The sequence below is a fragment of the Terrabacter aerolatus genome (genome assembly GCF_007991735.1).
Taxonomy (GTDB): Bacteria; Actinomycetota; Actinomycetes; order Actinomycetales; family Dermatophilaceae; genus Terrabacter; species Terrabacter aerolatus.
On sequence record NZ_BJYX01000018.1, the window covers coordinates 57,672 to 98,889 of the forward strand.

Sequence of the window (41,218 nt, forward strand, 5' to 3'; positions counted from 1 at the left end):
GCCTCGTCGTGCGCGGCTTCTTCGCCGACATCATCAGGGAGATCCCGCTCGCCGACCTGCGCGACGAGATCACCGCCGCGATCGAGGACGAGCTCGCGTCGACGGCATACGCCGCCCCCACCCAGCAGACCCCCAGCATCCCCAGCACCAACAAGGAGAACTGACCCATGAGCACGCTCGAGATCAAGGGACTGACGGTCTCGGTCGAGACCGAGGACGGCCCCAAGGAGATCCTGCGCGGGGTCGACCTCACCGTGAAGTCGGGGGAGACCCACGCGATCATGGGGCCCAACGGCTCCGGCAAGTCGACGCTGGCCTACAGCATCGCCGGCCACCCCAAGTACACCGTGACCGGCGGCACCGTGACGCTCGACGGCGAGGACGTCCTCGCGATGAGCGTCGACCAGCGCGCCCGGGCCGGCCTCTTCCTCGCGATGCAGTACCCCGTCGAGGTCCCCGGCGTCACCGTGAGCAACTTCCTCCGCACGGCCAAGACGGCCATCGACGGCGAGGCCCCCAAGCTGCGCACGTGGGTCAAGGACGTCAAGGAGGCCATGGGCAACCTGCGCATGGACCCCGTCTTCGCCGAGCGCAACGTCAACGAGGGCTTCTCCGGTGGCGAGAAGAAGCGCCACGAGATCCTCCAGATGGAGCTGCTCAAGCCCAAGGTGGCCATCCTCGACGAGACGGACTCCGGTCTCGACGTCGACGCGCTCAAGATCGTCTCCGAGGGCGTCAACCGCGCCAAGGACACGAGCGACCTCGGCGTGCTGCTCATCACCCACTACACGCGCATCCTGCGCTACATCAAGCCCGACTTCGTCCACGTCTTCGTCGACGGCAAGGTCGTCGAGCAGGGCGGCCCCGAGCTGGCCGACCGCCTCGAGGACGAGGGTTACGACCGCTACCTCGCCGCGGCGCCTGCCGCCACGGTGGAGGTCTGAGCCGAATGGCCGACGTCCGGCCCCTGACGGAGGGGGAGCTCGCCGCGATCCGCGGTGAGTTCCCCATCCTGGCGCGCACGGTGCGCGACGGGCGGCCGCTCGTCTACCTCGACTCGGGTGCGACCTCCCACAAGCCGACTGCGGTGCTCGACGCCGAGCGCGCCTTCTACGAGCAGCACAACGCCGCGGTCCACCGTGGCGCGCACCAGCTCGCCGAGGAGGCGACCGACGACTTCGAGGCCGCCCGCGCCACCGTGGCGGGCTTCATCGGCGCGCCCGCCGACGAGGTCGTCTTCACGAAGAACGCCACCGAGGCGCTGAACCTCGTGGCCTACGCCTTCTCCAACGCAGCCCCGACCGACGAGCCGAAGGACGAGCGCTTCGTGCTCGGCCCCGGTGACGAGATCCTCGTGACCGAGATGGAGCACCACGCCAACCTCGTGCCGTGGCAGGAGCTCGCCCGTCGCACGGGCGCGACGCTGCGCTGGGTGCCGGTGGGGGCGGAGGGCGCGCTGGACCTGACCGGTATCGACGAGCTGCTCACCGAGCGCACCAGGGTCTTCGCCTTCACGCACGTGTCCAACGTGCTCGGTACGGTCAACCCCGTCACCGAGCTGGCCGCGCGGGCCCACGCCGTCGGCGCGCTCGTCGTCGTCGACGCGTGCCAGTCGGTGCCGCACCTGCCGGTCGACGTGGCCACGCTCGGCGCCGACTTCATCGCGTTCAGCGGCCACAAGCTCTACGGCCCGATGGGGGTCGGGGTGCTCTGGGGCCGCGCCGAGCTGCTCGAGGTCATGCCGCCCTTCCTCACCGGCGGCTCGATGATCGAGCTCGTGACGATGGAACGCTCGACCTACGCGCCCGCCCCGCAGAAGTTCGAGGCCGGCGTGCCGAACGCGGCGCAGGCCGTGGGGCTGGCCGCCGCGGTCCGCTGGATCGAGGCGATCGGCATCGACCGCATCCACGCCCACGAGGCGTCACTCGTCGACCAGCTGCAGCGCAGCCTCGCCGAGCGCCCGTGGGTCCGCGTCGTGGGTCCGGCCGCCGGTACCCCGCGCGGCGGCGCCGTCGCGTTCGTCGTCGAGGGCGTGCACGCCCACGACGTCGGGCAGGTGCTCGACGACGCCGGGGTCGCCGTCCGGGTGGGGCACCACTGCGCCTGGCCGCTGCACCGAGCCCTCGGCGCCGCAGCCACGACGCGTGCGTCCTTCGCCGTCCACAACACGTCCGCCGACGTCGAGGCGCTGCTCGCCGCCCTCGACCGGGTGCCGGTCATCTTCGGCGTCGACACCGAGAGGGAGGCCAGCTGATGGACCTCTACCAGGAGCTCATCCTCGAGCACTCGAAGCGCCCGCAGCACTCCGGGCTGCGTGAGCCGTTCGACGCCGAGGTGCACCACATCAACCCGACGTGCGGCGACGAGGTCACCCTCCGCGTCGACGTCACGGGCACCGGCCCCGACGCGGTCGTCACCGACATCTCGTATGCCGCACAGGGCTGCTCGATCTCCGTGGCGAGCACGTCGGTGCTCGCCGAGGAGGTCATCGGGCACCCGGTGGCCGAGGCGCTCGAGACCTTCGAGGCGATGCGCGCGATGCTCACCTCCAAGGGCCAGGTCGCCGGTGACGAGGCCCTCATCGGTGACGGAGTCGCCTTCGCCGGCGTCTCGAAGTACCCCGCGCGCGTCAAGTGCGCCCTGCTCGGCTGGACCGCTTTCACCGACGCCCTGGCCCGAGCCGGTGTCGACATCTCTTCCACGAGTTCGCCCTCCCCGCAAGGAGTTCCGTCATGACCGCAACCACCACTCCGCCCAACGTGGCCGACGTCGAGGAGGCCATGCGCGACGTCGTCGACCCCGAGCTCGGCATCAACGTCGTCGACCTGGGCCTCGTCTACGGCATCACCGTCGACGCGCAGTCGCACGCCGTCCTCGACATGACGCTGACCTCGGCCGCCTGCCCGCTCACCGACGTCATCGAGGACCAGACGGCGCAGGCCCTCGAGGGGCTCGTGGCGACGCACCGGATCAACTGGGTGTGGATGCCGCCGTGGGGTCCAGACAAGATCACCGAGGACGGGCGCGAGCAGCTGCGCGCCCTCGGCTTCAACCTCTGAGCCAGCACCGCCCGCGCCCGTGACGACGCGCGTCATCGAGGTCGACCCCGCGCGGTTCGACCGCTGGATGGCGGGCTTCGCCGAGCGGCACGGCCCCTACGCCGCCGCCGAGGAGTCCACTCCCGGCGGCGTCGTCGTGTCCGCGCACGCCGCCGACGGATCCACCGTCGTCGCAACGCCGTTCGCGCACGAGCCGCTCGGCGTCGTCCTCGTCCGACGGGGAGGGTATGCCGTCGGCCTCGCTGTCGGGGGATCGTTCACCGCGTCCAAGGTCGGCACCCGGCGCGTGCAGTCGCGCACCGCCGCGGGCGGGTGGTCGCAGCAGCGGTTCGCCCGCCGCCGGGGCAAGCAGGCCGACGAGCTCGTGGACGCCGTCGTGGGCCATGCCCGACGGGTGCTGCTCGGGGACGACGAGAGCCCGCGGGCCGGTGCGGACGGCATACCCCGGGGTCTGGTCGTGGGCGGGGACCGCACCCTCGTGCGCGAGGTCCTCGAAGCGGGCGCATTGCGGGCCCTGCACGGCCTGCCGATGCGCGAGCTCTACGACCTGCCCGACCCCAGGCGCGACGTGCTCGAGGCCGCGCTGCGCCGCGGGCGGGCCGTGCGCGTCGAGCTCACCGAGACCTCCGAGACCTCCGAGCCCACCTAGCCCACCTGGCTCCCGCCGGGAGGGGTCAGCTGACGGTCGGGACGCCGAAGGTGTTGCACTGGTTGATGTCGCCGGTCTGGTAGCCCTGCGTGAACCAGTTCATGCGCGCCTGGGCCGAGCCGTGCGTCCAGTTCTCGGGCGTGACGCGTCCCTGCATCTTCTGCTGGATGCGGTCGTCCCCGACGGCGGAGGCCGCCGACAGGGCGGACTTGATGTCGCTCTCGGTGATGGCCTTGAGCAGCGGGGTGCCGTTGGCGTCGGTGGTCTCCGTCGCGTGCTTGACCCACGTGCCGGCGAGGCAGTCGGCCATGAGCTCGATGCGCACCGCGCCGGAGTTCGCCCCCTGCGGGTCCTGCTGGGCCCGGCCCAGGATGCCGAGGAGGTCCTGCACGTGGTGGCCGTACTCGTGGGCGATGACGTACTCCTTGGCGAGCTGGCCGCCGTCGGCCCCGAACTTGCTCTGCAGCTCCTGGAAGAAGCTCGCGTCGACGTAGACCTTCTTGTCGAGCGGGCAGTAGAAGGGGCCCACCTGCGAGTTGGCCGTGCCGCAGCCCGAGGGCGTCTGTCCCTGGTAGATCACGGTCTTCACCGGCTCGTAGTTCATCTGGTACTTCGGCAGCGCCTTGGTCCAGTAGTCCTGCACGCTGTTGACGGTCGCGACGATGAGGCACACGTCGTTCCTGTTGGCGTCGGCCCCGGTCTTGCACTGGGAGAACTGCGCCTGGTCGACCTGGCCGGCGGCAGCGACCTGGTCGCTCTGGAGCTGCTGGGAGGGCAGGCCGCCGGCAGTGCTGCCGGAGTCGCCGCCGCCGAGGATCTTGCCCCCGCCGAAGACGAGCATGAGCACGAGCAGGATGAGGCCGCCGATGCCGCCACCGACCTGGATGCCGCCGGGGAAGCCGCCGCCCCCGCCCCCTCCACCGCTGCCGCCGCTCTGCACCTGCGAGGTGTCGAGCTGGGCGTTGTCGTTGAAGCTCATCTACCGCTCCTCCGGGTCGGGACCGGGACTCCCCGATCCGGTCGTGATCACCCTAGTGCGCGGGGACCGGTTGTCCGTGTGCTGCTGCTCCGGCGTCGTACCCGCTCGAGCCGGACCAGCCATCCCGCCCGGCGGCGCGGCGGTGTCGGCAGCACCCGCTGCCTTGACGAGCCGCGCGGCCAGGTCCTCGGTCGCCTGGACGAGCGCTGCTGACCCTCGCACCTCGAAGGTCAGCGGCGTGGCGGCGAGCTGCCGGGCGTACCAGTCGGGTTCGTCGGTCGTGGCCCGCAGTCGTATGCCGCCATCGACCTCCTCGAGTCGCCCGAGGCTGCGTGGGAGCCACCGGCCGGCCTCGTCGAGGTCGGCCCGCAGGAGCACGTCGACCTCGTGGCGCCAGCCCTGGGAGAGGTGCTCCTCGAGGGTGCGGAGGGCGTCGAGGTCCTGCGGTGGCGTGAAGCCGAGGGACGTCGTGAACACCGACTGCACCCGGTCGACGCGGAGCGCCCGCTGGGCGTCGCTCGTCCGGGACCAGCACAGGAGGTACCACCGCCCGTGGCGCAGCACGACGGCCCACGGGTCCACCTCCATGGGCCGCTCGCGCCCGTCCTCGAGCCGGTAGTCGAGGCGCACCCGGCGCGACGAGGTGCAGGCCTCGACGAGCCTGGCGGTCAGGACGGGGTCGACGCGCAGGCCGGGGTCGGGCGGAGGGCCGTTGACGCGGCGGACGGCCCGGACGGGCTCGGCGACCTGCTGCGGGAGGGCGCGCAGGATCTTGGAGAGGGCGGCGCCGACGATCTCGGTCGGGTCGGCCGCTCCCCGGTGCCCCTCGAGCACCGCCATGACGAGGCCCAGGGCCTCGGCAGCCGTGAACATCAGGGGCGGCAGGCGCAGTCCGCGGCCCACGCGGTAGCCACCGTGCGGCCCGGTGGCCGACTCGATGGGCAGGTCGGCCTCGCGCAGGATCGCGACGTAGCGCCGGGCCGCTCGCTCCGTGACGCCGAGGTGCTCGCCGAGGCGCTGCGCCGTGATGCCGGGGCAGTCCTGGATCGCCTCGAGGGCGAGGAGGGCGCGCGCCGTGGGACTCGTGTCGTAGCGCATGCCATCCCCTCCTGGACGTGTCGTCAGGCACGACGGTACCGCTCGGACCCGACGGCCCACGTCGTCCGTGCGCTGGCGGGCCCCGGTCGAGCGTCGGTACCGTCGGCCCATGGACACCCCGAGGGACCTCGAGGTCCTCATGCCTCGTCTGCGCGACGTCTACCGGGACCTGCACGCGCACCCCGAGCTGTCGTTCGCGGAGGAGCGGACCGCCGGCATCGGTGCTGCGTGGCTACGCGAGCTCGGCCTCACGGTGACCGAGGGCGTCGGGCGCACCGGTGTGACCGGAGTGCTGCGCCGCGGTGACGGCCCGGTCGTGCTGCTCCGGGCCGACATGGACGCACTCCCCGTGGCCGAGGCGACAGGCCTGCCGTATGCGTCGACGGACCGCGGCGTCGACCCCGACGGTCGCGACGTGCCCGTCATGCACGCCTGTGGGCACGACGTCCACGTCACGTGCCTGCTCGGGGCGCTGTCGGTCCTCGTGGCCGACGACTCGTGGACCGGCACCGTCGTCGCCCTCCTCCAGCCCGCGGAAGAGGTGGCCCAGGGCGCGGTGGCGATGGTCGAGGACGGCCTCTACACCGCGGTCCCGCGCCCCGACGTCGTCCTCGGTCAGCACGTGGCACCGCTCCCGGCCGGGACGATCGGCCTGCGTGCGGGCCCGTCCTTCGCGGCCACCGACAGCCTGCGCATCACGCTCTACGGTGAGGGCGGACACGGGTCACGACCAGAGGCCACCGTCGACCCGGTGGTCCTGGCAGCCGCCACCGTGCTGCGACTGCAGACCGTGGTCTCGCGCGAGATCGCCGGCACCGACACAGCGGTGCTCACCGTGGGGTCGATCCAAGCCGGCACGAAGTCGAACATCATCCCCGACCACGCCCTGCTCCTGGTCAACCTCCGCACCTACGACGTCCGGGTGCGGGCCAGGGCCCTGGCGGCGATCACCCGGATCGTCGAGGGGGAGGCCGCGGCCGCAGGCGCCCGGCGGCCCCCGCAGATCGAGCCCTTCGAGCAGGCTCCAGCGGTCGTCAACGACCCGGCCGGGGTCGAGCGCACGCGTCCCTGGCTCGAGGCGCTCGTCGGCGCCGGTCGTGTGCTCGACCCGGGCCCGATCACGGGCAGCGAGGACGTCGGGGTGCTGGCCGAGGCGGCGGAGGCGCCCTGCGTGTTCTGGCTGCTCGGCGGCGCAGACCCCGCGGCCTTTGCCGAGGCCTCCGGCCTCGAGGAGATGCGGGCCGTGCTGGCGTCGCTGCCGTCGAACCACTCGCCGCTGTTCGCACCTGTCATCGACCCCACCCTCGAGATCGGCGTGCGGGCGCTCGCTGGTGCGGCACGCGCCTGGCTCGGCGGAGTCTAGACGGCGACGGCTTGCACCCGAGGGGCCTCCTCGACGTCACGCCACGACGACATTGCGCGAATCTTGTGGAAACGCTGCGGACATCTGGTGCCTTCCGGACAATTGGGCAAGTAGCCGTCCTCGTCCCCTCGGAGTCCTCATGCGCCTCAGCCCCCGCAGCGCCCGCGCCTTCACGTCGCTGCTCGCGCTCACCGGTGTCACCGCGGTGGCCCTGGCCCTCGCTCCCGGAGCGGCTGCGGCGGCGCCGGCGAAGCCATCCGGCACGACCTCGACGGCTCCGACGTCGACCACCACGGCGGCAGCCGCCGACAGCCGCGCGCTCTGGGTGTGGGACACGAGCACCCCCGACGCCACCGTCGACCTCGCCGTCAGCTCCGGCATCGACCAGCTCTTCGTCGCGGTACCGCCGAACGTCACGACCTCGGCACAGCTGCCCAACCTGCGCACCCTGTCCGAGCGCGCGCGGGCGGCCGGCATCCGCGTCGACGCCCTCGGCGGCGACCCGGGGTGGGTCGACAACCCGAGCTGGGTCGTGACCTACTGGCTCAAGCCGGCCCGGAGCACCGGGCTCTTCACCGGCATCCACATCGACGTCGAGCCGTACTCCACGTCGGCCTGGACCACGAGCCAGTCCACCGTCGTGGCCGGCTACCTGACCCTGCTCGACAAGCTCAAGGCCAGCGCCGGCACGTCCCCCATCGAGGCCGACATCCCGTTCTGGTTCAACCAGATCCCCGCGAAGGCCAGCAACGGCGCCGCCTCGACCCTCGACCGCGAGATCATGCGCCGCACGTCCGGGGTCACGGTCATGGCCTACCGCAACACCGCCGCCGGCACGGACGGGACCCTCGACATCGCCGCCGCCGAGCTCGCGGTAGGGACCGCCCTCGGCAAGCCGGTGCGCATCGGCCAGGAGACGACCTACCTCGGCGACACCGCTGTCGACACCAAGCAGACCTTCTACGGGTGGACCCGGACGGCCATGGAGGCCCAGCTCGCGCAGGTCGACGCCGGGGCCTCGTCGTATGCCGCGTACGCCGGGATCGCGATCCACAGCGCAGCCGGCTACGCCGCGATGACCCCCTGAGCCACGATCACGCACGTCCGGACGCGTGCTCCCGCCAGGCCGGGTCGTCGTCCGGCATCCAGGCAGGAGCACGCGCCGGCTCCAGGTCGGTGGCGAGCCACGAGTGCTCCGCCAGGGCGAGGGCGACCTCGATGAGCGTGGTCGTCGAGGGGTTCACGTCGTCGGCGCGCCAGGCCAGGGACCACGGGTAATAGGGCTGGACCTCCAGCGGCCACGAGGTCTGCATCCCGACCTCGGCGTACTTCTCGGCGTAGCTGAGGAACTCGAGGTAACGCACGTCGCGCGGGCCACGTTGCACGTGGGCGACGCAGAAGCTGAAGGCACCCGGGGTGCCCAGCCACCGCATCGCAAGGCCGAGACGGGCCTCCAGCGCGGTGACGTACTGACCGTGCGCGCTGTAGGTGCCCGAGTCGGGAGGGTCGGCGAACACGTGCAGCGGACGGGCGTCGAACGAGGCGTGTGGCGCAGCCGCCTCGTCCGGGTCGCCGGGAGCCCCGACGAGCACGAGCGGCTCGAGCCGGAGCAGCCGGTGCCGCCAACCACTGGGATGCGCGAGGAGCATCCGGGGCGTGACGCGGAGGATCGCGACGTCGAGCCGTCCCTGCTGGAGGGCGTTCAGCTGCGTGATGCTGTCCATCGAGTGCTCGCGAAGCGGGATGTCCGGCTCCGTCCGGGCGAAGGCGTCGGCGACCATGCGGCTCGTGGACAGCTCGAAGACGTGGGCGATGCTGACGCCCCGCTGCGGGGCGCGCCGCGTCATGCTCTCGGAGAGGGCGAGCAGTCGTCGGGAGTCCGCGAGGAACTGCTGGCCCCGGGCCGTCAGGGTGACGTGCCGGCTGTCCCGGACGAGGAGGGCCTCGCCGAGCTGTTCCTCGAGCCGGCGGATCTGCTTGGAGAGCGCCGGCTGGCTGACGTAGAGCTGGGCTGCGGCCCGGCCGAAGTGCAGCTCCTCGGCGACCGCGACGAAGTACCTCACCAGGCGCAGGTCCAGCTCCATCAGGTCTCCCCGCGGCGCGTCGTCGGTCGGGCCATCGCCCGACTGGCTCACCACGGTAGTGACCCAGCCTGCCCGTTGGTGCTCCTCGCGGTTATCGATCGGTCCTCAGACGGTCTTGGACGCGGGCTGGCGCAGGTGGTCAGCCTTGGGAGGTCGCCCACTCGCACCGCGACACCACGGTCCGCGTCCGTGCGGACCCCGGAGAGAGGCAGCTCATGACCACACACCAGCGTCCCGTCGTCTTCATCCACGGTCTCTGGCTCCATGCCACGAGCTGGGACCCCTGGGTCGAGCTCTTCCGCGAGATGGGCTACGCGCCCGTCGCCCCGGGGTGGCCCCGGGAGGCCGACACCGTCGCGGCGGCCCGGGAGCGGGCGGAGGACGTCGCCGGGCTCGGCATCGACGACGTCACGAACCACTACGCGGCGATCATCGACGGTCTCCCGGAGGCGCCGGTCCTCGTCGGCCACTCCTTCGGGGGACTCATCGCCGAGAAGCTGCTGGGGCAGGGCAAGGCCGCCGCGGCGGTCGCCATCGACCCGGCGCAGATCAAGGGCGTCCTGCCGCTGCCGCTCGCCCAGCTCCGCGCCGGACTGCCGGCGCTCGGCAACCCGGCGAACCGGAACCGGGCGGTCTCCCTGACCGCCAAGGAGTTCCGCTTCGGGTTCGGCAACGCGGTCAGCGAGGAGGAGTCGGACGCGCTCTTCGAACGGTGGACCATCCCCTCGCCGGCCAAGCCCCTCTTCCAGGCGGCGGCCGCGAACTTCTCGTTGCACTCCGAGGCCGCGGTCGACACCGACAACAGCACGCGCGGCCCCCTGCTGCTCATCTCCGGCCTCGAGGACCACACCGTCCCCGACGTCGTGACACGCTCGACCCTCAAGCAGTACCGCAGCTCCACCGCCCTCACCGAGCTGCGGCAGTTCGAGGGGCGCGGGCACTCGCTCACCATCGACGGAGGGTGGAGCGAGGTCGCCAAGGCCGTGCTGGGCTGGCTCGACGAGCACGGGCTCTGAGGTGGACCTCGGTCTGGCCGGCAAGGTCGCCATCGTCACCGGTGCGAGCAAGGGCATCGGTCTGGCCATCACGCGAGTGCTCGTCGACGAGGGGGTCGCGGTCGTCGCGGGCGCCCGTGACGCCTCAGCCGAGCTCGATGCCCTGAGCCGTTCCGGCACCGTCACCTTCGTGGCCGTCGACCTCGGCGACCCGGACGGGGCAGCGCACGTCGTCGACGCCGCCGCCGGTCGGGGACGCCTCGACATCCTCGTCAACAACGTCGGGGCCGTCTCGCCTCGGCTGGACGGCTTCCTGGCGGTCACGGACGAGCAGTGGAGCACGTCGTACACGCTCAACCTCATGGCTGCCGTCCGCACCACGAGAGCGGCCCTGCCGTTGATGCTCGCTGGGGGTGGCGGGGTGGTCGTCTCGACGTGCTCGGTGAACGCGACCCTGGCCGACCCCTCGGTCATCGACTACAGCGCAGCCAAAGCGGCTCTGCGCAGCTTCAGCAAGTCCCTGTCCAAGGAGCTCGGACCGCAGGGCATCCGTGTCAACACCGTGAGCCCGGGCCCGGTCTCGACCGACCTGTGGCTCGGGCACGACGGCGTCGCGGCTGCCGTCGCGGCCCGGCAGGGGAGTGACCCGTCGGCCGTCGCCGCAGCGGCTGCCCGCAACTCGGTCACCGGCCGTTTCACCCATCCCGACGAGGTGGGTCGGCTCGTCGCCTTCCTCGCCAGCGACGTCGTCGGCAACATCACCGGGACCGACGTCACCATCGACGGTGGGCTCGTCCCCACGACCTGAGGCCGGTGGGCGTCGGTCGACCATTCACCCCGTGGTGCGCATGCCGTGCCGCGGGGTGTCGTCGAGCAGGCCCGGTGCCAGGCTCGCTCGCGAGCATGCGGGCACGGCCCACGTCAGCGACGACGATTCGGTCATCGGACCGTTCGACGGTGCTCTCGAGGCCTCCAGAAGGCGAGTGCCCACCACTCGTCCAGCGTGGCCGGTGACCCGCTCCCCACACCGCATACGACCGATCGAAAGGCCGTGGAGGCTCGGGGCGTCCGTCAGGCCACGGGGAAGCAGGCAAGCAGGGCTTCGACCGTTGTCGGCTCTCCGGTGACCTCGGCGTTCCCGGCGACGGACCGACCGGCGAAGAGGATCTCTGACCACGTCGACGAGTCGGCTCTGAGCGTCGTCGTCGGGTCGGCCCAAGTGCCGCGTTCCGCGTGCAGCTCCGTGGCATCCCACCGGACGCGGTAGGGGTGCTCGACAACGGAGACACGCTCGTCGCGCAGGTAGAGCTGCAGCTCTCCGGCGGTGGGGGCGAGGTCGGGCTTGGCCATGGTGAGCATGGCCTGGACGGCCGCGTCGGGCGTCAGCCCGCCGGCCGCCTCGCGGACCGGGGAGGCCTGCGCCCAGCGGCCGAGCTCGCGCAGGATCGGGGCGAGCTCGGCCGCCCAGGGCGTCACGGCGTACCTGTGCTGCCCGGAGATCGCGCTCGGCAGCTCCTGCACCAGACCGGTGCTGGCGAGCTCGCGCAGGCGGCTGCTCAGCACGGCCGGGGTGATGCCACGCACCGTGGCGAGGAGCTCGTTGAAGCGCTTCGGCCCGAGCATCAGCTCGCGCAGGATGGGGTAGGTCCAGCGGCTGCCGATCAGCTCCATGGCATGGGCTGTCGCGCACGCGTCGCCGAGCTGTGCGTAGGTCGCCTTCGCCACGCTTCTCTCCCATCCTGGCCAGAACTATGGTAACCATAGCACTATGAAAAACATACTTGAGGGTGCGGTGACATCGGCTGATGGGACGCGGATCGCGTGGACCCGGCAAGGCGACGGGCCGCCAGTCGTCATGGTCTCCCCCGTCATGGCCTGCCGTGAGCGTTCGCCGCAACCGGGCCTGCCCGCGGTACTTGCCAGGAGCTACACCGTGTTCACCTACGACCGCCGCGGGACCGGGGAGAGCCACGAGGAACCGGGCGTGACGTACGCGGTGGAGCGCGAGTTCGACGACCTGGCGGCCATGCTCGAGCTCGCGGGGCCCGACGCGTCGGTCTACGGCTTCTCCTCCGGGGCGACCCTGGCCCTGCTGGGCGCCGCCGACGGCCTGCCGGTCGGGCGGCTGCTGCTCACCGAGCCGCCCCTCATCCCCGACCCCGACCTGGGCCCGCTGGCCGAGGCGCGGCGTCGGCTCGCCGAGGATCGTGCCGACGCCCGGACGTGGTTCGACGAGGAGGTCACGCGGATCCCGGCGGAGGTGCGAGCGCAGTTCCCGCCGCCCACCCCACTCGACCTGGCCAACGCGCCCGCGATGCTCCACGAGCTCGCCTTCCTGCCCGGAACCACTGCGGAGCAGTTCCGCAGCGTGACCGTCCCGACCCTGCTCATGGCGAGCGACCACACGGCTTCCGGACTGCTCGAGTCGGCACGGGCGCTGGGGCAGGCCCTGCCGCAGGCGGTCGTGCGGGTGCTGCCCGGCCAATGGCACGGCATCCCCGACGCCGACATCGTCGCCGCGGTCGACGCGTTCCTCCAGCGCGACTTCCGCGTCGGGAAGGAGCCGACCCCGGTGAGTACCCGCCGCCTGCCCGTACGCCCGACCGAGCCGCAGGCCTACCCCGACGTCGTTGACCGCGACACCTGGCAGCAGCAGCTGTCCGACCTCCTGGTCCGCGAGAAGGCCCACACGCGTGCGGGCGACGCCCTCGCCGCCGAGCGTCGGCGGTTGCCGATGGTGCGGGTTCCCTCGGACGCGTCCGTCGTGGGTGCCGCCGGTCGCACCCCGATCCTCGACGTCTTCGAGGGTCGACGCGTGCTGCTCGCCTACTTCCACATGTGGCACGACGGGATGCCGTGGCCCCAGCAGTGCGAGGGGTGCACCTTCTGCGCGTCGCAGCTGCAGCGCCCTGAGTACCTCCACGCTCGCGACATCACCGTCGCCGTCTTCTGCGAGGGCGACTACGCCGAAAGCAGCCCGTACGCGGAGTTCCTCCGCTACACGACGCCCTGGTACTCGGCCCGCGACTCCGTCTCGCTCCAGGCCGGCCGGGAGTTCGGGTTCCATGCCTGCTACGTGCGCGACGATGACGACCAGGTGTACGAGACGTACTGGACGACCGACCGCGGCACGGAGGCCGGCCTGTGGAGCTACGGACTCATGGACCTCACCGTCTTCGGCCGGCAGGAGGCCTGCGAGAACAGCCCCGCCGGGTGGCCCCGGATCCCGGCGGGTCAGCACCAGTGGCGGATCGAGGGTCGACCCACCGCGCAGTGGGCCGTCACCGCCGAGCCGGCCGACGCCACCGGTGTCTCCTGCCATCACCACTGACCGTCGACGAAGTGAGCCCGAGGCGTCCAGCCGCCGGAGATCTCGGACCTCAGGCAAGCGCTGGTCTTCCCGAGCCGAGTCAGGCTGGACCGGACCGTCCCGGCGCGACAGCCCGCGTGGACAGCGGATCCGGCCGCCACTAGTTTCGGAAGATCGTCGGAGGGAGTTCTTCCCTTTCGAGCCGATCGAGAGGGATGAGCTCATGACTCGTCGCGTGCTGACCCACTGCCCGTCCGTCACCTGCCAGGAGGCCTGAGATGTCTGGCGCCGGTCCGGAGCTGAAGAAGGCGCTCAACCAGCGCCAGCTGACGATGATCGCCATGGGCGGTGTGATCGGCGCCGGCCTGTTCGTCGGGTCGGGCACCGTCATCAAGGCCACCGGGCCCGGCGCCTTCCTGACGTACGCGCTCTGCGGCGTCCTCATCATCATGGTGATGCGGATGCTCGCCGAGATGGCGGTCGCCAACCCGTCGACCGGCTCGTTCGCCGACTACTCTCGCAAGGCGCTCGGTGACTGGGCGGGCTTCTCGGTCGGCTGGCTCTACTGGTACTTCTGGGTCATCGTCGTCGGGTTCGAGGCGGTGGCGGGCGCCAAGGTCCTCAACTTCTGGCTGCCCGGCGTGCCGACGTGGGTGCTCAGCCTCGTGCTCATGCTCCTCATGACCGGCACCAACCTCATCTCGGTGTCGTCCTTCGGCGAGTTCGAGTTCTGGTTCGCCGGCATCAAGGTCGGCGCGATCATCGTCTTCCTCGTCTGCGGCGGCCTCTTCGTCTTCGGCATCTGGCCCAACGCCCATCTCGACTTCAGCAACCTCACGGCACACGGCGGGTTCTTCCCCAACGGCGGACTGGCCGTCACCGCCGGTGTGGTCACGGTCATCTTCTCCATGGTCGGCGCCGAGATCGCGACGATCGCGGCCGCCGAGTCCAACGACCCCGAGCGGGCGGTGAGCAAGGCCGCCAACTCCGTCATCACGCGCATCGCGATCTTCTTCGTCGGCTCGATCTTCCTCCTCGCGGTGATCCTGCCGTGGAACTCCTCGACGCTCGAGGCCTCGCCCTACGTCGCGGCGTTCCAGAGGATGGGCATCCCGTACGCCGACCACGTCATGAACGCCGTCGTGCTGACGGCCGTCCTCTCGTGCCTCAACTCCGGCCTCTACACGGCCTCGCGCATGCTCTTCGTCCTCGCCGCCAGGCGCGAGGCGCCGGCGTCGATGGTGTCGGTCAACTCGCGCGGCGTGCCGATGGTCGCGATCCTCGCGTCGTCGGTCGTCGGCTTCCTCGCGGTCATCATGGCGGCGGTCTCGCCCGACACGGTCTTCTCCTTCCTGCTCAACTCCTCTGGCGCCGTCATCCTCTTCGTCTACCTGCTCATCGCCGTCTCGCAGATCATCCTGCGCCGGCGCGCCGACCCGGCGACGCTCAAGGTGAAGATGTGGCTCTTCCCGACGCTGTCGGTCATCACGACCCTCGGCATCGTGCTCGTGCTCATCCAGATGGGCCTGACCGCCGACGTCCGCATCCAGCTCGTGCTCAGTCTCGTCTCGTTCGCCATCGTGCTGGTCCTCTTTTTCATCAACAGGGCCCGTATCGCACGCCTGCCCGCCCGGGTGGTCCCCGAGCACACCGGCGAGGCGCGTCGGGTGCTCGTCCTCGCCAACCAGACCCTCGAGTCCGACGAGCTCGTGTCCGAGCTGCAGCGCATCGACGCCCAGGGTGCGGCCACCTACTACGTGTGCGTCCCGGCCAGTCCCGTCGAGACCGGAACCGCCGCGACCCACGGCGCCGTCTCCGTCAAGGACGCGACGACCGCGGCCGCCCAGCGCCGGCTCGAGCGCGCGCTCGAGACGTTGACCACGCACCATCTCGACGCCACGGGCGCCGTCGGCGACCAGCGACCGCTGCGCGCGCTCCGTGCCGCCGTGCAGGAGTTCGACCCCGACCAGATCGTCATCGTGACGCTCCCTGCGGCAGAGTCGATCTGGCAGCGTTTCGAGGTGGTCGACCGCGCGGCGGAGCTCGGTCTCCCGGTGACGCACGTCGAGGCGGCCTCGCTCGTCGGCGCGGTGTGAGCCATGCCGATCGTCGTCGCCTACACGGAGGGTGACAGCGGCACCTCCGCACTGGAGCTCGCCAGTGTCCTGTCCCGCTCGACCGGTGAGGCGCTCGTCGTCGCCGTCGTCGTCACGACCCCGCACGCCGCGGGCGCGCCCGAGTTCGTCGACGGCGACTATCTGGCACCCCTGACCCAGTGGGCCGACAGGGTGCTCGACGCCGCCCGAGAGCGTATGCCGTCCGGTGTCGGTGCGTCGTTCCAGGTCGTCCGCGCGTCGTCCATCCCGGGCGGCCTGCTCGAACTCGCCTCTCGCACCACGGCTTCCGCCCTCGTCATCGGCTCGTCCAGCAAGGGTCCCCTCGGGCGCATCTCGCTGGGTAGCGTCACCGACCGGCTCGTGCACTCCGCGCCCCTGCCCGTGCTGCTCGCGCCACTCGGCTACCGGGCCGCTCCCTCCGCGCGCATCCGCCGGGTGAGCATCGGCTACGGCGGCTCGAAGGACGGCGGCTACGTCGCCGTGGCCGGAGCCCGCCTCGCCGAGACGCTCGGTGCCGCGGCACGCGTCGTCACCTTCGCCGTGCGCCCGCCGAAGCAGTTCTTCGGCGGCATCGAGGAGTCCGCCGACGAGCTCGTCATCGACCGGTGGGTCACCCGCATGAAGGCCGCGATCATCAAGCAGGTCAACGAGATCGAGCCAGGTCGGCTCGGCGACCGCCTGGCTCGGTCGCTCGTCGTCGGCGACGGCGTCTCGTGGGCCCACGCGATCTGGGACGTCGAGTGGGCCGACGGCGACCTGCTCGTCGTCGGACCGAGCTCGTCGGCTCCGGCCGCCCGGATCTTCCTCGGGTCACGCGCGTCGAAGATCGTCCGGTCGGCGCCGGTGCCGGTCTACCTCGTACCGGCGCCCCGTCGTCACTGACCTGCGTCGGCCCGGAGTGCCACCCTCGCCGCCAGACGTCTCGCGAGGTGTGGCGCGGTGGCGCCGCGGTCGGCCTCGGCCACCTGTTCGGGCGTGCCCGCCGCGACGACGCGGCCGCCCTCGTCGCCGCCACCGGGCCCGAGGTCGATGACCCAGTCGGCGCTGGCGATCGTGTCGAGGTGGTGCTCGACGAGCACGACGGTGTTGCCGGCGTCGACGAGGGCGTGCAGCTGCCGCAGCAGCAGCGCCACGTCGGCGGCGTGCAGCCCCGAGGTCGGCTCGTCGAGCAGGTAGAGCGCGTGGCCTCGCCTGGCCCGCTGCAGCTCGGTCGCGAGCTTGATCCGCTGCGCCTCACCGCCGCTCAGCTCGGTCGCGGGCTGGCCGAGGCGCAGGTAGCCGAGGCCGACCTCGCGCAGCGTCAGCAGGCTGCGTGCCGCGGCCGGGACCTCCGCCAGGAAGTCGGCCGCCTCGTCGACGGTGAGACCGAGCACGTCGGCGATCGACTTGCCGTCGTAGGTGATCTCGAGGGTCTCGGCGTTGTAGCGCGCGCCGTGGCACGTGGGGCACGGCGCGTACGTGCCCGGCAGGAAGAGCAGCTCGACCGACACGAAGCCTTCGCCCTGGCAGGTCTCGCAGCGGCCCTCGGCGACGTTGAAGGAGAAGCGTCCCGGCCCGTAGCCGCGCTCACGCGCCTCGGGGGTGGCGGCATACAACCTCCGCACGGCGTCGAAGAGGCCGGTGTAGGTCGCGAGGTTCGAGCGCGGCGTGCGGCCGATCGGGCGCTGGTCGACCCGCACGAGTCGGTCGAAGGACTCGAGCCCGGTCGCGTCGTCGACGTCGATCTCGAGCTCGCTCTCCTCGGCGTCCTCGGGGGCCTGTCCGAGGTGGCGGCGAACGAGCTCCGCGAGCACCTGCGTCACGAGCGTCGACTTGCCCGACCCCGAGACGCCGGTCACGGCCGTGAGGACGCAGAGCGGCACGTCGACGGAGAGCCCGTCGAGGTTGTGCCGGCTCACGCCGCGCAGGTGCAGCCAACCCTTCGGTGAGCGGCCGTGTGGCTGCATCACGTCGGCGCGACCGAAGAGGTGCGCGCTCGTCACCGACTCGGTGACCTGTTCGAGCCCCTCGACCGGGCCGGAGTAGAGCACCTGACCGCCCTGCTCGCCGGCACCCGGGCCGATGTCGACGACCCAGTCGGCGCGGCGCACGATGTCGAGGTCGTGCTCGACGACGAAGAGCGAGTTGCCCGAGCGCTTGAGGGCATCGAGGACGTCGAGCAGCGGCTCGGCGTCGGCCGGGTGCAGGCCCGCCGACGGCTCGTCGAGCACGTAGACGACGCCGAAGAGGCCCGAGCGCAGCTGCGTGGCGATGCGCAGGCGCTGGGCCTCGCCGGGGGAGAGGGTCGTCGACCGGCGCCCCAGCGAGAGGTAGCCGAGGCCGAGGTCGAGCAGCACCGCGATGCGCTCGACGAGGTCGGCGCTGAGGCGCACGGCCACCTCGGTGGCCTCGCCCGAGGTCGCCGACGACGTCGCAGCGCCGGCCTCGGTGAGCTCGGCGACCGGACGCAGGTGCGCCGACAGGTCGGTCAACGACAGCGCGTTCGCCTCGGCGATGCTGAGCCCCCGGAAGGTCACCGTGAGCGCGTCCGCACGCAGGCCCGTGCCACCGCACGCCGGGCACCGCACGCTGCGGACGAAGCGGAGCGCCTTGTCGCGCATCATCTGGCTCTTGGTGTCGGCCAGCGTGTGCCGGATGTGCTTGCGGGCGCTCCAGAAGGTGCCGAAGTAGTCGCGGCCCGTCGAGTCGTCGGGCTCGCCCTTGCGGTCGATGAGCACCCGCGGCTGCTCGTCGGTGTAGAGCAGCCAGTCCCGGTCCTTCTTCGGCAGGTCACGCCACGGCACGTCGATGTCGATGCCGACCGTCCGCGTGACCCGCACGAGGTTCTTGCCCTGCCAGGCGCCCGGCCACGCCGCGATGGCTCCCTCGCGGACGGTGAGCGACGGGTCGGGCACGAGCAGGTCCTCGGCGACGTCGTGCGCCTCGCCGAGGCCGTGGCACTCGGGGCACGCGCCGGCGGCGGTGTTGGGGGAGAAGGCCTCCGCCTCGAGCCGCTGCAGACCCTCGGGGTAGCGGCCGGCGCGCGAGTAGAGCATCCGCAGCAGGTTCGACAGCGTCGTCAGGGTGCCGACCGTCGAGCGCGAGCTCGGGGCACCGCGGCGCTGCTGCAGCGCCACCGCTGGCGGCAGTCCGGTGACCTCCCGGACGTGCGGAGCGCCGACCTGCTGGAGCAGGCGGCGGGCATACGGCGCGACCGACTCGAAGTAGCGGCGCTGCGCCTCGGCGTAGAGCGTCCCGAACGCGAGGGACGACTTGCCCGAGCCGGAGACGCCGGTGAACGCGACCATCGCATCTCGCGGGAGGTCGACGTCCACGGTCTTCAGGTTGTGCTCCGCGGCGCCGCGGACGTGGACGAAGTGGTCGGTCGGGTCGCTGTGCACCTGACCTGTCTAGTCGCTCCCGGGCCCGGGAGCACCATCGGGGTGCCCCCGTCCGGCGAGCGTCGTCACCTCGCGTATGCCGTCCCCGACGTCGAGGACTCGGCTGAGCTGGTCTTCGCCGGTCCCCGGCTCAGGCCACGACGACGGCGTCCGGGGTCGTCGTGGTCAGGCGCATCCGCACCGGCACCTCGTCGCCCACCCCCGGGGGAGCGACGCCGGCCGGCAGCACGAGCAGGCTGCACTGCATGTGCGGCGGCTCGGCGAAGCGCGGCATGACGCCCGAGACCGTGAACGGGGAGCGCACTCGGTGGGCGGCCTCGAGGACGCCCTCGGTGACGGCGATGGCGCGGGACCGCGCCGTCGCTGCCGACGACGGGCTCTCCATGGCGACGCCGTGGGACGTGCCCCCGCTGACGACGACGATGTGGCCGGCCGCGACGGTCCGCTGCCGGTAGCCGACTCGGCTGCCCTTGGCCACGGGTCGCACGTCGAGCACGTGGGCGCGCACCTCGTAGGAGCCCTTGTCGGCGTACCAGAGGTCGGTCCCGATGCGCGGGCGGAACTCGTGCTCGGGGAATCGCGCTGCGAGAGTTGACAGCTCGGCCGCGGACACGTGCGAGACGTACCACGTGAGCTCACCGGGGACGGCGGCGATGAAGCGCGAGATCTCCTCGACGTGGCCGGTCCCCAGGGGCAGGTGCAGCGTGACGCCGACCGCGTCGGCGGCCCCCGCCAGGGCGGCGACCTCGTTGACGGGAGTCCCGTAGCGGTTCATCGACGTGAGCCCCTCGACGACCACACGGGCGTCGGAGAGCACGCCGCGCAGGCTCGAGAGGTCCGACTGGGTGGTCACGGTGTGCACGACGCGCCGGTTCGCGAGATCGGGCAGGTCGGCGTGGACGGCGGCGCGGTAGGGCTCCATGACGAGCACGTCACCTCCGAAGGCCGCCAGCGCAGAGGGCAGCTCGACGTACGTGCCGATCGCGACCATCGGCACGCCCAGGCGTGCGGACTCGGCGCAGAGCAGGTCCCGGCCGAAGCCGTAGCCGTTGCCCTTGATGACGGGGACGATGCCCGGGTGGTCGGCGACGAACCGGTCGTGAGCGGCTCGCCAGCGCTCACCGTCGACGTGCAGGACGAAGGACACGATCGCTCACCGCCGCTTCATGTAGAGGTCGAAGGCCTTGTAGAGCAAGCGGTTCAGGGGCAGGTCCCACTCACCGGCGAGCCGCACGGCCTCGCCGCCGGTGCCGACCTTGAACCGGATCAGGCCGATGTGGGGGTTGGCCTCGTCGACGGTGTTGGTGATGCCGCGCAGGTCGTAGACGCTCGCGCCCGCAGCCAGCGAGTCCTGCATCATCCGCCACTGGATGGCCGTCGATCCCTGGAGCTCGCGCTTGGCGGCGGTGGAGGCGCCGTAGGAGTACCACGCGTGCTCACCCACGCGGATGAAGACGGTGGCCGCCAGGACGTCGCCCTCGTGCTCGGCGAGGTAGACCCGGATGCGCTCGGGGTCCTCGGCCGACAGCGCGGCGTACATCTGCTCGAAGTAGGCGAGACCCCGGGGCGTGAACCGGTCGCGCTCGGCGGTCTCGACGTAGGTGCGGTGGAAGGCCGGCAGGTCGGACGCGTCGCCCACGCGGACCGTGACGCCGTTCTTCAGCGTCTTCTTGATGTTGCGGCGCCACAGCTGGTTCATGCCGGCGAGCACGTCGGCCTCGGTGCGTCCGGCGAGCGGCACCTGGAAGACGTACTCCGGCTGGCCGGCGGCGAAGCCGTCGTCCGGGCTGAGGTGCTTGAACCCGAGCCGTTCCAGCTGCGCCACGACGGCCGTCCCCACCGGCTCGACGACGTCCGGCGTCGCCTCGTCGTAGCGGCGCACGGCCGGGTCGGCGATGGCGGCCTTGATGGTCGCGGTGCCCCAGCGGTGCGTGGCCACGGGCGGCCCGATTCGCAGCGCGAACGCGCCCTTCGACGTCAGGTGGTCGCGCAGCGCCCGGAGCAGCTCGACGAGCCGGGGTGAGGACCAGTCGATGCACGGTCCCTCGGGCACGTAGGCGAGGGACCGTTTGATCCTCGGCAGCGAGCGGTGCAGCACGAGTGCGGCGCCGACCATCTGCTCGCCCTCGAACCAGCCGACCGACTCGGCGCGCCACTCCTTCTTGACGTCCGCCCAGGCGGGCGTCTGGAGGAAGCTCGCCGACGGCTGGGTGCGCAGCCACGCGAGGTGCTCGGCGGCGCTGATGTCACGGACGGAGATGGGCGAGTTCACGGTGGCTCACGCTACCGGAGCGCGAGGGGTCACCCGACACGCCTCGCCCGCCACCCGGCATACGTCGTCGGTCGACCCGACCACGAGACCGAGGGCGTGTGCCGTGTCGCTCACGCCCAGCCCATCGTGCGTGGGTCGGGGGGCAGCCGCGGGTTGAGCAGGTGCGCGACGAGGGCGGTCCAGCCCGTCTGGTGCGTCGCTCCCAGGCCCTCCCCGGTGTCGCCGTCGAAGAACTCGGAGAACGTCGGGTGCTCCGACCACAGCGGGTCTGCGCTCGACTCGATGCGCTTGCCGTCGGAGGGGCGCCGGCCGTCGACGGGACGGAAGAGCGCCGTGAGGCCGCCGTCGATGACGTCGGCGGCCTGGTCGAGTGTGCGCCAGTCGCCGGAGCCGGTCGGGATCTCGATTCGGAAGTCGTCGCCGAAGTAGCGTCCGTAGGTGCGCAGCTTGTCGGCGAGCAGCACGTTGGTCGGGAACCAGACGGGCCCGCGCCAGTTGGAGTTGCCGCCGAACATGCCGGTGCGCGACTCGCCGGGCTCGTACTCGATCGAGACGGTCTCGCCGCCGAGCGTCGCCGTCACCGCCTGCCGCGTCGCGGCCGACAGCGAGCGGATGCCGTACGGCGAGAGGAACTCCTCGGAGTCGAACATCCGCTCGAGGATGCGGCGCAGCCGTTTCGGCGGCACGAGGGTGAGCAGCATCTTGCCGTCGTCCCGCGCGAGGAGCGGCTTGACGAGCTCGGGGCGACGCTCCTGGAGCCACTGGAAGCGGCTCGTGACGTCGGGGCACTCCTCGACGACCCACGAGGGGATCTCCGTGGCGCCGAGGATCGGGAGCAGTCCGACCATGGAGCGCACCCGCATGTGCGGAGCGCGGCCGTCGGGCTGGACGAGGACGTCGTAGTAGAAGCCGTCCTCCTCGTGCCACAGGCTCTTGTCGCTCGAGCCGAAGTGCCGCATCGCCTGGGCGATCGACAGGAAGTGCTCGAGGAACTTCGTCGCGACGTCGTCCCACGCCTTGTCGGTGCGGGCCAGCTCGAGGGCGATCTTGAGCATCTGCTGGCAGTAGAAGGCCATCCAGCTCGTCGCGTCGGACTGCTCGAGCCGGAAGCCCGGCGGCAGGGGGGCGGACCGGTTGAACAGCCCGATGTTGTCCATCCCCAGGAAGCCGCCCTCGAAGAGGTTGCTGCCGTTGGCGTCCTTGCGGTTGACCCACCACGCGAAGTTGAGCAGCAGCTTGGTGAAGACGCGCGTGAGGAACTCCCGGTCGCGGTAGCCGTCGATCCGGTAGACGTGCCACGCGGCCCACGCGTGGACCGGCGGGTTGACGTCGCCGAACTCCCACTCGTAGGCGGGCAGCTGGCCGTTGGGTGCCATCGCCCACTCGCGGCACATCAGGAGCAGCTGCTCCTTGGCGAACTCCGGGTCGACGTGGGCGAGCGGGATGGTGTGGAAGGCGAGGTCCCAGGCGGCGAACCACGGGTACTCCCACTCGTCGGGCATCGAGATGACGTCGGCGAGCGCGAGGTGCTTCCAGTGCTCGTTGCGCCCGTGCTTGCGCGACTCGGCGACGGCCGGCCCGACCGGGTCGCCCACCATCCACTGGCGCACGTCGTAGCGGTAGAGCTGCTTGCCCCAGAGCAGGCCGGCATAGGCCCGTCGGGCGACGTGCCGGTCCGCGTCGTCGAGGGAGGCGTCGATGACGTGGCCGTAGAACTCGTCGGCCTCGCCGCGACGGGCGCCGAGCACCTCCTCGAACGGCTCACCGAACCACTCGAGGCCGGGGTCGCCGGTGGCGAGGCGCAGGTCGACCGTCACCGTCTCGCCGGGCGCGACGGAGTCCCAGTGGTACCAGAACGAGCACTTGCTGCCGTAGCCGCCGGGGTTGACGGCGTGCCGGCGGCCGTGGACGACGCGCTGGTTGATCGAGTCCTTCGGGTAGAGCGAGTGGTTGGCCAGGGCCGCGTCACCGAAGACGTGCCTGGCGTTGGTCTCGTTGTCGCAGAAGAGGGCGGTCGGCGCGCCCGATGCGGCCAGGACGTAGCGGCCGAGGAAGCCGTGGGTCACCTCGGCGGCCCGGTAGCCGCGGGGTGGCCTGCCGTTGCGGCGGATCTCGCGCAGCTCGGTGACGCGGTCGTCGACGCCCCAGCTCCACGTGTTGCGCAGCCACACGGTCGGCAGCGCGTGCAGCGGCGCGGCGGCCGGGCCGTGGTTGGTGGCCGAGACGCGGATGCACATGTCGTCGGGGCCGGCCTTGGCATACGTCATCGTGACGTCGAAGAACTCGTTGGCGTCGAGGATGCCGGTGTCGCCGAGCTCGAACTCCCTCTCGTCACGGGTGCGCTCGCGGTTCTCGCGGCGCAGCTGCTCGTAGGGGAACTCGGCCTGCGGGTAGCGGTAGAGCCACTGCATCCACGAGTGGGTCGGCGTGCCGTCGAGGGCCCACCAGTACTCCTTGGCGTCCTCGCCGTGGTTGCCCTCCTCGTTGGTCAGCCCGAAGAGACGCTCCTTGAGGATGGGGTCCTTGCCGTTCCACAGTGCGACGGAGAAGTTGAGGAAGCCGAACCTGTCGCTGATGCCGCCGAGGCCGTCCTCGCCCCAGCGGTAGGCGCGCGAGACGGCCTGGTCGAAGGGGAACTCCGACCAGGCGTTGCCCTCGGCCGAGTAGTCCTCGCGGACCGTGCCCCACTGCCGACCGGAGAGGTAGGGACCCCAGAGGCGCCACGGGGCGTCGTGACTGGGGGAGTCGAGGAGCCGCGCGTGCTCTGCGCCGAGGGGCTCACCCGGAGGGAGGGGGCTGTTCATGGGCCCATGGTGCTGCATCGATGTGTCCCGTGCGTTACGGCCCCTCAGCCACGCAGGGGAACGAGCAGCCGGTGCGGCTCCCGGAGTCGACGGGAGACGGGGTCGGTGGGCGGGTCGGTGGGCGGGTCGGTGCGGGCACCCGGTCCCGGCCTGGTCTCGATGTCGGCGGCCCCCGGGGTCACGCCGCAGTCGGGGCAGCGCCCGGACGCGTCCAGGTCCGCGGTGCAGGTGACGTGCCGGAAGAGCCGTCGCGGTCCGGCGGGTGAGGTCGTGGCGTCGCCCCAGCGGATCAGGGCATGGACGGCGGGCCAGAGCGCCTCACCCGACGGCGTGAGGGTGTAGGCGTCGTGTCCGTCGAGCCGGCGACGTTCGAGCACACCGGCGTCGACGAGGGAGCCGAGCCGCTGGGTCAGCACCGCCTTGGAGATCCCCAGGCGGCGGTGCAGGTAGCTGAAGCGGGTCACGCCGAGGAAGGCGTCGCGCACGATGAGCAGCGACCACCGCTCGCCGACGATCTCGAGGGCGGTGGCGAGCGAGCAGTCCTGTCCGGCGTAGTCGGTCCCGAGGGGCATGGAATGAATGTACGCCGTGGTCTGTTCATCAGACCAACTGCCGCACTGTCCGGAGGATCCCATGAGCCCAGCCCGACCAGCAGCATCCCGACCAGCAGCATCCCGTCCCACGGGGGCGGACCTACCGGACCATTCCACCGGCGACGCGGACCACCGTCACGCCCGACAGGCCCGACGAGCGCTGGCGGTCGCGGCCGTCGCGACGGTGCTGGCCCTCGTCGCGTTCACCGCGCCGCTGGCCACCGTGGGCTCCGTGGCCGCGAGCCTCGGGGCCGACGTCGCCGGGCGCACCTGGGTGCTCAACTCGATGGGTGTCGGACTCGGCGCCACCCTCCTCACAGCGGGCACGCTCGCCGACGACCGGGGTCGGCGTCGCGTGCTCGTGACGGGCCTCTTGGTGCTGACGGGCTCGAGCGTGGTCGCCGCGGTCGCCGGCGCCACCCTGACCTTCGTCCTCGCCCGGGTGGCCCAGGGCGTCGGTGCCGCGGCGGTCGTCGCCGCGAGCCTCGGTCTCGTCGCGCACTGGTTCGAGTCCGGTCCGGCCCGAGCGGCTGCGAGCGGCGTGTGGGGTGCCAGCGTCGGTGGCGGGATCGCGCTCGGTCCGCTGCTCGCGAGCAGCCTGGACCGCTGGGCGTCCTGGCGGGAGGTCTACTGGCTCCTCGCCGTCGCCTCGCTGTCGGTGGCAGCCGCGGCGCGTGCCGCCCTCGAGGAGACCCGATCCCACGAGAGGCGTCCTCTCGACGTGCCCGGCGCGGGGCTCCTCGCCCTGTCCACCACGACCTTCCTGGCCGCCCTCGTCGAAGGGCGCAGCGGCTGGGGGAGGCCCGTGACGCTCGTCCTCCTCGGGGCCGCCGTGCTGGCCGGCGTGGCGCTCGTGCTCGTCGAGCGACAGGTCCGCTTCCCCATGGTCGACCCGGCGCTCCTGCGCCACGGACGGTTCGTCGCGGCGACCGCGGCCGGGCTCGCGACCGGCGCCGGCATCATCGGCCTGCTGTCCTTCCTGCCCGGCTTCCTCGCGCTCGCACTGGCCATGGCGCCGACGACGGCCGCCGTGCTCTTCCTCGCCTGGTCGGGCACGAGCGTCGTGCTCGCCCTGCTCGCCCGACGCCTCCCGGCGCGGTGGTCCGGCCGAGCCCAGCTGGGGGGATCCCTGGTGGTCGTCGCCCTCGGTCAGCTGGCCCTGTCGGGGATCGCCCCCGGCGACTCCTGGACCCGCTTCGTCCCGGGACTGCTCGTCGCGGGTGTCGGCAGCGGCGTGCTCAACGCCGCGCTCGGTCGCGAGGCGGTCGCGAGCGTGCCCGACGGGCGCGGTGGCATGGGCAGCGGCGCGAACAACACGGCCCGCTACCTCGGGTCGTCCGTCGGCGTCACGGTCGTCTCGGTCGTCGTCGCGGCGCACGCGGTCCCCGGCTCCGGTGCGGCTGGACTCGTGGCCGGCTGGAACGTCGCCGCCTGCGTGACCGCCGGTCTCTCCCTCGCCGGGGCCGTCGCGGTCTGGGCCACGACGGTGACGGACCGCCGGAGGGCCGTCACCGTCGCCGACGTGGCCGCCGGCTCCGCCGCAGACCCGGCTCGCTGACCGGGCCTGCCGACCGGACGATCCTTGACCTTCGACCGGGTCGAGGGCCCAGTCTTCTCGTCATGCCCGACGCTCCTGCCCCCGCGCCCGTCCCGGCGGACCCTCCCGTGCCCGCCCCGGTGGCCTCCGACGACCGACTCCTGACGATCGGCGAGGTCGCGCGTCGCAGCGGCCTCACGGCGAGCGCGCTGCGCTTCTACGACCGTGAGGGCGTGCTCGTGCCCGCCGACGTCGATGCCCTGACGGGCTACCGGAGGTATGCCGTCGCGCAGGTCCGCGCCGCGCGTCTCCTCGCGTCGCTGCGTCGGGTCGGGATGCCGCTCGCCGAGGTCGCGCTCGTCCTCGACGAGGACGCCCGGGGTGCGACGGGTGCTGCCGCGGACGTCGTCACGGCCCACGAGCAGCGCCTCGTCGACGGGCTAGCGGACGCCCGGCGGGAGATCGTGCGCACGCTGGTGCTGCTTGCCGAGCGCGACGCCGTGGGCGCGGCCGCCTGCCGGGTCACGGTCCGCGCCGGGGAGCTGGCGACGGCGCTGGCGGCGGTCCGGTTCGCCGTGGCCCCGGGGGAGCCCGTCGCCGGCGCCCCCGACGGGACGGACCTGAGCGTGCTGACGGGCGTCCTCCTCGAGGTGTGCGGGGACGAGGTCCGGTGCGTCGCCACCGACCGCTATCGCCTCGCGGTCGGGTGGGCACCGGTGCTCGAGCCCACTGCGGTCCTGACTGCCGACCTGTCGGACGAGCCGGTGGCCGCGGTCGTCCCGCTCGGGTGGGCCGACCGGGTCGCGGCGGCGTGCGTCGACGCCGAGCCGGACTCCCACGTCGTGCTCGAGCTGGCGCCGGGGCGGGCGGGTGTGACGGTCGACGGCGAGCTGGTCGCCACGCCGGTGCTGCGGGGCTCGTTCCCCGACTACCGGAGCATCGTGTCCACCGACCCGGCGCGAGAGCCGGTCGACGCCGGGGGCCTCAGCGCACTGCTGCCGGTCGAGCGCGAGACGGTCGGACTCGTGGTCCGCGACGGCTCGGTCCAGGTCGCCGACAGGGACGGCGCGGCAGCCGGCGTCGTCGACGTCCTCGTCGACCCCGAGTTCCTCCACGAAGCGCTCGCGGTCGCAGGCCCGCGACCGACGCTCGTGCTCGACGGTCCACGGCGTCCCCTCGCCGTCCGCGGCGACGGCGCCGGCTTCTCGGTCCTCATGCCGGTGGCCCCGGAGGGTCTGGGGGCGTGAGCGTGCTCGTCCACCTCTGCCGCACCTGCGACCACCAGTCGGCCTGGCACGAGCGCGGCAACGGCGGCTACACCTCGTGCCGGTGCTGCCGCGCCGGCACGACCGAACCCGACCCTGCGCCGACCCTGTTGCCCACGTGGACGTCGCCACACGGCATTCGCGAACCGCTGTGGGAGCCCGGCACCCAGCGCAACGTGGGCACGATGCACGCGTCCCGCACGTGCGACTGTGCTGCGTGCCACGAGGCCGCCGCCGCGACAACGCGTCGAGAGCACCCCTTCGCGGCTCCTAGACTGGTGGGGTTGTCCGGCCGCTGACGTAGTGCGGCACCGATAGGAGGAATGCCGTGATCGTCGCCACCGGGATCGAGCTGCGTGCGGGAGCGCGCCTGCTCGTCGAGGACGCCAGCTTCAGGATCGACTCCGGCGACCGCATCGGCCTCGTCGGCCGCAACGGCGCCGGCAAGACGACGCTGACCAAGGTCCTCGCGGGCGAGGGCCAGCCCGCCGCCGGCACCGTGACGCGCACGGGTGCCGTCGGCTATCTGCCCCAGGACCCGCGCACCGGCGACCTCGAGATCCTCGCCCGGGACCGCATCCTGTCGGCCCGCGGTCTCGACACCATCGTCCGCGAGCGCTCCGAGGCCGAGACCCGGATGGGCAGCGACGACGAGCAGACCCGCGACAAGGCGATGCGCAAGTACGCCCGACTCGAGACCGAGTTCGAGGCGCAGGGCGGATATGCGGCCGAGTCCGAGGCCGCCTCGATCGCGAGCGCCCTCGGCCTGGACGAGCGGATCCTCGGACAACCGCTCAAGACGCTCTCCGGTGGTCAGCGCCGCCGGGTCGAGCTGTCGCGGATCCTCTTCTCCGGCAACGAGACCCTGCTCCTCGACGAGCCCACCAACCACCTCGACGCCGACTCGATCGTCTGGCTGCGCGAGTACCTCCGCGCCTACAAGGGCGGGCTCATCATCATCAGCCACGACGCGGAGATGCTCGACGCGGTCGTCAACAAGGTCTACCACCTCGACGCGAACCGCTCGGCGCTCGACGTCTACAACGTCAACTGGAAGACCTACCTCCAGTCGCGCGAGACCGATGAGAAGCGACGCCGCCGCGAGCTGCAGAACGCGCAGAAGAAGGCCGGGGCGCTGCTCGCGCAGGCCGACAAGATGCGCGCCAAGGCGACGAAGGCGACCGCAGCCCAGAACATGGCCAAGCGCGCCGAGCGGCTGCTCGCCGGCGTCGAGGGCGAGCGGGTCCAGGACAAGGTCGCCAAGCTGCGCTTCCCCAAGCCGGCCGCCTGCGGCAAGACGCCCCTGCGGGCCTCGGGGCTGTCGCGGTCCTACGGCTCCCTCGAGGTCTTCACCGACGTCGACCTCGCCATCGACCGCGGCAGCAAGGTCGTCGTGCTCGGGCTCAACGGCGCGGGCAAGACCACCCTGCTGCGCATGCTGGCCGGGGTCGACACCCCCGACACCGGCGAGGTCGAGCCCGGGCACGGCCTGCGGCTCGGCTACTACGCCCAGGAGCACGAGAACCTCGACGTCACCCGGTCGGTCCTCGAGAACATGAAGTCGGCCGCCCCGGAGCTCGGTGAGACCGAGGTGCGCAAGGTGCTCGGCTCGTTCCTCTTCTCCGGCGACGACGTGCAGAAGCCCGCGGGCGTCCTCTCCGGTGGGGAGAAGACGCGCCTGTCGCTCGCCCTGCTCGTCGTCTCGGCCGCCAACGTGCTGCTGCTCGACGAGCCGACCAACAACCTCGACCCGGCCTCCCGCGAGGAGATCCTCGGCGCCCTCAAGACCTTCGAGGGAGCGGTCGTCCTCGTGACGCACGACGAGGGCGCCGTCGACGCCCTCGAGCCCGAGCGCATCCTGCTGCTGCCCGACGGCGTCGAGGACCTGTGGGGTCCTGACTACAAGGACCTCATCTCCCTCGCCTGACCTCCGCCCGGATGCTCCGCGGTGGGTACGTGGTCCCCGTGGACGCCAGCAGACCGAGACGACGCCGGCACGAGACGCGTTCGAGCTCGGGGGAGCACCGGCTGTGGCCGGCGCTGGCCGTCGTCGTGGCGGCCGTGGTGTACTCGGCGCTCCCAGAGAGCCTGCTCGTGGGGCCCCGCCTCGCCATCCCGGCCGTCGAGCTCGTGCTGCTCGCGGCCCTGCTCGTGACCAACCCTCGACGGCTCGTCCGCCAGACCCGGTGGTCACGCGGCATCTCCATCGCCCTGGCCTGTCTCGTCATCGTGGCCAACCTCGTAGCCCTCGCGATGCTCGTGCGCGCCCTGACCTCGGGCAAGCCCGGTGGCATGCCGCTGCTCCTGGCCGGCATGCAGGTGTGGCTGACGAACGTCATCGGCTTCGGGCTGCTGTTCTGGGAGATCGACCGCGGTGGCCCCGTCGCGCGTCAGACCGTCGCCCGCGACCGCGTGCCGCCTGCGGACTGGCGGTTCTCGCAGGACGAGAACCAGGGGGCGGTGCTCGAGGTCTCGGCGACCTCGAGCGAGCGCACGAACTGGCGGCCGCAGTTCGTCGACTACCTCTACGTGTCGCTGACGAACTCGAGCGCCTTCAGCCCCACCGACACGATGCCGCTGACCGCACGTGCCAAGTCGCTCATGGGCCTGGAGGCCACGGCGGCGCTGCTCACCTCGCTCCTCGTCGTCGCACGAGCGATCGGTGCGCTGGGGCAGTGATCGACGGAAGCGGCATACATAAGCAAGTGTGTCGATCCAGATAATGGACGGTTATTGATCCTGGTCCGCGCCCTCGGGACACTCGATGACATGCCGACCGACCACCACCTCACCTGCCCGTTCTGCGCGGGTGACGACGTGACGCCGTTCCCCGACCCCACCTCCGCGTGGTCGTGCCTGGACTGTGCCCGCGTCTTCCGGGTCGAGCAGGTCCAGCCGGCCTCGGTCAGCGGCTGGGGCATCCTCCGCGTCGTCAGCCCCGTCCCGAGGGCCGCGCCCGTCGCGGCGTGACGGCGACCCCGGCAGCCCGGGCCGTCGGCCCGACCCGCGGGTAGCCTGCGTCCATGACGCATCCGAACCTCGACGTCGAGACCGACGGGCCCGTCCGCACGATCACGCTCGACCACCCGGAGAAGCGCAACGCCCAGACGCCGTCCCTCTGGGCGGCCCTCGCCGACGAGGCGCGCGGCGTACCCGAGGACGTTCGCGTCGTCGTGCTCCGTGGCGCCGGTGACGCGTTCTCGGCCGGGATCGACACGGCGATGTTCACGGCCGAGGGCGTGCCGGGGGAGGAGAGCGTCGCCCAGCTCGCGGCCGGCGGTGCCGAGGCGATCCAGCGCGGCATCGCGACGTACCAGGAGGGGTTCACGGCCTGGGCCGAGTGTCCGGCCGTCGTCATCGCCCAGGTCCACGGCTACGCGATCGGGGCCGGGTTCCAGCTGGCCCTCGCCGCCGACCTGCGTGTCGCGGCGCTCGACGCGTGGTTCGCGATGCGCGAGACGAGCCTGGGGCTCGTGCCTGACCTCGCCGGCACCGGACCACTCGTGCACCTCGTCGGCTACGCCCGGGCCCTGGAGATCTGTGCGACCGGGCGCAAGGTCTCGGCTCCCGAGGCGCACAGCATCGGCCTCGTGGGCTCGCTCGCGCCGGCCGCCGACCTCGACGAGGCGACGGGCTCGCTCGTGGAGGCGCTGCTCGCCGCTCCCGACCCGGCCCTGCGTGCCCTGAAGCCGCTCCTGCGAGGTGCCGTGGCCGGTGACCGCGAGGCCCAGCTCGCGCGTGAGCGCGAGGCGCAGACAGGGCTCCTGCAGGCGATGCTCGGCGGGTCCGGCGCCTGACGCCGTTCCCGGATCCGACCGATCCGGGGGTCCCGGGGAATCGCTGTCGGTCCCGCGCGGTTGGATCAAGGGACTACAGGAGGTCTCACCAGTGGGCATGCAGCCGTGGATGGCGATGCGATCGATGTCGCGCGACGCGTCAGTGGCCGAGCGGAGCCTGTCGCCGGGCACCCGGCGACGGGTCCTGACGTATGCCGCTCCCTACCGCACGGCGATCATCACCTTCCTCGCGGTCGTCGTCCTCGACTCGGTCCTCGTCGTCACGGTGCCCCTGCTGCTCAAGAGCCTCGTCGACGACGGCGTCATCCCGAAGGACTCGTCGGTCGTCGTGCGCCTGTCGCTCGTGGTGGCGGCGATCGCCATCGTCGATGCGGGACTGACCGTCGTGTCGCGGTGGTACTCCTCGCGCATCGGCGAGGGTCTCATCAACGACCTGCGCACCCAGGTCTTCGGCCATGTCCTGCGCCAGCCCATCGCCTTCTTCACGCGCGCCCAGACGGGGTCGCTCGTCTCCCGCCTCAACAACGACGTGGTCGGCGCCCAGCAGGCGTTCACCTCCGTGCTGTCCAACGTCGTGTCCAACGTCGTCTCGGTCGTGCTCGTCGTCGGGGCGATGCTCGCCCTGTCCTGGCAGCTGACCCTCGGCTCGCTCCTGCTCGTGCCGCTCTTCCTCGTCCCGGCCAAGCTCATGGGCCGGCGCCTCGCGACCCTGGCGCACCGCCAGATGACGCTCAACGCCGACATGGGCACCCGGATGACGGAGCGCTTCAACGTCGCCGGAGCCCTGCTCGTCAAGCTCTTCGGCCAGCCGGCCCGTGAGGAGGCCGAGTACGCCGAGCGCGCCGGCCGGGTGCGTGACATCGGCATCCAGATCGCCCTCAACCGCACGATCTTCATGGCGGCCCTGAGCCTCGTCGCCGCTCTCGCGACGGCGATGGTCTACGGCTTCGGTGGCGTCATGGCCGTCAACGGCACCCTCTCGGTCGGCACGTTGCTGGCTCTCGCGGCCCTGCTCGCCCGGCTCTACGGTCCGCTGACGTCGCTGTCCAACGTCCGTGTCGACATCATGACGGCGCTCATCTCCTTCGAGCGCGTCTTCGAGGTGCTCGACCTCGAGCCGCTCGTCAAGGAGCGCCCGGGAGCCGTCTCGCTGCCTGCTGGTCCGCTGGGCGTCGAGCTGGACCACGTCGCGTTCCGCTACCCGTCGGCCGACGAGGTCTCCCTGGCCTCGCTCGAGTCGGTGGCGTCCGGCGACCGACGCGGCAGCGGGGTCGTGCTCCACGACATCACGGTCAGCGCCCCGGCCGGTCACCTCGTCGCCCTCGTCGGCCCCTCCGGCGCCGGCAAGACGACCCTCACCTCGCTCGTGTCGAGGCTCTACGACCCGAGCGAGGGCACGGTGCGCGTCGGCGGTCTCGACCTGCGCGACGTCACGATGACCTCGCTGCGCGACCGCGTGGGGGTCGTCACCCAGGAGGCCCACCTCTTTCACGACACGATCCGGGCCAACCTGCTCTACGCCCGCCCCGACGCAACGGACGACGAGATCCACGCGGCGCTGCACGCGGCCCAGATCAGCGACCTCGTCGCCGAGCTGCCCGAGGGTCTCGACACCGTGGTCGGCGACCGCGGCCACCGCCTGAGCGGCGGTGAGAAGCAGCGGCTCGCCATCGCGCGCCTGCTCCTCAAGGCTCCCGACGTCGTCGTGCTCGACGAGGCGACGGCGCACCTCGACTCCGAGTCCGAGGTCAAGGTCCAGCGTGCCCTCGACGCGGCCCTCGAGGGTCGCACCTCGATCGTCATCGCGCACCGGCTCTCGACGATCCGTCAAGCCGACCTCATCGTGGTGCTCGAGCACGGCCGCGTCGTCGAGACGGGTCGGCACGCCGAGCTGCTCGCAGCTGGTGGGCTCTACGCCGACCTGCACGCGACCCAGTTCGACGAGCAGGCCGTCGAACGGCCCGGCCGCGACGGGACGGCTCTGGAGCTCGACGCGCTCGACCACGTCTGAGAGGCCGGGTCGCCGGCGCGTCGTCGGATCCTGAGTCCGCGCGCCCTCGCCTGTCCGGCGGGGCGGGCGCGTCAGCCTGAGCCGGTCAGTCGCTCCTCGAGGCCTGCGGCCAGGCCGGCCACGGTCACGAGGTCGACGAGGCCGCCGAGGCCGGACGCCGTGCGCCGGTGGCGCACCGGGCCGAGTCGGAGACGCAGGTGGATGCGCGTGAGGCCCGGTGCGTCGGACCGGAGGCGCAGGCACCAGGTCAGCTCCATGTGGCCCCGGGTCGAGGTGAAGAGCAGGTGAGCGGCCGGTTCGAGCTCGGCGACCGTGAACGTCGCTTCCGCACCTCCCCAGTCGGGGATGACCTGCCCGACGGAGAGGCGCTGCAACGCCGGGTCGATGCTGCGCAGGGCCCGACGCGACCGGGGAACGACTCGCTCGACGAACCGGGGGAGGTACCAGCCGGCACGGCGCCTGCCGAGCTGGACGAGCCACGGCCAGACCTGCTCTGGGGAGCCCGACACGGTGAAGGCACGGTCCATGACGATGTCGGCGGTCACGAGGTCGTCACCCGGGAGGCGCGCCCGGCGCTCGGCGTCGGTCGGTCGCACGAGCAGGCGCAGACGGTCCGTGTCGGCGTCGTCGGTCGTCATGGTCGCGACGTCGTCGCGCTCAGCGGGAGAGCTGCTGGAGCGCCCACGTGTTGCCGTCCGGGTCACTGAGGTGCGCGTACTTGACGCCGCCCATGTCCTGCACCTCCGAGACGGCGATCCCGTTGCCGGTCAACATCGCCCGTGCATCGTCGATGTCGTCGACGACGAGGTGCAGGTTCTGCATCCGGGGCGCGTCGGGGGAGGTCATCCCGACGCCGATGACGATCGAGCAGCTCGACCCCGGAGGCGTCAGCTGCACGACGCGCATGCCGTTGCCCGGCTCGACGTCGTGGTCGAGGACGAAGCCCATGCCCTGGGCGTAGAACGCGAGGCTGGCGTCGACGTCGGTGGAGGGAAGGGGGACGAGCTCGAGACGCATGTCCATGGGTGGTGACTCCTCGTTGTGGTCGGATGTCGACCTTCTCACCCGCGGGGGTGCCGGTGGGGGAGGACCCGGGCTCAGGCGTCCTCCTCGTCCCAGATGCGCACCTTCCGCACCCGGGCCGGAGGGGCATCGGGTCCGGCTGCGCGGGCTGCAGCCGCCTCACGGCGGAGCGCGAAGAAGATGAAGGCCAACCCGCCGGGCATGAAGAGCCACCACTGGTAGGCATAGGCCTGATGGGGCCCGAGGTCCTCCTCGGGCTTGGGCAGCAACCGCAGCGGATGGTCACCCGCGACGGCGGCTGGCTGCTGGGCGCCGAGCACGACGTAGGTGTCGACGGCGCTGAGCGACGGGACCCGGGCCCGTGCGTCGGTGAGGCTGATGCTCGCCAGCTGCGGTGGGGGGAGGTCGCGCCCGAGGCTGACCTCGCCGGTGCGCAACCAACCGGTGACGTGCACCGGGCCCGTGGGGGCTGGGTCGACGGGTGGGCTCGTCTCCGCGTCCGAGCCGTTCGGCACCCAACCCCGGTCGACGAGCAGCGTCAGGCCGCCCGTCTGCATCGGGGTCAGCACCTCGAACCCCACGGTCGAGTCGATCGTGCGGTTGCGGACGAGCAGGTCGGTCCCCACGGCATACGTCCCCGTCAGGGTGACCCTCGTCCACTGCCGCTCCTCGGACAGCGACGACTGCACCATCGAGGCCTCGAACGGTACGGGTGCTGCGCCGTAGTTCGTGGCGATGGCGTCGACCTTGGTGCGCTGCTCGACGTGGCGGTGCCACTGCCACAGTCCGAGGTAGAAGCAGGCGACCCCGAAGAGGACCGCGACGAGGGTCCCGAGCAGCCAGCGCCGCGTCAGCCAGAGTCGAACCACGGATCGACGGTACCCGCCGTCGGGGCGGAACCGACGACCGGCCCGGGTGTGCGGAGCCCTACCAGCCCAGCCTCGTGGCCGCGTCCTCGACGGATGGCTCGTCAGCTGCGACGGCGAAGGCGGTGAGCGCCTCGATGAGGGCGGGGCTCAGCTCCCGGGGCATGCGGCGCACGATCTGGGCGATGGCGGCTCGTCGCCGGCGCGTGACCTCGTCGACGACGTCACGGCCCTGGTCCGTGAGGCTGATGACGACCTCGCGTCGGTCGTCCGGGTTCTCCCGGCGCGCGACGAGTCCCGCCGAGATGAGTCGGTCGACGGCGCGCAGGGCGGTCGAAGGGCCGACGGCCAGGCGGCCGGCCAGGTGGTTGAGTCGGGTGTCGCCGTGGGTGTGGAGGACGACGAGGGTGCGGAACTGGCTGAGCGAGACGGTGCCCTCGACCTCGGCGAGCGAGCGCGCCGAGACCCCGACGAGGACCCGTGAGGCGGTCAGCACGGCGCTGACCAGCCGGTCGACCGAACCGTCGTCGGCCCCCTTCGGGGCGTCGTTCTCGACCGAGGACATGAGACTCCTTTGCGTTCGGTACTGCAACTATTGCATCATGCAACTCATGATGTCGTCCCCGCCGGTCCGCCAGGCGCTCCGCCCGTCCTACCCCATCCCACGCGCGGCAGGCAGTCTGCGCGGGAGGTTGGGCGTGGCGCTGCGCACCTCGGGCCCCGGACTTCTCGTGCTCTCGCTCGTGGTCGGGGTGGCTGCTGCGGGACTCGCCATCGTCTTCCGCTGGTTGATCCAGACCTTCACCCTCCTCCTGAGCGGACACCCGGACTACGCCGCGACGCCGGGTGCCGCTCACCCGGACCTGCCGGGCTGGGGGCGCTGGTTCGTCGTGCTGGCTCCCGTCGTGTCGGGCGCACTCTACGGACCTCTCGTGCACTTCTTCGCCCGCGAGGCCCGAGGGCACGGAGTGCCGGAGGTCATGTATGCCGTCGCCCTCCGAGGTGGTCGCATCGCGCCGCAGGTGGCCGCGGTCAAGGCCCTGGCCTCCGCGCTGTGCATCGGCGGCGGAGGCTCGGTCGGGCGCGAAGGGCCGATCGTCCAGATCGGCTCCGCCCTCGGATCGACCCTCGGCCGTGTCACGAGAGTGCCCGAGGCCCGGCTGCGGGTCCTCGTGGCCTGCGGCGCCGCTGCCGGCATCAGCGCCACCTTCAACGCCCCGCTCGCCGGCGTCTTCTTCGCCATGGAGCTGATCCTGGCGGACTTCACTGCACAGGCCTTCGGGATGGTCGTGCTCGCGTCCGTGACCTCGAGCGCGCTCGCGCGGTCCGTGATCGGTGACACCCCGTTCATCACGCTGCCGCCCTTCGTCGTCGACCACCCGGTGGAGTACGTCGGCTTCGCGCTCCTCGGACTGCTGGGCGGTCTCGTCGGTGTCTCCTTCAGCCGCGTCCTGTACTGGGTCGAGGACGCCTGCGACTTCCTCTGGCCGGGGTCCCGAGTGGCTGCGGCCCGCGGTCGGCGGGATCCTCCTCGGTCTCCTGCTCCTCGTCGTGCCCCAGATGTACGGCGTGGGCTACCCGGTGCTGGAGAACGCGGTCAACGGGCACTACCTCGTCGGGTTCCTCGTCGTCCTCCTGCTGGCGAAGATGCTCGCCACGAGCCTGACCATCGGCATCGGCGGATCCGGGGGCGTCTTCGCCCCCAGCCTGTTCGTCGGGGCCATGCTCGGTGCCGCGTTCGGCGAGGCGGTGTCGGCGGTGGCCCCGGGGAGCGCCGGGCCCGTGGGCGCCTACGCCCTCATCGGGATGGGAGCGGTCTTCGCCGGGGCCGCGCGCGCCCCGATCACGGCGGTGGTGATCCTGTTCGAGCTGACCGGCGAGTACAGCATCATCCTGCCGCTCATGACGGCGATCGTCCTGGCGACCGGCCTCAGCCACGCCATCAGCGCCGACACCGTCTACACGAGGAAGCTGCTGCGTCGCGGCGTCGACCTCGGACGGCGTCCGGAGGTCGTGGCCCAGGGTGGGTCGCCGCAGGTCCGCGACGCCATGCAGCCGCTGCCCTCGCCGGTGCTCGACACCGCGGCCCTCGTGGAGGTCGCCCGAGCCCTGGCTGCCGAACCGCACGGGATCCTGCCGGTGGTCGGACAGGACGGAGGCTTCCTCGGTGTCATCACCGCAGGTGGGGTCTTCGAAGCGCTGGCCGACGGGCGCCACGACCACGAGGCGGTGGGCCTGCTGACCCAGATCCCGACGACGGTGCGCGTCGACGACCCCCTGGGGTTCGCGGGAGAACAGCTCGCGCGCGCCTCGGTCGCGGCGGTCCCCGTGCTCGACTCGCAGGACCAGGTCGTGGGCTGGCTCGACGAACGATCGCTCCTGCTGGCGCGGACGGCGAACGCATGACCCCGGCGATGCCCCCCACCCCGCGCGGGGCACGGCATCGTCGACCTTCCGGCCCAGGGCCCCGTCCGGGACCGGACCGTCGCCGCACGGTCGGCCTGCCACGAGCCGTGGTGGCCCTCGGCGCAGCGGTGACGGTGCTGGCGGCGGCGTGCTCGGGCCCGTCGCACGCCGCGAGCCGGACCTCCGACGCCCGGCCGCTGCCGATCGACCGGCTCGGCACCCGTCTCGACAGTGCGTTGCCGGCCTCCGTGCTGCGCCTGCCGTTCACCGCGAGCGACGGGCGCACCGTGCGACTGTCGGACCTCGCCGGTCGCTCGGTCGTGGTGTCCGATGCGATGACGCTGTGCCAGGAGACCTGCCCGCTCGACACGGCGACACTGGTGCAGACCGCGCGCGCCGAGGACAGCGCGGGGGTCGGACCCGACGAGACGTTCCTGTCGATCACGGTGGACCCGGGGCGGGACACGCGGACGCAGCTGGCCGCGTACCGCCGTCTGTACTCCCCGCCGCCGGCGAACTGGATCGCGCTGACGGGGTCGCCTGCGACGGTGGACGCGCTGTGGGCCTACCTCGGCGTGTGGCGCGCCAAGGTCGCGGAGCCCACCGGGCCGCCGCCGCGGAACTGGCGCACCGGCCAGCCCCTGGCATACGACGTCCAGCACTCCGACGAGCTGTTCTTCCTCGACCGGCACGGCCACGAGCGGTTCGTCCTCGAGGGTCCGCCGTACGCGGCCCGGGCCTCCCTGCCGAAGGCGCTGTACGACTTCATGAACGCCCGAGGTCGCCAGAACGTGTCCCACCCCTCGGAGGGCGCGTGGACCCAGTCCCAGGCCCAGCAGGTCCTCTCCTGGCTCCGTCGGTGATCCCGGCGGCGCAGGCAGACCGGCTCTCCGCACGACCCGGCCTAGAGTGGGGCGCATGACCCGCCTTCCCGACCCGAGCGTCAGACCGGCCGGCCTCGCCGACCAGTTCGGCCGGCGGGCCCGAGACCTCCGGGTCTCGGTCACCGACCGCTGCAACCTCCGCTGCACCTACTGCATGCCGGCGGAGGGGCTGCCGTGGATGCCCCGGGCCGAGATGCTGACCGACGAGGAGATGCTCCGGATCATCGGCCTCTTCGTGCGCGACGGCATCACCCAGGTGCGCCTCACCGGCGGCGAGCCCCTCCTGCGCCGCTCGCTCGTCGACCTCGTCGCCGGCATCGCCGCGCTCGAGCCGCGGCCCAAGATCGCCATGACGACGAACGGTGTCGGCCTCGAGCGGGTCGCCATCGGTCTCAAGGAGGCCGGGCTCGACCGGGTCAACGTCAGCCTCGACACCATCGACTCCGAGACCTTCACCCAGCTGACCCGCAGGGACCGGCTCGCCGACGTGGAGGCCGGCCTCGAGGCCGCGTCCGACGCGGGCCTGACCCCCGTCAAGGTCAACGCCGTGGCGATGCGCGGCATCAACGACGACTCGGTCGCCGACGTGCTCGCCTGGTGCCTCGAGCGCGGCTACGAGCTGCGGTTCATCGAGCAGATGCCCCTCGACGCGCAGCACGCGTGGGACCGGACGCAGATGATCTCCGCCGACGAGATCCGCGAGCGGCTCTCGCAGCGCTGGGAGCTGACCCCGCTTCCTGCCGCCGACCGCGGCAGCGCTCCGGCCGAGCGGTTCCTCATCGACGGCGGGCCCGAGACGGTCGGCATCATCGCCAGCGTGAGCTCTCCGTTCTGTGCCGCCTGCGACCGCACCCGGCTCACGGCCGACGGTCAGGTGCGCAACTGCCTCTTCTCGACCACCGAGACCGACCTGCGCGGGCCCCTGCGCGAAGGCGCCACCGACGACGAGCTGCTCGGCCTGATGCGGGGCGAGATGTGGCGCAAGCGCCGCGGCCACGGCATCGGCGACCCGGACTTCGTCCAGCCCGACCGGCCGATGTCCGCGATCGGGGGCTGAGCGTCCCGTCCCGATCGGACACACCCGCCCCCGACGCCGTGCGCGGCCGTCCGGCTGGTTTGATGAGGCCATGGACCCCGTGGTGCGTGTCTCTGGTGGCTCTGTCCGTGGATCGACCCGGGACGGGGTGAGCTCGTTCCTCGGCATCCCGTATGCCGCCCCCGCCGTGGGAGCCGACCGCTACCGCGCACCGCAGCCCGTCGTCCCCTGGGAGGGCGAGCGCCGGGCGACCGAGCACGGTCCGACGGCCGCGCAGTCGGCCTACCCCGCGCCGATGGACACCGTGCTGCCGAGCTCCGTGGCGCCCGGCGACGACTACCTCAACGTCAGCGTGTGGGCCCCGGAGGGTGCGAGCGGGCTGCCGGTCATGGTGTGGATCCACGGCGGCGCCTTCGTCCGCGGGGCGAACTCGGTCCCGACCTACGACGGGGCGGCCTTCGCCCGTGACGGCGTCGTCGTGGTGGGCATCAACTACCGGCTCGGCGTCCCGGGGTTCGCGGTGCTCGAGGGCGCCCCGACCAATCTCGGGCTGCGCGACCAGATCGCGGCCCTGGAGTGGGTCCGCGACAACATCGCCGCCTTCGGCGGCGCCCCGGACGACGTCACCGTGTTCGGTGAGTCGGCCGGTGGCATGAGCGTCGCCACCCTCATGGCGTCACCGGCCGCCCGCGGCCTCTTCCACCGTGCTGCGATCCAGAGCGGTGCCGGCACCGCGGTCTGCACGCTGGAGGACGCGCGCCGGGTCGGGGCCGAGATCGCCGCCCACCTCGGGGTCCCCGCGACGGCCGAGGCCTTCGCCGACCTCGACCCCGAGACGGTCGTGGCCGCCCAGACGGCCGTGGGCCTGGCCATCCAGGCGGACCCGAACCCGCAGCGTTGGGGTGCCTCCGTGCTGCGGGGTGGCCTCGGGATCATGAGCCTCTTCCCGGTCGTCGACGGGGACATCGTGCCGGGCGTCCCCGAGGACCTCATCCGGGAGGGATCGTCAGCCGGCATGCCCCTGCTCATCGGGACGACGCGTGACGAGTTCCGTCTCTTCCTCGTCCCCACCGGCGTGGCCCGCGGGATCACGGCGGAGGTCCTGCCCCTGCTGTCCCAGCGCTACGGCTGGCCCGAGCGGGCGGTGCAGACCTACGCCACCAACCGTCCCACGGCCGCGCCGGGCGACGTCGCGAGCGCCATCCTCACGGATGCCGGATTCCGGGCCCCCACGGCCCGTCTGGCGGCGGCGCAGCACGCGGCCGGGGGAGCGGTCCAGGTCTACGAGTTCGACTGGGAGACGCCCGTCGCGGACCTCGGTGCATGCCACGCGCTCGAGCTGGCGTTCGTCTTCGACACGCTCGACAGCGCGGCCGGCATGGTGGGCGACGACGCCCCGCAGGAGGTCGCCGACCGGATGCACGGCGCCTGGGTGCGCTTCGGTTCCGGCGGCGACGCGGGGTGGCAGACGTGGACGCCCGAGCACCCCGTCGTCATGACGTTCGGGATCGACGCGCAGGTCGTCGAGGCGCCCCGCGCCGACGAGCTCGCCCTCTGGACGTGACCGGCGGCTGACGGAGCCCGGCCGACGCCATGAGGGCCGGGTCAGCAGGGCCGGGTCAGCAGGGCCGGGTCAGCAGGGCCGGGTCAGCAGGGCCGGGTCAGCAGGGCGGGGTCAGCAGGGCGGGGC

General features: G+C 72.1%; 37 protein-coding genes and 1 pseudogene (1 of these 38 running past the window's edge). 25 read left to right on the forward strand and 13 right to left on the reverse strand.

What is annotated here, in order from left to right; genetic code table 11:
* The 6 genes in view from sufD to TAE01_RS15500 are tightly spaced (at most 19 nt apart) and all read left to right on the forward strand, a layout consistent with a single transcriptional unit that may run on beyond the window.
* Positions 1-164: the 3' portion of a Fe-S cluster assembly protein SufD gene (sufD, locus tag TAE01_RS15475; RefSeq protein WP_371860846.1), read on the forward strand. It extends 1,135 nt beyond the left edge of the window; only the last 164 of its 1,299 coding nucleotides appear in the window; its start codon lies beyond the left edge, outside the window; its stop codon occupies positions 162-164.
* Between the two features lie 3 nt (positions 165-167).
* Complete coding sequence (sufC, locus tag TAE01_RS15480) at positions 168-944, forward strand: Fe-S cluster assembly ATPase SufC (RefSeq protein WP_147067712.1); 777 nt, start codon at positions 168-170, stop codon at positions 942-944.
* Between the two features lie 5 nt (positions 945-949).
* Positions 950-2,254, forward strand: coding sequence for an aminotransferase class V-fold PLP-dependent enzyme (locus TAE01_RS15485; RefSeq protein ID WP_147067713.1), 1,305 nt, complete (start codon positions 950-952; stop codon positions 2,252-2,254).
* Positions 2,254-2,736 (forward strand): Fe-S cluster assembly sulfur transfer protein SufU, encoded by a 483-nt coding sequence (sufU, locus tag TAE01_RS15490; RefSeq protein WP_147067714.1) that lies wholly within the window; start codon positions 2,254-2,256, stop codon positions 2,734-2,736. Before TAE01_RS15485 ends, sufU begins: the two co-directional genes overlap by 1 nt.
* Complete coding sequence (locus TAE01_RS15495; protein WP_142178103.1) at positions 2,733-3,059, forward strand: metal-sulfur cluster assembly factor; 327 nt, start codon at positions 2,733-2,735, stop codon at positions 3,057-3,059. Before sufU ends, TAE01_RS15495 begins: the two co-directional genes overlap by 4 nt.
* 19 nt (positions 3,060-3,078) lie before the next feature.
* Entirely contained in the window at positions 3,079-3,708 is a 630-nt protein-coding gene (locus TAE01_RS15500; RefSeq protein WP_147067715.1) for an acVLRF1 family peptidyl-tRNA hydrolase, read from the forward strand.
* A gap of 25 nt (positions 3,709-3,733) precedes the next feature.
* Here the strand turns inward: TAE01_RS15500 and ypfJ are convergent, their stop codons facing one another.
* Both ypfJ and TAE01_RS15510 read right to left on the reverse strand, forming a co-directional pair.
* Entirely contained in the window at positions 3,734-4,687 is a 954-nt protein-coding gene (gene ypfJ, locus TAE01_RS15505) for a KPN_02809 family neutral zinc metallopeptidase (RefSeq protein ID WP_147067716.1), read from the reverse strand.
* Positions 4,688-5,785, reverse strand: a complete 1,098-nt coding sequence (locus tag TAE01_RS15510; protein WP_246111387.1) for a helix-turn-helix transcriptional regulator — start codon at positions 5,783-5,785, stop codon at positions 4,688-4,690.
* A 109-nt stretch (positions 5,786-5,894) separates the two neighbouring features.
* Between TAE01_RS15510 and TAE01_RS15515 the strand changes: the two genes are divergently transcribed.
* A complete protein-coding gene (locus TAE01_RS15515) occupies positions 5,895-7,148 on the forward strand; it encodes an amidohydrolase (protein WP_222594148.1) in 1,254 nt (417 codons plus the stop codon).
* Between the two features lie 139 nt (positions 7,149-7,287).
* Positions 7,288-8,235, forward strand: coding sequence for a hypothetical protein (locus TAE01_RS15520; protein WP_147067717.1), 948 nt, complete (start codon positions 7,288-7,290; stop codon positions 8,233-8,235).
* 7 nt (positions 8,236-8,242) lie between these two features.
* On the opposite strand, the gene TAE01_RS15525 is transcribed toward TAE01_RS15520, so the two are convergent.
* Positions 8,243-9,232 carry a LysR family transcriptional regulator gene (locus TAE01_RS15525; RefSeq protein ID WP_147067718.1) on the reverse strand — a complete coding sequence of 330 codons (990 nt, stop codon included), beginning with the start codon at positions 9,230-9,232 and terminating at the stop codon, positions 8,243-8,245.
* A 215-nt stretch (positions 9,233-9,447) separates the two neighbouring features.
* Here TAE01_RS15525 and TAE01_RS15530 point away from each other — a divergent pair, with 215 nt between their 5' ends.
* Complete coding sequence (locus TAE01_RS15530; RefSeq protein ID WP_147067719.1) at positions 9,448-10,248, forward strand: alpha/beta hydrolase; 801 nt, start codon at positions 9,448-9,450, stop codon at positions 10,246-10,248.
* 1 nt (position 10,249) lies between these two features.
* On the forward strand, positions 10,250-11,035 hold the full coding sequence (locus TAE01_RS15535) for an SDR family oxidoreductase (protein ID WP_147067720.1): 786 nt from the start codon (positions 10,250-10,252) through the stop codon (positions 11,033-11,035).
* A 263-nt stretch (positions 11,036-11,298) separates the two neighbouring features.
* Here TAE01_RS15535 and TAE01_RS15540 read toward each other — a convergent pair whose 3' ends face one another.
* The gene (locus TAE01_RS15540) at positions 11,299-11,952 is read right to left on the reverse strand and encodes a winged helix-turn-helix transcriptional regulator (RefSeq protein ID WP_147067721.1); all 654 of its coding nucleotides are present in this window, start codon (positions 11,950-11,952) and stop codon (positions 11,299-11,301) included.
* 145 nt (positions 11,953-12,097) lie between these two features.
* Between TAE01_RS15540 and TAE01_RS20580 the strand changes: the two genes are divergently transcribed.
* The 3 genes from TAE01_RS20580 to TAE01_RS15555 all read left to right on the forward strand — a co-directional run bounded on the left by TAE01_RS20580 (position 12,098) and on the right by TAE01_RS15555 (position 16,536).
* On the forward strand, positions 12,098-13,558 hold the full coding sequence (locus TAE01_RS20580) for an alpha/beta fold hydrolase (RefSeq protein ID WP_281289303.1): 1,461 nt from the start codon (positions 12,098-12,100) through the stop codon (positions 13,556-13,558).
* A gap of 257 nt (positions 13,559-13,815) precedes the next feature.
* On the forward strand, positions 13,816-15,633 hold the full coding sequence (locus tag TAE01_RS15550) for an amino acid permease (RefSeq protein ID WP_147067723.1): 1,818 nt from the start codon (positions 13,816-13,818) through the stop codon (positions 15,631-15,633).
* 3 nt (positions 15,634-15,636) lie between these two features.
* Complete coding sequence (locus TAE01_RS15555; RefSeq protein ID WP_147067724.1) at positions 15,637-16,536, forward strand: universal stress protein; 900 nt, start codon at positions 15,637-15,639, stop codon at positions 16,534-16,536.
* Here TAE01_RS15555 and uvrA read toward each other — a convergent pair.
* The 5 genes from uvrA to TAE01_RS15580 all read right to left on the reverse strand — a co-directional run bounded on the left by uvrA (position 16,530) and on the right by TAE01_RS15580 (position 24,682).
* Entirely contained in the window at positions 16,530-19,034 is a 2,505-nt protein-coding gene (gene uvrA / locus TAE01_RS15560; RefSeq protein WP_147067725.1) for an excinuclease ABC subunit UvrA, read from the reverse strand. The genes TAE01_RS15555 and uvrA overlap by 7 nt on opposite strands.
* A 130-nt stretch (positions 19,035-19,164) precedes the next feature.
* Positions 19,165-20,181: an alanine racemase gene (locus TAE01_RS15565; RefSeq protein ID WP_147067726.1), complete on the reverse strand. Its 1,017-nt coding sequence runs from the start codon at positions 20,179-20,181 to the stop codon at positions 19,165-19,167.
* Between the two features lie 6 nt (positions 20,182-20,187).
* Positions 20,188-21,306 carry a lipid II:glycine glycyltransferase FemX gene (locus TAE01_RS15570; protein WP_147067727.1) on the reverse strand — a complete coding sequence of 373 codons (1,119 nt, stop codon included), beginning with the start codon at positions 21,304-21,306 and terminating at the stop codon, positions 20,188-20,190.
* Positions 21,307-21,416: 110 nt separating this feature from the next.
* Positions 21,417-24,110: an MGH1-like glycoside hydrolase domain-containing protein gene (locus TAE01_RS15575; protein ID WP_147067728.1), complete on the reverse strand. Its 2,694-nt coding sequence runs from the start codon at positions 24,108-24,110 to the stop codon at positions 21,417-21,419.
* A gap of 44 nt (positions 24,111-24,154) precedes the next feature.
* Complete coding sequence (locus TAE01_RS15580; RefSeq protein WP_147067729.1) at positions 24,155-24,682, reverse strand: winged helix-turn-helix transcriptional regulator; 528 nt, start codon at positions 24,680-24,682, stop codon at positions 24,155-24,157.
* Between the two features lie 61 nt (positions 24,683-24,743).
* Between TAE01_RS15580 and TAE01_RS15585 the strand changes: the two genes are divergently transcribed.
* The 7 genes from TAE01_RS15585 (at position 24,744) to TAE01_RS15615 (ending at position 33,313) form a co-directional block, all read left to right on the forward strand.
* Positions 24,744-26,261, forward strand: coding sequence for an MFS transporter (locus TAE01_RS15585; RefSeq protein ID WP_147067730.1), 1,518 nt, complete (start codon positions 24,744-24,746; stop codon positions 26,259-26,261).
* 62 nt (positions 26,262-26,323) lie between these two features.
* Complete coding sequence (locus TAE01_RS15590) at positions 26,324-27,487, forward strand: DNA polymerase III subunit beta family protein (RefSeq protein ID WP_147067731.1); 1,164 nt, start codon at positions 26,324-26,326, stop codon at positions 27,485-27,487.
* 346 nt (positions 27,488-27,833) lie between these two features.
* Positions 27,834-29,432 carry a ribosomal protection-like ABC-F family protein gene (gene abc-f, locus TAE01_RS15595; protein WP_147067732.1) on the forward strand — a complete coding sequence of 533 codons (1,599 nt, stop codon included), beginning with the start codon at positions 27,834-27,836 and terminating at the stop codon, positions 29,430-29,432.
* 38 nt (positions 29,433-29,470) lie between these two features.
* The gene (locus tag TAE01_RS15600) at positions 29,471-30,184 is read left to right on the forward strand and encodes a hypothetical protein (protein ID WP_147067733.1); all 714 of its coding nucleotides are present in this window, start codon (positions 29,471-29,473) and stop codon (positions 30,182-30,184) included.
* Positions 30,185-30,274: 90 nt separating this feature from the next.
* Positions 30,275-30,475, forward strand: a complete 201-nt coding sequence (locus TAE01_RS15605) for a hypothetical protein (protein WP_147067734.1) — start codon at positions 30,275-30,277, stop codon at positions 30,473-30,475.
* Between the two features lie 53 nt (positions 30,476-30,528).
* The gene (locus tag TAE01_RS15610; protein WP_147067735.1) at positions 30,529-31,302 is read left to right on the forward strand and encodes an enoyl-CoA hydratase/isomerase family protein; all 774 of its coding nucleotides are present in this window, start codon (positions 30,529-30,531) and stop codon (positions 31,300-31,302) included.
* 109 nt (positions 31,303-31,411) lie between these two features.
* The gene (locus TAE01_RS15615; RefSeq protein WP_186815234.1) at positions 31,412-33,313 is read left to right on the forward strand and encodes an ABC transporter ATP-binding protein; all 1,902 of its coding nucleotides are present in this window, start codon (positions 31,412-31,414) and stop codon (positions 33,311-33,313) included.
* A gap of 71 nt (positions 33,314-33,384) precedes the next feature.
* Here TAE01_RS15615 and TAE01_RS15620 read toward each other — a convergent pair whose 3' ends face one another.
* From TAE01_RS15620 to TAE01_RS15635, 4 genes are all read right to left on the reverse strand, one after another.
* Positions 33,385-33,951 (reverse strand): hypothetical protein, encoded by a 567-nt coding sequence (locus tag TAE01_RS15620; protein ID WP_147067737.1) that lies wholly within the window; start codon positions 33,949-33,951, stop codon positions 33,385-33,387.
* 19 nt (positions 33,952-33,970) lie between these two features.
* Positions 33,971-34,336 carry a VOC family protein gene (locus tag TAE01_RS15625; RefSeq protein WP_147067738.1) on the reverse strand — a complete coding sequence of 122 codons (366 nt, stop codon included), beginning with the start codon at positions 34,334-34,336 and terminating at the stop codon, positions 33,971-33,973.
* A gap of 74 nt (positions 34,337-34,410) precedes the next feature.
* Positions 34,411-35,205 (reverse strand): SURF1 family cytochrome oxidase biogenesis protein, encoded by a 795-nt coding sequence (locus TAE01_RS15630; RefSeq protein WP_147067739.1) that lies wholly within the window; start codon positions 35,203-35,205, stop codon positions 34,411-34,413.
* 58 nt (positions 35,206-35,263) lie between these two features.
* Complete coding sequence (locus tag TAE01_RS15635; RefSeq protein ID WP_147067740.1) at positions 35,264-35,767, reverse strand: MarR family winged helix-turn-helix transcriptional regulator; 504 nt, start codon at positions 35,765-35,767, stop codon at positions 35,264-35,266.
* Between the two features lie 49 nt (positions 35,768-35,816).
* On the opposite strand from TAE01_RS15635, the pseudogene TAE01_RS21140 reads away from it, so the two are divergent.
* The 5 genes and pseudogenes from TAE01_RS21140 to TAE01_RS15655 all read left to right on the forward strand — a co-directional run.
* Positions 35,817-36,668, forward strand: a pseudogene (locus TAE01_RS21140) (chloride channel protein); the annotation flags it as partial.
* Complete coding sequence (locus TAE01_RS21115) at positions 36,634-37,608, forward strand: chloride channel protein (protein ID WP_222594150.1); 975 nt, start codon at positions 36,634-36,636, stop codon at positions 37,606-37,608. The pseudogene TAE01_RS21140 and the gene TAE01_RS21115, both read left to right, overlap by 35 nt.
* 8 nt (positions 37,609-37,616) lie before the next feature.
* Positions 37,617-38,471: an SCO family protein gene (locus TAE01_RS15645; protein WP_503827261.1), complete on the forward strand. Its 855-nt coding sequence runs from the start codon at positions 37,617-37,619 to the stop codon at positions 38,469-38,471.
* A 55-nt stretch (positions 38,472-38,526) separates the two neighbouring features.
* Positions 38,527-39,549: a GTP 3',8-cyclase MoaA gene (gene moaA / locus TAE01_RS15650; RefSeq protein ID WP_147067742.1), complete on the forward strand. Its 1,023-nt coding sequence runs from the start codon at positions 38,527-38,529 to the stop codon at positions 39,547-39,549.
* 70 nt (positions 39,550-39,619) lie between these two features.
* Complete coding sequence (locus TAE01_RS15655) at positions 39,620-41,092, forward strand: carboxylesterase/lipase family protein (protein WP_147067743.1); 1,473 nt, start codon at positions 39,620-39,622, stop codon at positions 41,090-41,092.
* The last annotated feature ends 126 nt before the right edge of the window (positions 41,093-41,218 follow it).

Bases quoted from the DNA above. Each gene is read 5' to 3' on its own strand.
- sufC (WP_147067712.1), top strand. From the start codon at position 168: ATGAGCACGCTCGAGATCAAGGGACTGACGGTCTCGGTCGAGACCGAG.
- TAE01_RS15485 (WP_147067713.1), top strand. From the start codon at position 950: ATGGCCGACGTCCGGCCCCTGACGGAGGGGGAGCTCGCCGCGATCCGC.
- sufU (WP_147067714.1), top strand. From the start codon at position 2,254: ATGGACCTCTACCAGGAGCTCATCCTCGAGCACTCGAAGCGCCCGCAG.
- TAE01_RS15495 (WP_142178103.1), top strand. From the start codon at position 2,733: ATGACCGCAACCACCACTCCGCCCAACGTGGCCGACGTCGAGGAGGCC.
- ypfJ (WP_147067716.1), bottom strand. From the start codon at position 4,687: ATGAGCTTCAACGACAACGCCCAGCTCGACACCTCGCAGGTGCAGAGC.
- TAE01_RS15510 (WP_246111387.1), bottom strand. From the start codon at position 5,785: ATGCGCTACGACACGAGTCCCACGGCGCGCGCCCTCCTCGCCCTCGAG.
- TAE01_RS15515 (WP_222594148.1), top strand. From the start codon at position 5,895: ATGGACACCCCGAGGGACCTCGAGGTCCTCATGCCTCGTCTGCGCGAC.
- TAE01_RS15520 (WP_147067717.1), top strand. From the start codon at position 7,288: ATGCGCCTCAGCCCCCGCAGCGCCCGCGCCTTCACGTCGCTGCTCGCG.
- TAE01_RS15525 (WP_147067718.1), bottom strand. From the start codon at position 9,232: ATGGAGCTGGACCTGCGCCTGGTGAGGTACTTCGTCGCGGTCGCCGAG.
- TAE01_RS15530 (WP_147067719.1), top strand. From the start codon at position 9,448: ATGACCACACACCAGCGTCCCGTCGTCTTCATCCACGGTCTCTGGCTC.
- TAE01_RS20580 (WP_281289303.1), top strand. From the start codon at position 12,098: ATGGCCTGCCGTGAGCGTTCGCCGCAACCGGGCCTGCCCGCGGTACTT.
- TAE01_RS15550 (WP_147067723.1), top strand. From the start codon at position 13,816: ATGTCTGGCGCCGGTCCGGAGCTGAAGAAGGCGCTCAACCAGCGCCAG.
- TAE01_RS15555 (WP_147067724.1), top strand. From the start codon at position 15,637: ATGCCGATCGTCGTCGCCTACACGGAGGGTGACAGCGGCACCTCCGCA.
- TAE01_RS15575 (WP_147067728.1), bottom strand. From the start codon at position 24,110: ATGAACAGCCCCCTCCCTCCGGGTGAGCCCCTCGGCGCAGAGCACGCG.
- TAE01_RS15580 (WP_147067729.1), bottom strand. From the start codon at position 24,682: ATGCCCCTCGGGACCGACTACGCCGGACAGGACTGCTCGCTCGCCACC.
- TAE01_RS15585 (WP_147067730.1), top strand. From the start codon at position 24,744: ATGAGCCCAGCCCGACCAGCAGCATCCCGACCAGCAGCATCCCGTCCC.
- TAE01_RS15590 (WP_147067731.1), top strand. From the start codon at position 26,324: ATGCCCGACGCTCCTGCCCCCGCGCCCGTCCCGGCGGACCCTCCCGTG.
- TAE01_RS15605 (WP_147067734.1), top strand. From the start codon at position 30,275: ATGCCGACCGACCACCACCTCACCTGCCCGTTCTGCGCGGGTGACGAC.
- TAE01_RS15610 (WP_147067735.1), top strand. From the start codon at position 30,529: ATGACGCATCCGAACCTCGACGTCGAGACCGACGGGCCCGTCCGCACG.
- TAE01_RS15615 (WP_186815234.1), top strand. From the start codon at position 31,412: ATGGCGATGCGATCGATGTCGCGCGACGCGTCAGTGGCCGAGCGGAGC.
- TAE01_RS15620 (WP_147067737.1), bottom strand. From the start codon at position 33,951: ATGACGACCGACGACGCCGACACGGACCGTCTGCGCCTGCTCGTGCGA.
- TAE01_RS15625 (WP_147067738.1), bottom strand. From the start codon at position 34,336: ATGGACATGCGTCTCGAGCTCGTCCCCCTTCCCTCCACCGACGTCGAC.
- TAE01_RS15635 (WP_147067740.1), bottom strand. From the start codon at position 35,767: ATGTCCTCGGTCGAGAACGACGCCCCGAAGGGGGCCGACGACGGTTCG.
- TAE01_RS15645 (WP_503827261.1), top strand. From the start codon at position 37,617: ATGCCCCCCACCCCGCGCGGGGCACGGCATCGTCGACCTTCCGGCCCA.
- moaA (WP_147067742.1), top strand. From the start codon at position 38,527: ATGACCCGCCTTCCCGACCCGAGCGTCAGACCGGCCGGCCTCGCCGAC.
- TAE01_RS15655 (WP_147067743.1), top strand. From the start codon at position 39,620: ATGGACCCCGTGGTGCGTGTCTCTGGTGGCTCTGTCCGTGGATCGACC.